52 protein-coding genes (2 of these 52 running past the window's edge) are annotated in these 56,284 nt (G+C 70.6%); 15 read left to right on the plus strand and 37 right to left on the minus strand.

Going from position 1 to position 56,284, the window contains the following annotated elements; genetic code table 11:
* From JMJ55_RS15050 to JMJ55_RS15060, 3 genes are all read left to right on the plus strand, one after another.
* On the plus strand, window positions 1–242 hold the 3' portion of the coding sequence (locus JMJ55_RS15050; RefSeq protein WP_202826369.1) for a hypothetical protein. The gene continues 82 nt to the left of window position 1, outside the view; the window shows 242 of its 324 coding nt (coding positions 83–324); its start codon lies off the left edge, out of view; it ends in the stop codon at window positions 240–242.
* A 10-nt stretch (window positions 243–252) separates the two neighbouring features.
* Window positions 253–1,206 carry an amidohydrolase family protein gene (locus JMJ55_RS15055; RefSeq protein ID WP_202826370.1) on the plus strand — a complete coding sequence of 318 codons (954 nt, stop codon included), beginning with the start codon at window positions 253–255 and terminating at the stop codon, window positions 1,204–1,206.
* Between the two features lie 105 nt (window positions 1,207–1,311).
* Window positions 1,312–1,524 (plus strand): hypothetical protein, encoded by a 213-nt coding sequence (locus JMJ55_RS15060; RefSeq protein WP_202826371.1) that lies wholly within the window; start codon window positions 1,312–1,314, stop codon window positions 1,522–1,524.
* Window positions 1,525–1,530: 6 nt separating this feature from the next.
* On the opposite strand, the gene JMJ55_RS15065 is transcribed toward JMJ55_RS15060, so the two are convergent.
* A complete protein-coding gene (locus JMJ55_RS15065) occupies window positions 1,531–2,616 on the minus strand; it encodes a Zn-dependent alcohol dehydrogenase (protein ID WP_202826372.1) in 1,086 nt (361 codons plus the stop codon).
* Between the two features lie 75 nt (window positions 2,617–2,691).
* On the opposite strand from JMJ55_RS15065, the gene JMJ55_RS15070 reads away from it, so the two are divergent.
* Window positions 2,692–3,480, plus strand: coding sequence for an enoyl-CoA hydratase (locus JMJ55_RS15070; protein WP_202826373.1), 789 nt, complete (start codon window positions 2,692–2,694; stop codon window positions 3,478–3,480).
* Between the two features lie 33 nt (window positions 3,481–3,513).
* Here JMJ55_RS15070 and serA read toward each other — a convergent pair whose 3' ends face one another.
* From serA to JMJ55_RS15090, 4 genes are all read right to left on the minus strand, one after another.
* On the minus strand, window positions 3,514–5,100 hold the full coding sequence (gene serA / locus JMJ55_RS15075; RefSeq protein ID WP_202826374.1) for a phosphoglycerate dehydrogenase: 1,587 nt from the start codon (window positions 5,098–5,100) through the stop codon (window positions 3,514–3,516).
* Complete coding sequence (locus JMJ55_RS15080) at window positions 5,100–6,278, minus strand: phosphoserine transaminase (RefSeq protein ID WP_202826375.1); 1,179 nt, start codon at window positions 6,276–6,278, stop codon at window positions 5,100–5,102. Before JMJ55_RS15080 ends, serA begins: the two co-directional genes overlap by 1 nt.
* A 66-nt stretch (window positions 6,279–6,344) precedes the next feature.
* Window positions 6,345–7,133, minus strand: coding sequence for a DUF1217 domain-containing protein (locus JMJ55_RS15085; RefSeq protein ID WP_202826376.1), 789 nt, complete (start codon window positions 7,131–7,133; stop codon window positions 6,345–6,347).
* 12 nt (window positions 7,134–7,145) lie between these two features.
* Complete coding sequence (locus tag JMJ55_RS15090) at window positions 7,146–7,301, minus strand: hypothetical protein (protein WP_202826377.1); 156 nt, start codon at window positions 7,299–7,301, stop codon at window positions 7,146–7,148.
* Window positions 7,302–7,305: 4 nt separating this feature from the next.
* On the opposite strand from JMJ55_RS15090, the gene JMJ55_RS15095 reads away from it, so the two are divergent.
* From JMJ55_RS15095 to JMJ55_RS15115, 5 genes are all read left to right on the plus strand, one after another.
* Entirely contained in the window at window positions 7,306–7,575 is a 270-nt protein-coding gene (locus JMJ55_RS15095; protein ID WP_202826378.1) for a hypothetical protein, read from the plus strand.
* Between the two features lie 63 nt (window positions 7,576–7,638).
* Window positions 7,639–8,616: a Bug family tripartite tricarboxylate transporter substrate binding protein gene (locus JMJ55_RS15100; protein ID WP_202826379.1), complete on the plus strand. Its 978-nt coding sequence runs from the start codon at window positions 7,639–7,641 to the stop codon at window positions 8,614–8,616.
* 15 nt (window positions 8,617–8,631) lie between these two features.
* On the plus strand, window positions 8,632–10,695 hold the full coding sequence (locus tag JMJ55_RS15105) for a hydantoinase/oxoprolinase family protein (protein ID WP_202826380.1): 2,064 nt from the start codon (window positions 8,632–8,634) through the stop codon (window positions 10,693–10,695).
* A complete protein-coding gene (locus JMJ55_RS15110) occupies window positions 10,692–12,317 on the plus strand; it encodes a hydantoinase B/oxoprolinase family protein (protein ID WP_202826381.1) in 1,626 nt (541 codons plus the stop codon). Before JMJ55_RS15105 ends, JMJ55_RS15110 begins: the two co-directional genes overlap by 4 nt.
* 199 nt (window positions 12,318–12,516) lie before the next feature.
* A complete protein-coding gene (locus tag JMJ55_RS15115) occupies window positions 12,517–13,536 on the plus strand; it encodes an AI-2E family transporter (RefSeq protein ID WP_202826382.1) in 1,020 nt (339 codons plus the stop codon).
* A gap of 96 nt (window positions 13,537–13,632) precedes the next feature.
* Here JMJ55_RS15115 and phnF read toward each other — a convergent pair whose 3' ends face one another.
* The 10 genes from phnF to JMJ55_RS15165 form a co-directional block, all read right to left on the minus strand.
* The gene (gene phnF / locus JMJ55_RS15120) at window positions 13,633–14,361 is read right to left on the minus strand and encodes a phosphonate metabolism transcriptional regulator PhnF (RefSeq protein ID WP_236033721.1); all 729 of its coding nucleotides are present in this window, start codon (window positions 14,359–14,361) and stop codon (window positions 13,633–13,635) included.
* 146 nt (window positions 14,362–14,507) lie between these two features.
* Window positions 14,508–15,176 (minus strand): MerR family DNA-binding protein, encoded by a 669-nt coding sequence (locus tag JMJ55_RS15125; protein ID WP_202826383.1) that lies wholly within the window; start codon window positions 15,174–15,176, stop codon window positions 14,508–14,510.
* 273 nt (window positions 15,177–15,449) lie between these two features.
* The gene (locus JMJ55_RS15130) at window positions 15,450–16,400 is read right to left on the minus strand and encodes a glycosyltransferase family 2 protein (protein ID WP_202826384.1); all 951 of its coding nucleotides are present in this window, start codon (window positions 16,398–16,400) and stop codon (window positions 15,450–15,452) included.
* Window positions 16,397–17,731: an O-antigen ligase family protein gene (locus JMJ55_RS15135; protein WP_202826385.1), complete on the minus strand. Its 1,335-nt coding sequence runs from the start codon at window positions 17,729–17,731 to the stop codon at window positions 16,397–16,399. The genes JMJ55_RS15130 and JMJ55_RS15135 overlap by 4 nt, the downstream gene beginning before the upstream one ends.
* On the minus strand, window positions 17,728–18,969 hold the full coding sequence (locus JMJ55_RS15140) for a polysaccharide biosynthesis/export family protein (RefSeq protein ID WP_202826386.1): 1,242 nt from the start codon (window positions 18,967–18,969) through the stop codon (window positions 17,728–17,730). The genes JMJ55_RS15135 and JMJ55_RS15140 overlap by 4 nt, the downstream gene beginning before the upstream one ends.
* Window positions 18,962–20,650 carry a tyrosine-protein kinase domain-containing protein gene (locus JMJ55_RS15145; protein WP_202826387.1) on the minus strand — a complete coding sequence of 563 codons (1,689 nt, stop codon included), beginning with the start codon at window positions 20,648–20,650 and terminating at the stop codon, window positions 18,962–18,964. The genes JMJ55_RS15140 and JMJ55_RS15145 overlap by 8 nt, the downstream gene beginning before the upstream one ends.
* A 237-nt stretch (window positions 20,651–20,887) precedes the next feature.
* Window positions 20,888–22,201: a glycoside hydrolase 5 family protein gene (locus tag JMJ55_RS15150; protein WP_202826388.1), complete on the minus strand. Its 1,314-nt coding sequence runs from the start codon at window positions 22,199–22,201 to the stop codon at window positions 20,888–20,890.
* A 10-nt stretch (window positions 22,202–22,211) separates the two neighbouring features.
* On the minus strand, window positions 22,212–23,606 hold the full coding sequence (locus JMJ55_RS15155) for an oligosaccharide flippase family protein (protein ID WP_202826389.1): 1,395 nt from the start codon (window positions 23,604–23,606) through the stop codon (window positions 22,212–22,214).
* Entirely contained in the window at window positions 23,593–24,726 is a 1,134-nt protein-coding gene (locus tag JMJ55_RS15160; RefSeq protein WP_202826390.1) for a glycosyltransferase family 4 protein, read from the minus strand. Before JMJ55_RS15160 ends, JMJ55_RS15155 begins: the two co-directional genes overlap by 14 nt.
* Before the next feature lie 246 nt (window positions 24,727–24,972).
* Window positions 24,973–25,641 (minus strand): sugar transferase, encoded by a 669-nt coding sequence (locus tag JMJ55_RS15165; protein WP_202826391.1) that lies wholly within the window; start codon window positions 25,639–25,641, stop codon window positions 24,973–24,975.
* A 231-nt stretch (window positions 25,642–25,872) separates the two neighbouring features.
* Between JMJ55_RS15165 and JMJ55_RS15170 the strand changes: the two genes are divergently transcribed.
* Window positions 25,873–29,289, plus strand: coding sequence for a response regulator (locus JMJ55_RS15170; protein ID WP_202826392.1), 3,417 nt, complete (start codon window positions 25,873–25,875; stop codon window positions 29,287–29,289).
* 184 nt (window positions 29,290–29,473) lie between these two features.
* Window positions 29,474–30,142 carry a response regulator transcription factor gene (locus tag JMJ55_RS15175; RefSeq protein ID WP_202826393.1) on the plus strand — a complete coding sequence of 223 codons (669 nt, stop codon included), beginning with the start codon at window positions 29,474–29,476 and terminating at the stop codon, window positions 30,140–30,142.
* Between the two features lie 25 nt (window positions 30,143–30,167).
* On the opposite strand, the gene JMJ55_RS15180 is transcribed toward JMJ55_RS15175, so the two are convergent.
* The 20 genes from JMJ55_RS15180 to JMJ55_RS15275 all read right to left on the minus strand — a co-directional run bounded on the left by JMJ55_RS15180 (window position 30,168) and on the right by JMJ55_RS15275 (window position 50,086).
* A complete protein-coding gene (locus JMJ55_RS15180; RefSeq protein WP_268885311.1) occupies window positions 30,168–32,207 on the minus strand; it encodes a family 16 glycosylhydrolase in 2,040 nt (679 codons plus the stop codon).
* 330 nt (window positions 32,208–32,537) lie between these two features.
* Window positions 32,538–32,813, minus strand: a complete 276-nt coding sequence (locus JMJ55_RS15185; RefSeq protein WP_202826395.1) for a hypothetical protein — start codon at window positions 32,811–32,813, stop codon at window positions 32,538–32,540.
* Between the two features lie 79 nt (window positions 32,814–32,892).
* Window positions 32,893–33,528: a LysE family translocator gene (locus JMJ55_RS15190; protein WP_202826396.1), complete on the minus strand. Its 636-nt coding sequence runs from the start codon at window positions 33,526–33,528 to the stop codon at window positions 32,893–32,895.
* Window positions 33,529–33,543: 15 nt separating this feature from the next.
* Window positions 33,544–34,428 (minus strand): PhzF family phenazine biosynthesis protein, encoded by an 885-nt coding sequence (locus tag JMJ55_RS15195; RefSeq protein WP_202826397.1) that lies wholly within the window; start codon window positions 34,426–34,428, stop codon window positions 33,544–33,546.
* A complete protein-coding gene (gene thiD / locus JMJ55_RS15200) occupies window positions 34,425–35,231 on the minus strand; it encodes a bifunctional hydroxymethylpyrimidine kinase/phosphomethylpyrimidine kinase (protein ID WP_202826398.1) in 807 nt (268 codons plus the stop codon). The genes JMJ55_RS15195 and thiD overlap by 4 nt, the downstream gene beginning before the upstream one ends.
* On the minus strand, window positions 35,232–36,590 hold the full coding sequence (gene glmM / locus JMJ55_RS15205) for a phosphoglucosamine mutase (protein WP_202826399.1): 1,359 nt from the start codon (window positions 36,588–36,590) through the stop codon (window positions 35,232–35,234).
* Window positions 36,591–36,599: 9 nt separating this feature from the next.
* Window positions 36,600–37,613, minus strand: coding sequence for a dihydropteroate synthase (folP, locus tag JMJ55_RS15210; protein ID WP_202826400.1), 1,014 nt, complete (start codon window positions 37,611–37,613; stop codon window positions 36,600–36,602).
* An 11-nt stretch (window positions 37,614–37,624) separates the two neighbouring features.
* Window positions 37,625–39,547, minus strand: a complete 1,923-nt coding sequence (gene ftsH / locus JMJ55_RS15215) for an ATP-dependent zinc metalloprotease FtsH (protein ID WP_202826401.1) — start codon at window positions 39,545–39,547, stop codon at window positions 37,625–37,627.
* 47 nt (window positions 39,548–39,594) lie between these two features.
* A complete protein-coding gene (gene tilS, locus JMJ55_RS15220; RefSeq protein ID WP_202826402.1) occupies window positions 39,595–40,893 on the minus strand; it encodes a tRNA lysidine(34) synthetase TilS in 1,299 nt (432 codons plus the stop codon).
* A gap of 32 nt (window positions 40,894–40,925) precedes the next feature.
* Entirely contained in the window at window positions 40,926–41,819 is an 894-nt protein-coding gene (locus JMJ55_RS15225; protein WP_202826403.1) for a tol-pal system YbgF family protein, read from the minus strand.
* 265 nt (window positions 41,820–42,084) lie between these two features.
* On the minus strand, window positions 42,085–42,567 hold the full coding sequence (gene pal / locus JMJ55_RS15230) for a peptidoglycan-associated lipoprotein Pal (RefSeq protein WP_202826459.1): 483 nt from the start codon (window positions 42,565–42,567) through the stop codon (window positions 42,085–42,087).
* A 209-nt stretch (window positions 42,568–42,776) separates the two neighbouring features.
* On the minus strand, window positions 42,777–44,144 hold the full coding sequence (gene tolB, locus JMJ55_RS15235; protein WP_202826404.1) for a Tol-Pal system beta propeller repeat protein TolB: 1,368 nt from the start codon (window positions 44,142–44,144) through the stop codon (window positions 42,777–42,779).
* 35 nt (window positions 44,145–44,179) lie between these two features.
* Window positions 44,180–45,385, minus strand: a complete 1,206-nt coding sequence (locus tag JMJ55_RS15240) for a cell envelope integrity protein TolA (protein ID WP_202826405.1) — start codon at window positions 45,383–45,385, stop codon at window positions 44,180–44,182.
* A gap of 42 nt (window positions 45,386–45,427) precedes the next feature.
* Window positions 45,428–45,934: a protein TolR gene (tolR, locus tag JMJ55_RS15245; RefSeq protein ID WP_202826406.1), complete on the minus strand. Its 507-nt coding sequence runs from the start codon at window positions 45,932–45,934 to the stop codon at window positions 45,428–45,430.
* Between the two features lie 4 nt (window positions 45,935–45,938).
* The gene (tolQ, locus tag JMJ55_RS15250) at window positions 45,939–46,697 is read right to left on the minus strand and encodes a protein TolQ (protein WP_202826407.1); all 759 of its coding nucleotides are present in this window, start codon (window positions 46,695–46,697) and stop codon (window positions 45,939–45,941) included.
* 12 nt (window positions 46,698–46,709) lie between these two features.
* A complete protein-coding gene (gene ybgC, locus JMJ55_RS15255) occupies window positions 46,710–47,144 on the minus strand; it encodes a tol-pal system-associated acyl-CoA thioesterase (protein WP_202826408.1) in 435 nt (144 codons plus the stop codon).
* On the minus strand, window positions 47,141–48,223 hold the full coding sequence (ruvB, locus tag JMJ55_RS15260; RefSeq protein ID WP_202826409.1) for a Holliday junction branch migration DNA helicase RuvB: 1,083 nt from the start codon (window positions 48,221–48,223) through the stop codon (window positions 47,141–47,143). Before ruvB ends, ybgC begins: the two co-directional genes overlap by 4 nt.
* Entirely contained in the window at window positions 48,220–48,828 is a 609-nt protein-coding gene (gene ruvA, locus JMJ55_RS15265; protein WP_202826410.1) for a Holliday junction branch migration protein RuvA, read from the minus strand. Before ruvA ends, ruvB begins: the two co-directional genes overlap by 4 nt.
* The gene (gene ruvC / locus JMJ55_RS15270; protein WP_328702659.1) at window positions 48,825–49,337 is read right to left on the minus strand and encodes a crossover junction endodeoxyribonuclease RuvC; all 513 of its coding nucleotides are present in this window, start codon (window positions 49,335–49,337) and stop codon (window positions 48,825–48,827) included. Before ruvC ends, ruvA begins: the two co-directional genes overlap by 4 nt.
* Window positions 49,337–50,086 (minus strand): YebC/PmpR family DNA-binding transcriptional regulator, encoded by a 750-nt coding sequence (locus tag JMJ55_RS15275; protein WP_202826411.1) that lies wholly within the window; start codon window positions 50,084–50,086, stop codon window positions 49,337–49,339. Before JMJ55_RS15275 ends, ruvC begins: the two co-directional genes overlap by 1 nt.
* Before the next feature lie 120 nt (window positions 50,087–50,206).
* On the opposite strand from JMJ55_RS15275, the gene JMJ55_RS15280 reads away from it, so the two are divergent.
* The gene (locus JMJ55_RS15280; protein WP_202826412.1) at window positions 50,207–50,836 is read left to right on the plus strand and encodes an MSMEG_1061 family FMN-dependent PPOX-type flavoprotein; all 630 of its coding nucleotides are present in this window, start codon (window positions 50,207–50,209) and stop codon (window positions 50,834–50,836) included.
* On the opposite strand, the gene JMJ55_RS15285 is transcribed toward JMJ55_RS15280, so the two are convergent.
* Entirely contained in the window at window positions 50,833–51,048 is a 216-nt protein-coding gene (locus JMJ55_RS15285) for a hypothetical protein (protein ID WP_202826413.1), read from the minus strand. The genes JMJ55_RS15280 and JMJ55_RS15285 overlap by 4 nt on opposite strands.
* 112 nt (window positions 51,049–51,160) lie before the next feature.
* Between JMJ55_RS15285 and JMJ55_RS15290 the strand changes: the two genes are divergently transcribed.
* Window positions 51,161–51,940 (plus strand): class I SAM-dependent methyltransferase, encoded by a 780-nt coding sequence (locus tag JMJ55_RS15290; protein ID WP_202826414.1) that lies wholly within the window; start codon window positions 51,161–51,163, stop codon window positions 51,938–51,940.
* Between the two features lie 73 nt (window positions 51,941–52,013).
* On the opposite strand, the gene JMJ55_RS15295 is transcribed toward JMJ55_RS15290, so the two are convergent.
* A complete protein-coding gene (locus JMJ55_RS15295) occupies window positions 52,014–54,722 on the minus strand; it encodes a beta strand repeat-containing protein (protein WP_202826415.1) in 2,709 nt (902 codons plus the stop codon).
* A gap of 392 nt (window positions 54,723–55,114) precedes the next feature.
* Here JMJ55_RS15295 and JMJ55_RS15300 point away from each other — a divergent pair, with 392 nt between their 5' ends.
* Together JMJ55_RS15300 and JMJ55_RS15305 are read left to right on the plus strand one after the other, a co-directional pair.
* Complete coding sequence (locus JMJ55_RS15300) at window positions 55,115–56,005, plus strand: calcium-binding protein (protein ID WP_202826416.1); 891 nt, start codon at window positions 55,115–55,117, stop codon at window positions 56,003–56,005.
* Window positions 56,006–56,157: 152 nt separating this feature from the next.
* Window positions 56,158–56,284, plus strand: the 5' portion of a protein-coding gene (locus JMJ55_RS15305; RefSeq protein WP_202826417.1) for a glycosyltransferase. Its footprint extends 2,009 nt past the window's final position; 127 of the gene's 2,136 nt are visible here — the first part of the coding sequence; the start codon lies at window positions 56,158–56,160; its stop codon lies off the right edge, out of view.

A 56,284-nucleotide genomic window follows, 5' to 3' on the forward strand; every position in this document is an offset into this window, starting at 1 on the left:
AGTTCAAGCAGAACGAGGCCTCGGTGCTCGACCGCTACCCGCATATGCGGCCCGAGGAGCGGCAGGCGATCGAGCGGCGGGACTTCCGCGCCCTCTATGACCTTGGCATGCATCCCTATCTCGGCGGCCAGCTTTCCCGCTTCATCTGGGGCAATGATGCCGGTCGGGGTGCGATCGAGGCCTCCAACCGGCTGGTCGCCTCCCTCCAGGGGCATGCCGGCGGCATCCCCGACAAGCCCTGAGGAGGCCGCGATGGCGCCGCACCGGATCGATATCCAGCACCATATCCTGCCGCCCGACTATGTGCGGATCGCCGGCGCCGAGCGCATCGGCCCGCTGATGGTCTCCGGCCGGGTGCCGGAGTGGAGCCCGGAACTCTCCCTTGAAGCCATGGAGCGGAACGGCATCGCCACCGCGGTCGTCTCCATCTCCGCCCCCGGCGTCTGGTTCGGCGATGCCGGCCAGGCGCGGGAGCTGGCGCGAGCCTGCAACGAGTATGCCGCCGGTCTCCGCCGCCGCTTCCCCGGCCGCTTCGGCTTCTTCGCCATCCTGCCCCTGCCGGATGTGGCGGGGAGCCTGGACGAGATTGCCCATTCGCTCGATGTACTGGGGGCGGACGGGCTCTGCCTGATGACCAATTATGACGGGCGCTATCCCGGCGAGGCGGAATTCGCCCCGGTCTTCGCGGAGGTCGACCGCCGCGGGGCGCTGGCTTTCTTCCACCCCTGCGTCGGGCCCGGCCCTCTGGTGCCGCCCGGCATCCCGGCGGCGACGCTGGAATTCCCCTTCGACACCACCCGCGCCGTCGCCAGCCTGCTCTTCTCCGGCGTGCTGGCGCGGCACCGGCGGATGCGCTGCGTCTTCTCCCATGCCGGTGGCACCGTGCCCTTCCTGGCCCAGCGCATGGCCCGGCTGGAACGCCGGCCGGAATTCCGTGCCCAGGTGCCGGAGGGGGCGATGGCGGAGCTGCGCCGGCTCTATGTGGATGTCGCGCTCTCGGCCAATCCGCTGGCCTTCGGCCCGCTGCTGCAGGTGATCCCGCCCGAGCAGATCCTCTTCGCCAGCGACTACCCCTTTGCGCCGGAGGATACGATGACGGCGACGGTGAAGGGGCTCGGCACCCTCGGCCTGGCGCCGGAGGTGCTGCAGGCGATCGAATACGGCAATGCCCAGCGGTTGATGCCAGGGCTAACGACTCCGGCCTGAACCGGAACAATCACGGCAGAGTGATCGCCCCGCCTCCGTCCGGTCTCGCGGAATCGTCAGCGGCGGTTCATTCTCTCGGCAGTACGGTTCAGGACAGGGTGACGCATGACCTTCAACGAGGTTCAGTCGATGGCGATGCGGTCGCGGCCGACGACGGCCGGGGCCTTGCTGCGCATGGCCCGGCTGACCGAGGCCGAACGGGTCGATCTCGGCCTCTTCATCGCGCCGCGCCGGCTGCTGACCAGCCGGCGGATGCTGCGGGCCAGCCTGTTCCTGCCCGCCCTGGCGCCGGACCCCGGCGCCAGCAACGACAACTGAGGCGCTTCAGGAAAAGGCGATGAGCTGACGCACCGCTTCCCCGGATTTCAGCCGGGCGAAGCCGGTATTGATTTCGTCCAGCTTCAGCGTGCCGGTGATCAGGTGATCCAGGTGCAGCCGGCCCTGCTGCCAGAGCTTCAGCAGCCGCGGCATGTCCACCCGGAAATGGTTGGAGCCCATCGAGGAGCCCTGAATCTTCCGCTCGCGCAGGAAGTCGAAGCCGTGCAGCTCGATCTTCACGCCGAAGGGCACCATGCCGATGATGGTCGCCGTGCCGCCGGGGCGGAGCATGGCGAAGCTCTGCTCGGCGGTTGCCTTTAGGCCCAGCGCCTCGAAGCTGTAATGCACGCCGCCACCGGTCAGCTCCCGCACCTGCTGCACCGGGTCGTCATTGCCGACCAGGATGGTGTCCGTCGCGCCCATGATGCGCGCCAGGTCGAGCTTCGACTGCAGCCGGTCGATGGCGACGATGCGCGAGGCACCGGCCAGCGCCGCACCGTTCACCGCCGACAGCCCCACGCCGCCGCAGCCGATGACGGCGACCGTCGAGCCCGCTTCGATCTTCGCCGTGTTGAAAACCGCGCCGACGCCGGTGATGACGCCGCAGCCGACCAGCGTCGCTCGGTCGAGCGGGATGTCCGGGTCGATCTTCACGAGCGCATTCTCGTGGACGACCATCTGCTCGGCGAAGGCGCTGAGGTTGAGGAACTGGTTCATCACCTCGCCGCCCTTCCAGGACAGGCGGCGGGACTGGCCGGGGACCATCTTCACCTCAGTATTCTCGCAGAGCACCGTATGGCCAGTGGTGCATTGCGAGCAGGCGCCGCAGAAGACCGAGAGGCAGCCGATGACGTGGTCGCCGGGCTTCAGGTAGGTGACGTCGGAGCCGACGGCCTCCACCACGCCGGCGACTTCGTGGCCGGGGACGGTCGGCAGGGGGTGGGGGTAGAGGCCCTCCATGAAATGCAGGTCGGAGTGGCAGAGCCCGGCATAGGCGGTGCGGACCAGCACCTCGCGCGCCTTGGGCTTCTGCAGCGTGACCTCCTCGATGGTGAGCGGCTGGTTCACCTCGTGCAGGACGGCGGCCTTCATGGCGGGTTCCTCCCCTCTTGGACCCCTCGACGATACCACTTAGGCTTCATCATACCAGAGCGGGAGGAACGCCGGATGGAGCTGTTGCAGGAGCGCGCCGAGGGCGTGCTGTGGCTCACCATGAACCGGCCGGAGGTGCTGAACGCCCTCGGCGGCAACATGATGTGGGACCTCCTCACCGCGCTGACCGAGGCGGCGACGGACCCCGAGATCGGCTGCGTGGTGCTGACCGGGGCGGGGCGCGGCTTCTCGGCGGGCGGCGACATGAAGGCGCGGGCGACGGGGGCGAAGCCGCCGCCGGCGACGCCCGAGGCCGGGGCGGATGAGCTGCGGAGCCGGATGGAGTGCTCGCGGCTGCTGCATGAGATGCCGAAGCCCACCATCGCCATGGTCAACGGCGTCGCTGCGGGCGCGGGGATGTCGCTGGCGCTGGCTTGCGACATGCGCGTCGCCGGGACGAGCGCGCGGATGACGACCGCCTTCGCCAATATGGGCTTCTCCGGCGATTTCGGCGGGCACTATTTCCTGGCCAAGCTGGTCGGGCCGGCCAAGGCGCGAGAGCTGTATTTCACCAGCGCCAAGCTGGATTCCACGCAGATGGAGCGGCTGGGCCTGGTGAACCGGCTGGTCCCGGACGAGCAGCTTCGGGCCGAGACCGAGGCGCTGGCGCGGCAGCTCGGCCAGGGGCCGCGCGTCGCCTGGCGCTACATGAAGCGCAACATGAAGGTGGCCGAGGAAGGCACGCTCGCCGAGGCGCTGGATGCCGAGGCGATCGGCATGATGCGGACCCGCGAGACCGCGGACCACCAGGAAGCGCTCAGGGCCTTCATGGAGAAGCGCCCGCCGCGATTCCAGGGGAAGTAAGGCGGAAGAGGGGGCGGAGCCCCCTCCCCTGTCTCAGAAGCGCAGCGGGCTGGCCTGCACGACGAGGGGCAGGCCGCGCACCTCGGCCAGCACCGGCTCCGGGATCGGCCCGTCCAGCGAGACGAGGCAGATGGCATCGCCGCCCTGGGCCGCGCGGCCCAGGTGGAAGGTGGCGATGTTGATGCCGGCATTGGCCAGCGCCATGCCGAAGCGGCCGATGAAGCCGGGCTTGTCCTGGTTGGTAACGTAGAGCATGTCGGGCGCGAAATCCGCCTCGACCGGGATGCCCTTGATCTCGACCAGGCGCGGCTTCGCATCGCCGACCAGTGTGCCGGCGACGCTGCGGGTGCGGCCTTCCGTCACCACCGTGACGCGGAGCAGTGTGGCGTAGTCGCCGCGGCGCTCATGGACGGTCTCGGCGACCTCGATGCCGCGCTCCTTCGCCACCACCGGCGCGTTCACCATGTTGACCGCGCCCATCAGCGGGGTCAGCACGCCGGCCAGCGCCGCCGCCGTCAGGGGTCGGCGGTTGAGCTCGGCGACATGGCCCTCATACTCGACGCGGATGGAGCGAATGGCATCATCCTGTGCCGCCGTCAGCTGCCCGCCCATGGCGCCGAGCAGTCGCGCCAGTTCCATATAGGGCTTGAGGCGGGGGGCTTCCTCCGCCGTCACGCTCGGCATGTTGATGGCGTTGGAGACGGCGCCGGTCAGCAGGTAGTCGGCCATCTGGTCTGCGACCTGCAGGGCGACATTCTCCTGCGCCTCGGCGGTGGCGGCGCCGAGATGCGGGGTGCAAACGACGTTCTCGAGGGCGAAGAGCGGGCTTTCGGTCGCCGGCTCCGTCTCGAAGACATCGAGGGCGGCGCCGGCGACATGGCCGGATTTCAACGCGTCGTAGAGCGCCTGTTCATCCACCAGCCCGCCGCGGGCGCAGTTGATGATGCGGACTCCCTTCTTGAGCTTCGCGATATTCTGGCGGCTGAGGATGTTGCGCGTCTGCTCGGTCAGTGGCGTGTGCAGCGTGACAATGTCGGCGCGTTCCAGCAGCTCGTTCAGCTCGACCTTCTCGACGCCCAGCTCGACGGCCCGCTTCTCGGAGAGGAAGGGGTCGAAGGCGACGACCTTCATCTTCAGCCCGACGGCGCGGTCGGCGACGATGGAGCCGATATTGCCGCAGCCGATCAGGCCGAGCGTCTTGCCGAACAGCTCGACGCCCATGAAGCGGTTCTTCTCCCACTTGCCCGCCTTGGTGGAGGTGCTGGCCTCCGGAATCTGCCGGGCAAGGGCGAACATCATCGCAATCGCATGCTCGGCGGTGGTGATGGCATTGCCATAGGGCGTGTTCATCACCACGACGCCGCGGGCGGTGGCGCTGGTGACGTCGACATTGTCGACGCCGATGCCGGCGCGGCCGACCACTTTCAGGTTTGGCGCCGCATCGAGCAGCTCCCGCGTCACCTTGGTTGCGCTGCGGACGGCGAGGCCGTCATAGGGCGCGATGATGGCGCGGAGTTCGGCGGGCGAGAGGCCGGGGCGGAACTCCACTTCGATCCCGCGCCGGCGGAAGATCTCGACCGAGGCAGGCGAGAGTTTGTCGGAGATGAGGACCTTGGGCATCAGGCGGCCGCCTTCTGCTGATCGGCCTCGACCTGCGCAAAGGCCCAGTCGAGCCAGGGCAGCAACGCCTCGATATCCGCGGTCTCGACCGTGGCGCCGCCCCAGATGCGCAGCCCCGGGGGGGCATCGCGATAGGCGCCGGCATCGAGGGCGACGCCCTCCTTCTCCAGCAGCGTCGCCAGCCGCTTCGCCGCCGCGGTCTGCGCCTCGGCGCCGAGCGCGGTGAACCAGGGCGCCACGATCTTCAGGCAGATGGAGGTGCAGGAGCGCGTCGCCGGCTCCTCCGCCAGGAAATCCGCCCAAGGGGTGCGCGCGACCCAGCCGGCGATGGCGGCGAGATTGGCCTCGGACCGGGCGACCAGCGCCGGCAGGCCACCGATGGATTCAGCCCAGCGCAGGCCGTCCAGCGCGTCCTCGACCGCGAGCATGGAGGGCGTGTTGATGGTCTCGCCCTTGAAGATGCCCTCGTTCAGCTTGCCGTCCTTGGTCATGCGGAAAATCTTCGGCATGGGCCAGGCGGGCTTGTAGGATTCGAGGCGTTCGACGGCGCGGGGGCTCAGCGCCAGCATGCCATGCGCGGCCTCGCCGCCCAGGACCTTCTGCCAGGACCAGGTGACGACATCGAGCTTGTCCCAGGGCAGATCCATGGCGAAGGCGGCGCTGGTGGCGTCGCAGATCGTCAGCCCCTCTCGCTCCGCCGGAATCCAGGCGCCATCGGCCAGCCGCACGCCGCTGGTGGTGCCGTTCCAGACGAAGACGACATCACGGGCGAAATCCACCTGCCCCAGCTCGGGCAGCTTTCCATAGGGCGCGGCGATGACACGGGCATCCGGCAGCTTGAGCTGCTTCACGACATCGGTGCCCCAATCCTTGGAGAAGCTCTCCCAGGCCAGCACATCGACGCCGCGGGCGCCGAGCAGCGACCAGAGCGCCATCTCGACCGCGCCGGTATCGGAGGCGGGGACGATGCCGAGGCGCCAGCCCTCCGGCATGCCGAGGATGGCCTTGCTGCGGGTAATCACCTCGGCGAGGCGAGCCTTCGGCCCGGCCGCACGGTGGCTGCGGCCGAGGAAGGCGCCCGACAGCGCTTCCAGCGTCCAGCCGGGACGCTTGGCGCAGGGACCGGAGGAAAAACAGGGATTGGCCGGCCGTGTGGCCGGTGGGGTGGCGATCGCCATGATGCGGCTCCCTTCCAGAAGCGAATGCGCCCCGGTGGGGGGGCGTAGCCCACCACGAGGGGTAGATCAGGCCAGAAGGGAGAGCAAGGGGCTCGATGTCCCGCTGCCCGAGGAGCCGGCGGCGGCGATCACATAGCGCTCGGCCAGCTTCTGCAGCTTCCCGGCATCCTTGAGGTCCGCCAGCTTGAGGCGGGAGGTGATGGCCCGCGCCTGGGTCTCGATCGGCTGCACCACCATGGAGTCCGGCAGGCCGAGCGCGCCGGTGACGACCCGGCGCAGCACGGAATTGCCAAGGATGTTGTAGACATTGGTCTCACCCTTGGCGTGCTGGAGGAAATAGAGCGCGTCCGAGATGCCGACATTCTGCGCATCCAGCCCGGTGCGATACTGGTATTCCACATAGCCGTCGGTGAGCTTCTTCTGCACGGTCGCGTCCTGCAACCCGGCGAGGCCCTTGGTCTTCAGGTTGAGGGTCTTGGCGGCGGCGGCGAAGCGGGGATCGAGGCTGGCGAGCAACCCCTTGCTGTCATTCGGGTCCGCCAGCAGCGCCTTCTGGACCAGGCCGGGATATTGCGCCTGGTCCGCCAGGCCGAGCGCCGGCAGCAGCACCGCCAGCACGCGGGGGTCCTGCAGGGCGGTCTTCACATCCTTGGCCTTGGCCAGCGCGGTCTGGAATTGCTTCAGCGCCGTGATGGTGACCGGGTCGCGGCGCTCCTGCGCGACGCCCTTTTCGGTCGCCCCCTTGGCCTCGGCCGCCTTCAGCGCGGCCAGCGCCGAGGCCGCGTCGCCGCCCACGGCCGCGCCGGCATCCGCGCCGCCGAACAGGCTGGAGACAAGGGAGGTGGTGATTCGCATCGCCGCCCCAGGCTAGGGCAGCACCGCTTGCCAGGCGGTAAAGCCCCAAGCTGCCGCGCGACGGATCGGCCGGTTCAATACGCCTTCGCCCATCGGCAATCCCGGCGACAGCCGCCCTCCGCCATGATGAGGATCGGAAAACCCCCAGCGCACAAAGGGGATCGTCATGCGGATGCTGAAGACACGGACCCTCTTCGCCACGGCGCTGGCTGCCGGGCTCGGGGCGATGCTGCTGGCGCCGAGCCCGGCCCAGGCCTGGTGGGCGCGGCATGGCGGCTGGGGCTGGTATGGGCCACCCGCGGTCGCGGTGGTGCCGCCGCCGGTGGTGGTCGCGCCGCCGGTCGCCTATGCGCCGCCGCCGCCCGTGATGGTGCGCCCGCCCTCTTGGGTGCCGCCGCATTACGACCGCTGGGGCACTTGGATTCCCGGCCACTGGCGCTGAACCGTCTGGCCGGGCGCCACGGCCGCGCGCCATAGTCCCCGCTCGCGGGCGGAGGATGGGGGCATGGCGGTGCAGGGCAGGATCACCCGGCGGGCGCTGCTGGCCGCGCCCGCGCTTCTCCCCGCCGCGGCGCGGGCCGATTGGGTGCCGGCGGGGCCGATCCGCATCCTGGTCGGCTTCGCGCCTGGCGGCACCGCCGACATCACCGCCCGCATCGCGCAGGAAGCGGTGCAGCGCCGCACCGGCCAGACCCTCGTCGTCGAGAACCGCTCCGGCGCGCTCGGCTTCATCGCCGCCCAGGCGGTGGCGCGTGCCCCGGCGGATGGGCTGATCCTCGGCATCGTCATCATGGGCATGCTCGGCGTCGCGCCGGTGGTGCCGGGCAGCGGCATTCCCTTCGATGTGGACCGGGAGCTTTCGCTGGTCTGCAACCTGACCGGCACGCCGATGGCGCTGATCAGCCGGCCCGACGCCCCCTGGCGGGATGTCGCGGGGCTGGTCGCCTGGGCACGGGCAAGGCCGGGCGAGGTCACCTATGCCTCGACCGGCAATGGCAGCACCAACCAGCTCGCCGCCGAACATTTCGCCACCGAGGCCGGGCTGCGCCTGACCCATGTGGCCTATCGCGGCGGCGCGCCGGCCGCGCTCGACGTGGCGGCCGGGCGGGTGGACCTCCTGTTTGCCAATATCGCCGAGGTGGCGGAGATGATCCGCGGCGGCAAGGTCCAGGCGCTCGGCCTCGCCGCCGCCCACCCTTCGCCGCTGGCACCGGAGATGCCGCTGCTGACGCGGGACTACCCGGCGCTCGACATGAACAACTGGTTCGGCCTCGCAGGCCCCGCCGGGCTGCCGACGCCGGTGACGGAGGCGCTGGGGCGGCTCTTCATCGGGGCGATGACCGATCCGCAGACCCGCGCGGTGCTGGCAGCGCGGGGGCTCGACCCGCTGCCGGAGCCGGCCGCCGCCTTCGCCGCCCGCATCGCCGCCGACCGTGCCCGCTGGTCAAGGGTGGTCGCCGCGGGCAACATCCGGGCGGACTGACCGGGACATCTGCCCTTGCTCTCCCTTGGTATCGATATCGGCGGCACCTTCACCGACCTCGTCCTGCTCGATGCCGGCAGCGGCCGGGCCACCATCTGGAAGGAGAGCACGACGCCGGACGACCCTGCCCGCGGGGCGCTGGCCGGCACCCGCGCCGTGCTGGCCAAGGCCGGCGCCCGGCCGGAGGAGATAGGCCGCGTCGTGCATGCGACGACGCTCTTCACCAATGCGCTGATCGAGCGGAAGGGCGCGCCGACCGGGCTGCTGACCACCGCCGGCTTCGAGGATGTGCTGGAGATCGGGAGGGAGCGGAAATACGAGCTCTACGACATTTTCATCGAGATGCCGAAGGCGCTGGTGCCCCGCCCCTGGCGCCGCGGCGCCCCGGAACGCCTGGCGCCGGATGGCAGCATCGAACGCCCGCTCGACCTCGACGCGGCGCTGCGGGAGGTGGCCTCGCTGGTCGAGCAGGGCATCGAAAGCCTCGCCATCTGCTTCCTGCATGCCCATGCCAATCCGGTGCATGAGCGGCAGGTCGCGGAAGCGGTGGCGGCGCGCTTCCCGCATCTCTCGCTCTCCCTCTCCTCCGACATCGCGCCCGAGATCCGCGAATACCCGCGCGCCAGCACCACCGTCGCCAATGCCTATGTCCGGCCGCTGGCCGAGACCTATCTCGCCCGGCTGGAGGCGGAACTGAAGACGGCCGGCATCCCGGGCGGGCTCTTCCTCATGCTGTCGAATGGCGGCCTGACCCATGTGGCGGAGGCCCGGCGGGCGCCGGTGCAGCTGCTGGAAAGCGGCCCCGCCGCCGGGGCCCTGGCCGGCGCCTGGTTCGGCCGTAAGGCCGGGCTCGACCGGGTGCTGGCCTTCGATATGGGCGGCACCACCGCGAAGCTCGCCCTGGTCGATGGCGGGGAGCCGCTGGTGGCCTGGGGCTTCGAGGCGGCGCGGGAGCGGCGTTTCCTGCGCGGCTCCGGCCTGCCGATACAGATCGCCACGGTGGAGCTGATCGAGATCGGCGCCGGCGGCGGCAGCATCGCCCGGCGCAGCGGGCTCGGCACGCTGAATGTCGGGCCGGAAAGCAGCGGCGCCCAGCCCGGCCCCGCCTGCTACGGCCGCGGCGGCACGGCACCGACCGTGACCGATGCCGATCTCGCCCTCGGCTACCTCAATGCCGATTTCTTCCTCGGCGGCGCCATGCGGATTGATGCCGGGGCGGCGGCGGCGGCGCTCGGCGGCCTCGCCGGCGCGCTCGGCGTGGCGGAGGAACGGGCGGCCTTCGGCGTGCATGACGTGGTGAACGAGAATATGGCCGGCGCCGCCCGCGTGGCGATCGCCGAGCGTGGCCGCATCCCGGCCGAATATGCCCTGCTGGCGACCGGCGGCGCCGCGCCGGTGCATGCCTGGCACGTCGCCCGCAAGCTTGGCATCCGCCGCGTGGTCTGCCCGCCGGGCGCCGGCGCGGGCAGCACCATCGGCATGCTGATGGCCCCGGCCCGCGTCGATCGCGCCGCCAGCTTCCATCAGCCGCTCGCCGGCGCCGACCTCGCCGAGGCCGGGCGGATCTTCGCCGCGCTCGAGGCGGAGTCGCTCGCGGTGCTGGCCGGCAGCGGCGCCGATGCCGAGAAGCGCGAGATCCGGCGCCTGGCCGACATGCGCTATGCCGGCCAGGGCAGCGAGATCACCATCGCCCTGCCGGAGGCGCTGGAGGAAGCGGCGATCCGCGCCGCCTTCGAGGCGGCCTACCGCGCCCTGTTTGCCCGCACGCCGCCCGGCGCCGCGATCCAGTTCGTCACCCTTCGCCTCTCCCTGACGGCGCCCATGCCGGGCGCGGGCAACCGGCTCGCCCTGCCGCGCCATGCCGGTGGTGAGGCGCGGAAGGGCAGCCGCGCGGTCTTCTTCCCCGAGGCCGCGGCGCGGCTGGAGACTGCGGTCTGGGACCGCTATGCCCTCTCGCCCGGGGATAGCGTGCCCGGGCCGGCGGTGTTCGAGGAGGATGAGAGCACCTTCGTCATCGGCCCCGGCGCCGTGGCGCGGGTGCTGGAAGATGGATCGATCCTGGCGGAGATCACCGCATGAGCCGGACCTTCGACGCGGTGGAGCTGGAACTGCTCTGGCGCCGCCTGATCTCCCTGGTCGATGAGGCGGCGGCGGCGCTGGTCCGCACCAGCTTCTCGACCCTGGTGCGAGAGAGCTACGACTTCTCCTGCATCGTCACCGATGCCGAAGGCCGGTCGCTGGTGCAGGCGACGGAGAGCATCCCGAGCTTCATCGGCACCCTGCCGGCGACGGTGAAGCATTTCCTGCGCTTCTTCCCGCCCGAGGCGCTGTCGCCCGGCGATGTGCTGATCACCAACGACATCTGGCTAGGCACCGGGCACCTGCCCGACATCACCGTGGCGAAGCCGATCTTCTGCGACGGGCGATTGGTGGCCTTCAGTGCCAGCACCGCGCATGCGCCGGATATCGGCGGCAAGATCCGCAGCCCGGAGCCGCGCGAGGTCTTCGAGGAAGGGCTGCAGATTCCGCCGCTCAAGCTGATGCGCGGCGGCGCGGTGGATGAGACGCTGGTCGCCATGCTGCGGCAGAATGTCCGCACGCCGGACCAGACGCTCGGCGATCTCTGGGCGCAGGTCGTGGCGCTCGACCTGATGGAGGACCGGCTGCTGGCCCTGATGGGGGGCTACGACCTGCCGGACCTCACTGACCTCGCCGGCGAGATCCAGGGCCGCTGCGAGGCGGCGATGCGGGAGGCGATCCGCGCCCTGCCGGATGGCACCTATCGCAGCGAGTTGCAGACGGATGGGCTGCTCGACCGGCCGATTACCATCCGCATGGCGCTGACCGTCGCGGGCGACGAGATCTCGATGGACTTCACAGGCACCGACCCGCAGGTGGACCGGGCGATCAACTGCGCCATGTGCTACACCTATGCCATGTGCATGTACGGGGTGAAGGTCTGCACCGATCCCGGCCTGCCCAACAACGAAGGCGCCTGGCGGCCGATCAAGGTCGAGGCGCCGGCGGGCTGCATCGTCAACCCGGTCTTCCCCGCCTCCGGCGGTTCCCGCATGCTGATCGGCCATTATCTGCCGATGCTGGTCTTCGGCTGCCTCGGCCAGGTGGTGCCGGACCGCGTCATGGCCGCCTGCGGCAGCCCGATGTGGGGCATGAACCAGTCCGGCCTGCGCGCCGATGGCCGCCCCTATGCCAACATGTTCTTCTTCAATGGCGGCATGGGCGGCAACATGCGCGGGGATGGCGTGACGACGCTCTCCTGGCCGTCCAACGTCTCCTCGACCAGCATCGAGATCAGCGAGCAGATCGCCCCGCTGCGCTTCCACCACAAGCGGCTGCGGCCGGATAGTGGCGGGCCGGGGCAGCATCGCGGCGGGCTGGGGCAGGAGATCCTGGTCGAGAATCTCAGCCCGACGCCGGTCGCCATCAGCTTCCTCGCCGAGCGCACCATCTTCCCCGCCTTCGGCATCGAGGGCGGCCTGCCCGGCGCCCCCGGCGAGCTGCGCATCAATGGCGAGCGGACCGACCCGAAGCGGCAATATGTGCTGCAACGGGGCGATACCGTGCAGCTCTCGACGCCGGGCGGCGGCGGGCATGGGCCAGCCGCGGCGCGCGACCCGGGGGCGCTGGCCGCCGATCTCGCCGCCGGCTATGTCACGGATCCCGCGCCTTATCAGGGCTGAGACATGCGCGATGGCTGCCGCCTGGCGGTGGATGACCGGGGGCCGCAAGGGGGCGGACCGGTGCCGACGATGCGGCGGCTGCATTTCGGAAGGCGGATAGCGCGGTCTGGGGCGAGTTCATCCGCCGCCGCGGGCTGCGGCCGGAACAAGCCGGACGAAACGCCAGGGAACCGATCCGCCGCACGGATGTTCGCGCCGCATGTCCCGTGCGCAAGCCTCCATCCTGATCCTTCTCGCCCTGGTTCTGGCCCTGTTCTGGCTGACGCCGGAGGTGCCGTTGCTCGGCTTCGCCGCGGTGCTGCTGGCCCTGGCGCTGCGGGCGGGCGGGGAGCCGCTGGCGCGAAAGACCGGCCTGCCCGATTGGGCGGCGGTGCTGGTGGTCACCGTGCTGGTGGTGGTGGCGATCGGGCTGGCCGGCTGGGCCGCGGCGGGGCCGCTGACCCGGCAGGCGCAGGAGCTTGGGCAGCAATTGCCCCGCAGCCTGGAAACCCTGCGCGGCAAACTGGCCGATACCGGCTGGGGCGACTGGCTGCTGCACCAGGTCGATCCAAGCCGGATCTTCGGCGGCGGAGGCGCAGAGAATGCCGCCGCGGCGGCGGCCTCGGCGGCAAGCACGACGCTCGGCGGGCTCGGCAATGCGGTGCTGGTGGTCCTGCTCGCCCTGTATCTGGCGGTGCAGCCGGAGGGCTATCTGCGCGGCCTCCGCCACCTCTTCTCGCCTGATCTCGATGGCCAGGTGCGGGATACGCTGGCCGAGGCCGGCCATACGCTGCGCGGCTGGCTGATGGGCCAGGCCTTCGCCATGGTGGTGGCGGGGACGCTGACCTGGATCGGGCTGATGCTGCTCGGCGTGCCGCTATCCGGCCTGCTGGCGACCATCGTGGCGCTGCTGAACTTCATTCCCGTCATCGGCCCGCTGATCGGCGCCGTGCCGGCGATGCTGCTGGCCCTGACGCAATCGGCCACCATGCCGCTCTGGGTGCTCGGCCTGATCGTGCTGGTCCAGACCGTGGAGGGGAATTTCCTGACGCCGATGGTGCAGAGCCGCACCGCGGACCTGCCCCCGGCCCTGCTGCTGGTGGCGCAGGTGCTGACCGGGGCGCTGTTCGGCCTGCTCGGCGTGGCGCTGGCGGCGCCACTCTCGGCGCTCGGCCTGGTGCTGGCCCGGCGGGCCTATGTGGAGGGCTGGCTCGGCTGGCCGCCGAAGCCGATGGCGTGACGTTCGGCCCTTCGGGGATATTCAACTTCGGGTGCGCCAGCGACTTCGCCGCCGGCTATGACCCAGACTGATGGGCAACTGCCCCGGTCATAGCGTTCAGCTTTTGATGACGAGCTGAACGCGGTTCGATGGATAGATGCCGATACTCACCTCGATGGGGTTGCCCTGGAGGTCGAGATTGACCGCGTGGGTAACCTGGACGGGTAGAATACGCGGCTGCTCAAGAAGAACGGCTTCCGGCGCGGTTGGCAGGCGGGCGGTGATGCGGGTGCCGCGGCGGACGTAATCGGGAATGTCGAATTGCGCCAGCACCTTGCTGATCGATTCCGCCTCGGCCAAGCGCGTGGCAATGCTTGGGAAGCGGTCAGCCGGGAACCAGTGGCGGCCGATGGCGACAGGGCGCCCATCGGCTTCGCTCAGCCGTTCGGCGAGGATGACTGGCCGGCCGCGGCGGAGCCTGAGGTCATCGGCGATCTGGGCCTCTGCCGGCATCTCCTCGATGCGGATGAAGCGGCTGCGCACGTCCTTGTTCTGTCGGCGCATGTTGTCGTGAAAGCGGGTGCGGGCGCTGATGGGGTATTCCAGAATATCTTCGGTGACGAAGCTGCCACGGCCTTGCTCGACCCGGATAAGGCCGCGGTTTTCGAGGTCTTCCATGGCCCGCCGCACCGTGTGGCGGTTGACATCGAACCGGGCGGAAAGCTCTGCCTCGGTCGGCAGCCTGGCTCCGGGCGCGAAGACGCCGCCTGAGATCGCCGTCTGGAGGGTGATCGCGATCTGGCGCCAGAGTGGTATGCTCCGATCCAGCGGCCGCTGTTCGTTCAACTCTGCTTTCCTCTGTATCGGCGCACCAGCCTTCTCGGCCGGCGCGGGTATTCCAGCCGAAGCAGATTGCTTGGGCGGATCGACGTAACCCTGCGTATTGCAACCCATCGGAAGCAGCACCCCTTCTGCCAGGGTCCGACTGCCGGTCACTGATGCCCCGCGATGCGGAAGCCGGAGCTTTCGATGGCCGCAGCCAAGCGCTCTTTGTCGATGGTCCGCAGGTCGTAGAGGATGCGGGTCTCGCCCTTGTCGAAGGAGACGGCCTTCACGCCTGGCTCCTTCTCCAGAACCTCCTTGATGGCACTGGCGCAGTCCCCGCAGGGGAGATTTTCGATCCTGAAAGCCACATCCTTCAGGGACGCATCCGAGCCTCGACCTGAGGCAGAACAGCACGCCATGTCGTCGGCATCGTGCCGGGACAGCGCATCCATGATCGCGCAGGCTTGCAGGCCACCCGACCCAAGGCAGGCCGCGATCAGCTGCTCCAGCATGCCACTGATGTTCTGAAGGTGCTGAATCTTGCGGCGCACGTCCTCGAGCTTCGCCGTCGCCCGGTCCCGCACATCGGCACATCCGGCGGCCGGATCGGATCGAAGCGCCAGAAGCTCCTGGATCTCGCGCAGAGAGAAGCCGAGCTCCTGCGCCTTCTTGATGAAGCGGATGCGCTCGACCGTATCCGTCGGATACAGGCGTACGCCTGTGCCTTGCGGCTTCGGTGGCTGCGCCACCAGGCGCTGCCGCTCATAGAATCGGATCGTCTCAACGCCGACACCCGCTTCCCGCGCAGCCCTGCCGATGGTCAGTCCCGCAGCCATTCGCTCTCCCTCGCACTCAGTGTGGAGTCCGTACCTAGGTACGGGATCAAGATAGGTTTGGCGGGAAAGAGCCACCGGCTCCGCTCCCCTTGCTGGTTCTGTCGGGGTTGCAGGGACCTGCCGTGCCTGGCGCCGTAGCGCAGTTTGCCGAGGGCCCACGGGATCGATGGCGGGACGCCAGGCGAGGGCGGCGAATCCGCCCAAGACGGCCTTGCGGTGCTTGCATGGGGTGCAGCGATGCCCGGCTAAGCCTGTCCCTGGCGGATCGCCAGCCTAGCCGGCAGGGCTGGTCTCCCGGCCTTTCGCCCAATGCTGCCGCGCTGAGTCATACAGCGACCGCGGCAAGGCATTGCGGCAGAACAGGGCGGCGACCTGGCGCGCCGAAAGCGCACCATGCCGCCAGGCGCGCAGCAGCAGGCCCACCGACTCCAGCGGCGCAGCCTTCCACAGATGCCCGCTCAGGAACCGTGCCTCTCCGGCCAGAAGCACATGCGGCGGCAGCAGCGGCGCGGCATGTTCCTCGAATTGCCGCATGATGCGGCGCCATTTCGCCAGGTCGTCGGCATGGGTGATGCGGTCGGGCCGCTCGTCATTGTGCCAGATGGTCAGCGGCTCCGGCACCAGCAGATAGGCCGCGCCCGAGGCGCCGAGCTCCATGAAGAAGAGATGCTCCTCCATCTGGCCCAGATCTTCCCGGAAGCGAATCTGCCGGGCGAGCCGGGCCGCCAGGAAGATCGCGCTCGACTGGAAGAAGCCCCCGTCATTGTAGAGGAATTCGCCGAAGCTGCGGCCCGGCCGCGGGCCTTCCAGGGGCCGGATGATCTGTCGCCCCTCGGGCAGCACGACCAGGGTGCGGGTGACGCAGACGATCGTGTCGGGGTCGCTGGCGGCCAGCACCGCCTCGGCCTGTCGTGCCAGCTTCTCGGGCCGCCAGCTGTCGTCGGAATCGAGGAAGGCGATGAAGCGGCCCCGGGCCGCGGCGACGCCGGTATTGCGGGCGGCCGGCGCGCCGCGATTGCTCTCGTGCCGGATCAGCCGGATGCGTGGATCGGGGCCGCAGGCCTGCACGGCCGCGGCGAGATCCTCGGTTGAGCAGTCATCGACGATCACCAGCTCCCAATCCGGCAGTGTCTGGCCACGGACCGTCGCCAGGAGTTCGGGGATGAGATGGGCGCGGTTGAAGCAGGGCACGACAACGCTGACCAAGGGGGCTTCGTGGCTCATGGCCTGCTTCCAAGGGGGGCGAGGGGAAAGTCGAGCTGCGGCCCCGGCCGGAGTGCCGCCGCTGCCTCGGCCTGCTGGCGGATGGCGATGTTCAGGCGCAGGACCAGATAGACGAAGATCAGGGGCAGGAATTCGTTGCCTACCCACATCAGGCTTTCGGAGAGGTTGTAGACCAGGAAGAAGGCCAGGAAGCCGGCGCAGAAGGGCGTCAGCCGGTCAGCGCTATGGCGCAGCAGCCAAGCCAGCTTCGCCGCCTGCACCGCCAGGACCAGCAGGAACAGCCCAAGGCCGATGACCCCGGCATTGAGCGCAAGCTGCACATAGCCGTTATGCGCATGCGGCACGCCGAGATGCGTCGTCGCCCAGAACACCGCGCCGGGGCTGTTGCCGCCGGCCCAGAAGGCTTCGAACCCGTAGCCCAGCCAGGGCCTGACGGCGATCATCCGGAGCGCGAACTCCCAGACCAGGGTGCGCCCCGACGCATCCGCATCCTTGCCGAGCAGCTCCGCGATTGCCCCGGAGTTGCTCACGGCCAGGCCGATGAGCACGAGGCCGAGGCCGGTGGCGAAGGGGATCCAGGCCAGGGTGCCGGGGCTGGCCGAGCGCACCGCCCGTGCCAGCGCGAGCGCCGTCAGCGCCGCGAACAGCACCGGCAGCACCGAGGTCGAGCGGGCCGCCACCAGGCAACCGACCGCCAGCGGGAGAAGCAGCCAGGCCGCAGCCCGCACGCGCCGCGAACCGCCCCCAGCCTGCAGCAGCGCGACGGCGACCAGCAGGGACAATGCTGCGAAGGCACCGAAATGGTTCTTGTGGGCATACACCCCGCGCATCCTGCCCTCGGCATCGAGCCCGAGGCTCGGCATCGCGCCGGCGAGCAGGATGGAGCCCAGCAGGATCGGCAACGCGACTGCCAGCATGAGGGGGAGCATTCGCCGCAGCTCGAAGCGCAGCGCGAGATAACTGCCGAGCGCGATGACCCCAAGCAGCGCCACGACGCGCCGGATGGAAATGCCCGGATCGACCGACCACAGGGCGGAGGCAGCGCACCATCCGGTCAGCAGCAGGGTCGGCACGCCCAGATAGCCGATCAGGCGGAAGGGCATGCGCAACAGCAGCAGCATAGCGCTGCCATAGATCCCGGCCAGGATGAGCTGCTTGGTGGCGTCGCCGGAGGTGGAGACCGCCTTCAGCGCCTCGGCCGGGTTCAGGTTCTCGACGCCCTGGGGCTGGTCGCCGACGATGAAGGGCATGGCGTTGAAGACCAGCAGCGCCAGGAAGGCATAGGCATGGCTCGCCCGGCCCGGCTCGTCCATGAAGGCCCTGGGTGTCACGGCGTCCGGCGGGGCAGGCCCGCAGCGAGGCGGTCCGGCGTCGCATCGGCGATCTCCAGCGCATCGCCCGAGAGCAGCTCCGTATCCGCGGTGGCCTCGATCCTCTGGGGCACGCCGCGGACCCGGCGATGGATCACGGCCAGGGCCGCGACGCCGCTCTGGCGCAGCAGGCTGCCGCCGCCGGCGCCCATCCGGTCGCGCGCGGAATCGAGCCGGAAGCGGGCTTTCCCGGCCTCCGCCACCGCGTCCTTCAGGCCGTCCAGCAACCCGGCACGCCGGCGGTTGTCGAAGGCGTCGAGGCGCTGCGTCGCCTCCTCGATCTGGCGGCCGACCTCGGCCAGCCGCGCCCGGGTGTCGAAGAGCTGGGCCCGCGACTGGGTCTCGCCCCGCTGGGCATCATCGAGCCGGGCCATGGTCCCGACCGAGCGGTCCAGCAATTCGCGCGCCCGGTTGATGCTCTGGGACTGGCGGCTGAGCGCCACGGCGCTTTCCGCCTCGGCATTGACCAGGGCGGCGTGCTGCTCGCGCAGCGCCTCGACCAGCCGCTCGAGATAGGCCCGCTCGCGGTGCTGGGCGGCCAGGTCCGCCTGCAACTGCTGCTCCTCGGCGCCGAGGATGTCGGCGCGCACGATGGGGTCCACCGGCAGGTCCCGCAGCCGGCTGGGATCGAGCTGCTCCGTACCGGCCAGCTGCGCCCGCAGACGGGCCGCCCGGGCTTCCTGCCGGACCAGCTCGATGCCGGCCGCGCCGTAATCGCTGCGGGCTTCGAGGAGCTGGACGGGCGTCGCGCGCCCCTCGATCCGGGACAGGTCGTAGCCACCGGCCAGCGCGACCGCATTCCGCACCGTCATCCCCGGCTGGAACCGATACTCGCCGGGCCGCGCCACGTCGCCGCCGACGGAGATCGGCCGGTATTCGATCACATCGACCGAGACCACCGGCCGCTGCACGACATTGCGTGCGGCCAGCATCTCCTGCAGCAGGGCCTGAAGCTGTGGCGGCGAGAGCTCGGCGGTGTCCACCATGCCCAGCACCGGATAGGCGATGCGCCCATCGGGGCCGACCGTGGCGCGCCGGGTCAGGGCGGGCACGCCGGCGACGGCGATCTCGATCACGTCGCCGCTGCGCAGGGCAGGGCTGGCACCGGCCGCCACCGGCAGCGCGAGCCAGGCCGCGGCCAGCAGGGCCGCCAGGCGCCGGCCGATGCGAGGCCATGCGGCGGAGCGGTGCTCAAACATTCCCGGATTCCCGCGCCGCGGTGGTGCCGTAGCCCGGGCCGTAGATCCGGGCATCGGCATAGTCGTAATCGGCGAGCCGCCGCACATTCACCCGCGAGACGATGACCCCGGCGAGGGCCACGCCGCTATCGGCCAGCAGCCGCAGGCCGAGCATCAGCTGCGCCCAGCCGGTCCGGCCCCAGCGAGCGACGAAGACCGCGTAATCCGCCAGGCCGGCCAGGATCCGCGCATCGCCGACCGCCAGCACCGGCGGGCTGTCGATCAGGATCAGGTCATAGTCCTGCCGCCAAGCCTCCAGCGCGGCCTGCAGCCGTGCCGATCCCAGCACCTCGATCGCGCCGCCCGGCCGGACCTTGCCCGCGGTCAGGAAGGCCAGGCCGGTCGCCGGATCAGTGCGGATGGCGGCATCGAGATCGTGGCCATCGGCGACCCGGTCGGCGAGGCCCGGGGCCAGTGCGGCGCTGAACTGATGATGCAGCGTGGGGGCGCGCAGATCGGCATCGATCAGCAGGACCCGGCGACCGGAGCCGGCGATGCTGCTGGCCAGCGCGACAGCGGTGGTGGTCTTGCCCTCGGCCTGCAGCGCGGAGGTCACCAGCAGCACCGATCCGCCTGCCCCGGCCCTCCGCGTCAGCGGCCAGATGGCCGCCTGGAGCGAGGTCAGGGCGTCGGTGAAGGCCTGATCGCCCGCGGTTGCGCCGCCCTTGCGGCTGCCGGATTCCGGCACCAGGCCGAGCGCGTGCAGGCCCCGGCGCGAGAGCTCCTCCGTGCTCAGGACCGTCTGCTGCTGCCGGTAGTCCCGCAGCAGCGCCGCGGTGAAGCCGGCCCCGGCGGCGCAGACCAGCGTTGCGGCGATGATGACGACCCCGTTCGGAGAAGCGGGTGCCATTGGTGGCGTCGCGGTTGCGATGACGGACAGGCCGACGATCTGGTAGCGCGCCTGATCGGCCAGCGACATATGGCCGAGGAAGCCCTCATCCGTGGCGGCAAAGCTGGCGAGGGCATTCGCCACCGCCGCCGCCTGGACCGGATCGGCGGCGCTGAAGCCGACCGAGACGAGGTTGGACCGGCCGATCCGCTCGACCTTCAGGCCCCGCCGCAACTGGCCGGCCGCCAGATCAGCCGGGTCCGCGGCGGGGGCGGCGCGCGGCTCGCCCTGCGGCTCCCGGCCGAGCCAATGGCCGATGCGCCGGCGCATCGCCGTGAGCCCACCGGGCGGTGGCGCAGCCTCGGGCGTTGGCCCGACGAGCCCGAGCCGGGCGGCGACCGCCTTCAGCGTCGCCGGCGAGCGGATCAGTTCGATGGCGCCGTCGGTATCCGGCTCGACCCGTGCCGGGTCGCGCAGCTGTTCGGGCGTGGCCAGCTGCGGTTGGCGGACGCCGACGATCATGGTCGCCTGGGCGGTGTAGCGTTCCGGCAGCACCAGCAGGGTCACGAGGCCCAGCGCCAGCACGGGCAGGAAGCCGAGCAGGACGGCCCAGCGCTGCCGCCAGAGCAGGCGCAACACCTGCCCCAGCACGGCCCGCGGATCGGGCGGCAGGGGGAGGCCAGCATCCATCCGGGGCTGGAGGCCGGGGAAGGAGCCCGGGCCGGCATGGCGGTACCGGGCCGCGGCCTGGACCGAAGGCCTGCCCGTGCCGGTTGGTGCGTGCTCGGGGGCGGGCATCGGGTCGGGCGGCATCGGCTGGCGTCTCGCTTGCTGGTTACGGCCTGGGGGACCGCGGGAACGCACTGGCAAGCCGGGATGTGGCGCCAGGCGAGCGTCGCGTCGATCCGGCCTGACGGCCTAGGCCCGGAGCGGATGCGCCAGCAGGGCCGGAAGCGGGAATCCGCTGCCGACAGGGGAGTACAGCGGGCCAGACCCGGGAATCAAACGCAATCCGCCGCTGGGGCGGCCCGCCAGACTAGTCCCTTCGGCCTAATCGGGCCCACGCAGCGGCAGCGCGACCACGACCGGGCTGGCGGTCAGGCGCGGCAGACGGCCGCTCAGCCCGCCCAGGCCCTCGGGCCGGCAACCGGTATCCGCTGCGGCGGGGCCGGCGGGCGGCGGTTCGAGGCAGGCCCCCTCCTCGATGGCGACACGCTCGGCCGGCATGGAGGAGGTGGTCCAGGCGACCAGCGCCTCGGCCTGCTTTCCCCGGCCGAAGGCCAGGACGAAATCCGCCGGTCGCCGGGTCGATACCCGGCCCAGATAGCGCAGCCCCTTGAGGCCGTCCTGCAACCCGGCCAGGGCGGCATGGGCCGGCTTCGGTGCGCCGTGGAAGTCCACAAGCCCGAAATTCGCCTCGCGGTCGTCGGGATCGGGCCCGTCATTCTGCCAGTCATAGAGGATGGTCAGCGGGATGCCGGCGACCAGGCTCAGCAGCGGGATGCGCAGCGCGTAATCCGCCTGGCGCTGCTCGGCCCCGGCGCCGCCGACCGAGGCATAGCCCCATTCGCCCGCGACCGGCAGGAGCGGAACCCGATCCGGCCCGGGCGGCCGGTGCCGCGCGATCAGGCCGCGCAGCCTGACCCAATCGGCCAGGACGCCCTCCGGCGCCTCCTCCCGGTAGGGATGCACGCTGAGGCCATCGAAGCAGCCGGCCCGGTCGGCGGCGGCGAAGTCGCGCAGGAAGGGGCTGCCGAGGCTCGCCGAGGCCGGGCCGAGCACGGCGGCGGCGGGTTCGAGGGCGCGGATCCGCTGGCAGGCCTGCTGGGCGAGCTCGATATAGGCCGGCCGGTTCACCGGCTGGCCGAAATTGATGTCGGGCTCGTTCCAGACCTCCCAGATGGCCCGGCCGCGATAGCGCGCCACCGCGGCCTCGACGAAGGCCAGATAGGCGTCGCGGGCCGGGCCCGTGACCGGCGCGGCCCAGGCCATGGAGGGCGTGTCGGGCCGCCCGGGCTCCCGCGCGACATAGAGGGGATTGGAATAGGCGAGGATGAGCAGCGGGATCAGGCCGGCTGCCTCGGCATCCGCGAGCAGGGCGTCGGTGCGGCTCCAGTCGTAGAGCCCGGCCTGGGTCTCGACCGAGGCCCAGAGCAGGTCGGTGCGCACCACCCGCATGCCGAGGGCGCGGATCCGTTCCAGGTCCTGCCTGCGGCCCGCAGTGAAATGGATGTTCACGCCGAAGCCGCTGCCGAGCCCGCCTGCCTCGCCCCCGCCTGCCCCACCCAGGATCGCCAGCAGGCGGTTGGGCGGCGGTGCCGGCTGGGCCTGTGCCGCAGCGCATGCCAGGAGGGCGCCCGCCACGGCAAACCCGCTACCCCGCATGGCGCAGCCGCCGCAGCGCGACCCAGGGCCTGAGCGCGTCCCGCGCCGCATCCCGCCCGAGGATGCCGACCGCACCGCGCATATGCAGCCCGAGCAGCACGGCCTCCGCCAGCACATTCGCCGCCGCGGCGCCCAGGGCGCCGAAGGCGGGCACCAGGGCGAGGCAGGCCAGCATGCTGGCCAGGGCGCCGAGGCCGAGATAGCGCGCCTTGCGGACCGTATCCGCCCGCGAGACATAGAGCGAGCTGTAGGCCATCTGCACGAAGCGGATCGGGATGCCCGGTGCCAGGACCAGCAGCACCGCGGCGGCTTCGGCATAGCCCGGCCCGAAGACCAGCCGGACCGCGGGCCCGGCCAGCAGCGCGATCCCGAGCATCACCACCAGCCCGACCAGCAGCATGGCGGCGACGCCGAGCTGGAAGACATCGCGGAACCGGTCGCGGTCATGCTCCGCCCAGCGGTTCAGCTTGGCGACGAGGAAGCGGGTATAGACGACGCCCGGGATCAGCGCCGCGGCGGAGACCACCAGGAAGGCCACGTTGAAGGCTGCCGCTGCGGCCCCGCCGGCCAGCCATTCCAGGACCACGACGATGCCCTGGAAATAGAGCACGTAGAACATGGTCACCAGCGCATAGGGGCCCGCTTCCACCGCGGCATGGCCGATCGACGGCGCGCCAGCCGCCACCGGTCGGGCGCCCGTCACTGGGGGCGCATGCCCGGCCAGCCGGACCCGCCCGGTGAAGAGACCCGCCAGCAGCACCCCGCCGACGCCGGCCGTCAGGGCGCCGACCAACGCATAGCCGAGGACGACGCCGCCCAGCGTCACGCCGGAGGCGGCGAGCGCCGCGGCGGCCAGGATCAGGAAGCGCCCCGCCTGGGTCGCCGTCTGCAAGGCTGTCAGGCCGGTGAAGCGCTCCTCGAGCTGGAGCCGCGCCGAGGCCAGTTCCACCGCGACCTGACCCAGCAGGATCGGGATGCAGGCCGCCAACACCAGGGACCGCTCGGCCGGGGACAGGGTGCCGCCGGTGCCGGCATAGACCAGCAGCGCCAGTGCGCTCGCCGTGGTGGCAAGCGCCACCAGGCCGGCCGAGGGGCGCAGCCAGCGCCGCGCCGCCGCCCCTTCGGTGCCATAGGCGCGGAGCAGGAACCAATTCACCCCGGCCGAGGCCACCGGGGTCAGGAAATTCACCGCCGCGAGCAGGGCGGCAAGGCTGCCGAAGCTCTCGAGCGGCAGGGTGCGCGCCAGCAGGATCTGCGTGGCGAAGGCCAGGCCCGAGCCGGCGAAGGTGCCGGTGAACAGGATCGAGAGACGCCCGGCGACCCGGCCGAGAGCGCTGCCCCGCCCAAGGGAAAAGGGTTTCCGAGACGGCTCAGGCGCCGGCATGAATGGCCGCGAGGTCGAGAACGGCCTTCGGCTGCTGCTTCGCCAGCCAGCGGTAGAGCGCCGCGTGACGGTCCACCTGCCGGTCCAGCGAGAAACCCTCGGCCGCGCGCCGCATCGCCGCAGCGCCCATGCGCTGGCAGGCCGCTGCGTCGCCCAGCAGGGCGGTCAGGCGCTGGGCATAGCCTTCCACGTCGTCCACCCCGCACAGATGCCCGGTCTTGCCCTCAACCACCAGCTCGTCGGTGCCCGGAACGCGGGAGGCGACGACCGGGATGCCGAGCTGCATCGCCTCGATCACCGAGACGGGCAGGCCTTCCCATCGGGACGGGAGCAGCATGACCCGCGACTGCGCCAGGGCGGCCAGCGCCTGGTCGTGCGACTGCGCGCCGAGGAAGGTGACCTGCGCCTCCAGCCCGGCGCTCGCCACGCTGGCGCGCAGCGCCGCCTCGCACTCGCCGCCGCCGATCACCGCGAGGCGCGGGCGCTGCGGCTGCATCGCGCGCAGGATCCGGGGCAGGATCAGCGGGTTCTTCTGCGGATGCAGCCGGCCGAGGAAGGCGATGTCGAAGCGGGCCTCGCCGGCAGCCGGCGCCACGGTCCGGGCCGCGGTGCCGTTATGGATCACCTCATGGGTGTCCTCCTGGCCGATGATGCCGTCGCGCAGCGCCAGGGCGCGCTCATTGGCCGAGACATAGACGCGGGCATCGGCACGCTTGGCGCAGAACCACTCCGCCCACCGCGCCGCCTGCCGGACCCCGGCCCGCTTGTGCTGGTAGTGGAAGCCATGGACCGTATAGGCCAGGGCCCGCCGCGCGCCGCGCGGCAGCATCGCCGCCGGCAGCCCGGCCCGGGCGCCATGCGCGTGCAGGATGGTGTCGGGGCGCCGCTCGAGATGCGCGCTCAGCCGGCGCGCCACGTCCAGGCTGCCGCTGCGGCGGGAGAAGTCGATCTCCAGCGTTTCGAGGCCGGCGCGGCGGGCTTCGTCGAGCAGGTAGGAATCGGGCTGGCCCGCGACGGTGACGCCGAAGCCACGCTCCGCCAGCCGCCGGGAGAGGTCGAGCACCACGGTCGTGCCACCGCCGGCCTTACCATCGCCGATGATCTGCGTGACGTGCTGCATAGCGCTGCTTCCGTGCCTTCGTGATGACACCGATGTCGCGCATTGGCGCCACAGACTCTATTCGGCGTGACGACTTAGGCGCGGGGCCTCATCGGCCTGCGGCCGACCTAGGCCGGTCGGCCTAGGCCTCGCTGGGGCCGTCTCCCCTGGCGGTTCGGGTCAAGGGGCCGGAATTGATAATGCCGGCCCTGTGGCCGGCGTTGGGGGAGTCCAGGCGGGTGGCGGTCTGCGGGAAGCCTGGCCGGTTCAGCAGGCGCCCTGGCGGCGGATCACGGCGCCGACGGTGCTGAGCAGGATGTGCAGGTCCCGGACAAAAGAGGAGTGCCGCACATAATCCGTGTCGAGCGCGACCCGCTCCTCATAGCCGGTATCGCTGCGGCCGCCGACCTGCCAGGGGCCGGTCACGCCGGGGCGCACCGAGAGATAATCCTGCACCGCGCCGCGGGGGGCATAGAACCGCTCCAGCTCGTCGCGGACCACAGGGCGGGGGCCGACCAGGCTCATCTCGCCGCGCAGCACATTGACCAGCTGCGGCAACTCATCGAGCGAGGTGGAGCGCAGCACGCGGCCGATCCGGGTCACGCGCGGGTCGGCCTTCAGCTTGCGCGTCGCCTCCCATTCGGCGCGGGCGGCCGGGTCGCGCGCCAGCAGGTCCCGCAGGGCCCGGTCGGCATCGGTGCGCATGGAGCGGAACTTCAGGCAGCCGAACTCGGCGCCGCCGCGCCCGATGCGCCGGTGGGCGAAGAAGACCGGGCCGCCATCGGCGCAGGCGGCGATGGCCAGCACCAGGAAGATCGGCGAGAGCAGCGCCAGCAGGACCACCGCGCCCACAAGGTCGATGAGGCGCTTGGCCGCCGGCCAGGGCGCGATCGCGAAGTCAGCCTGGGATGCATGGGAGATCGTGGAGTATGACATGGGACTGTGACCGCCGCTGCTGGCCGGCCGGAAGACCGGGCCCGTGATGGGCTGGAAATAAGCTGGCAGGGTCGTCGCCGCATATTCGGGCGCATGGCCTAGGGTCGCCACCGGCGAGACGGCCTATCTGAACCGGCCGGGACCGCCAGTGACAGTTGGCGGGCCTAGGCCATTCGGCGTAGTCCTCCCGCCCGCCGCGGCAGGCCAGCCAAGGCAGAGGAGGTGCATCAGATGACCCCTGCACCGCCCCATGCGCGGGAAGCGGACCGGCTGCGCGAATTGGAGCGCCTCCGCATCCTCGATACCGGGGCCGAGGCCGATCTCGACATCCTGGTCGAGCTGGCCCGCGAGGCGACGGGCTTCCCCATCGCCCTGATCAGCCTCGTCGACGCGAACCGCCAGTGGTTCAAGGCCTGCCTCGGCATGCCCGGCGGCATGCGGGAATCCCCGCGGGAGACGGCCTTCTGCGCCCATGCGATCCTCGAGACCGATCCGCTGGTCATCGAGGATGCCGACGCCGATCCGCGCTTCGCCGACAATCCCCTGGTGACCGGCCCGCCCTTCATCCGGGCCTATGCCGGCGTGCCGCTGGTGACCCGGCTTGGCCTGCCGGTCGGCACGCTCTGCGTGCTGGACACCGTTCCGCGCCGCCCCGATGAGGCGCAGCTCCGGACCCTGCGCCGGCTCGCGGCGATCGCGGTGTCGATCATGGAACGCCGTCGCCTGGCGATCGGGCCGGAGGCTCGGGCCGAGCCCGGGTTGCTCCCGGCCGGGGACCGCGCGCCGCAGCCCCGCCTCCCGGCGCCTGCCGCGCCGGAGGCCGGCCGATCCGTCTGGTCGATCTCGGAACAGCAGCGCGGCGGTGCGGCGGGCGACCGCCGGGCGCCGAACCGGCGGCGCAGCATCGATGGCGTGCTGGAGGCGATGCCGCTCGGCCTGCATGCCGTGGACCAGGCCGGCCGCCTCTGGGCCGCGAATCGCAAGGCCTTCGAGATGGTGGGCCTCGATGTCGAGGCCGCGCTGCTCTCGGCCGACCCGGCGGGACTGATCCATGCGCGGATGGCCGATCTCGGCATCCTCGGGGATGGCGATCCGCAGCCTCGGCTCGCCGCCTTCGCCGAGGACCTTGCCGCGGGGCGCCCCTTCCTCCATCGCAGCTTCCTGCCGGACGGGGTCTGGGTCGAATGCATCAGCAGGCCGGTGCCGGGCCTCGGCAACATCGTCCTGCTCCGCGACATCACCGAGGTCGCCCAGGCCAGGCGCGATGTGACCCAGCTGCGGCAGGCGAACTCGCTGCTCAAGCGCGCGATTGATGCGGCGCCTTCTGGGGTCGCGGTCCTCGAAGCGGGCTCGCCGAGCCTGCCGATCCTCTACTGGAACGCCGCGGCCCTGCGCTTCCAGGTCCGCTCGGCTGCGGAGCGGGCACGGCCGGCCATCACCGGCTGGCGGCGGCTGATCGGCCCGGCGCCCGGCCCGGAGGAGGTGGTGGCGCGGGTGGATGCGGCAGTGTCGGCGGGCGAAGCGGTGGAAGCCGAGCTTTGCGTCGACTGCACCGAAGGTGGGCAGCGCTGGGTCGATCTCCGCATGTCGCCAATCTTCGGGGAGACCCGGAAGACCGAGCATTTCGTGGCGGTACTGTCGGACCGTACCGCGCATCGCGAGCTGGTCGCCGAGCTGCATGCCGCCCATGCCGAGGCCCTGCGTGCGAGCCAGGCCAAATCGGACTTCCTGGCCACCGTCAGCCACGAGATCCGGACGCCGCTCAACGGAATCATCGGCATGGTCGGCCTGCTGGCGGGCACCGAGCTGGATCCCGAGCAGCGCCACTTCACCGAAACCGCCCTGGGATCGGCCGAGCTGCTGCTCTCGGTCATCAACGATATCCTCGATGTCGCCAAGCTCGAGGCGAACCAGTTCGAGCTCGAGGATATCGATTTCGACCTGGGCGAGACGGTGGAGAACGTAGCGGCCCTCGTCTCCGGCCGGGCCGCCGAGAAGGGCATCGAACTCGCGGTCGATATCGCCCCGGCGGTGCAGGGCATGGTCCGCGGCGATCCGACGCGGCTGTCCCAGATCCTGCTGAACCTGCTCGGCAATGCGGTGAAATTCACCGAGGCCGGGCATGTCGTCATCGCGGCGCGGCGCCTGGAGGGGCGGGTCGTCCGCTTCGCCGTGAGCGATACCGGCCCCGGGATCGAGGCTGCGGCGCTGGAGCGGCTGTTCGAGAAATTCACCCAGGCCGATGCCTCGATCACCCGTCGCTATGGCGGCACCGGCCTCGGGCTGGCGATCGCCAAGCAGGTGACCGAGCTGATGGGCGGCCGCATCGGCGTGGAGACCGTGCCCGGCCGTGGCTCCACCTTCTGGATCGAGACTCCGCTCGAGACGCTGGGCCGCGAGCAGCCGAGGCGGCGCGCGGTCACGGTCGGGCTGACGGGGCGGCGGGTGCTGGTGGTCGACGACCTGGAGGTCAACCGGACCATCCTGATGCGGCAGCTCCTGGATATCGGGCTGGATTGCGTGGCCGCATCGGGCGGCAGCGACGCGATCGCCCTGGTCGATGCCGCGCTGGCGCAGGGGCACGCCTTCGATATCGCCCTGCTCGACCAGATGATGCCGGGCATGAGCGGGGCGGAAATCGCCCGGCGCCTGCGCGGGGGGCCGGGCGGGCCGGGCCTGCGGATCATCCTCGCATCCTCGGCGGCGGAGCGGCTGGCGGCCGCTGACCGGCGGCTGTTCGATGCCGTCATCACCAAGCCCATTCGCCACCGCGACCTGGTGGCAGTGCTGACCGATGCCTTGGGATCCCGTCATGCGGCGGGCAGGGAGCAGGGGATGGCCTCGGCGGACCCGCAGCCGGCCCCACGCACCGGCCGGATCCTTGTCGCCGAGGACAACCCGGTCAACCGCGAGATCACCGAACGGACCCTCCGCGCCGCCGGGCACCAGGTGAGCAGCGCCGCAGATGGTGCCGAGGCGGTGGCGGCGGTGGCCGAAACCGAGTTCGACCTGGTGCTCATGGATGTCGAGATGCCCGGCATGGACGGGCTCGAAGCCATGCGGCGGATCCGGGCCATGGACGGAACGCCGGCGAGGCTGCCGGTCATCGCCCTGACGGCCCATGCCATGGCCGGCACGCGTGAGCGGCTGCTGGCCGCCGGCATGACGGATTACCTGACCAAGCCATTCCGCAGCAGCGAATTGCTGGCGAAGATCCAGTCCTATCTGAGCGGCGAGACGGCTGCCACGCCATCATCCGGCGGCGATGCAGACGGCCCTGACGTCAAGACCGCAGCCGTGCCGGTGCTGGACGAGGCGGCACTGAGCCAGCTGGCCAGCCTGCCGGCGGATGGCCTGCGCCAGATCCTGGAGAAATTCGACGAAGAGGCGGCACGGCAGCTTGGGCTGCTCACCCAGGCCGTGACCGAGGCCGACCCGGATGTCACGCGGCAGATCGCGCATCGCCTGGTCGGCGGCTACGGCATGCTCGGGGCGTCGCGTCTCGCCAGTCTTGCCCAAGGGATCGAGCTGGCACCGGGCGAGGCGCGATCGGTCGAACCCGCGCTCGCCGCCCTGCTGCAGGAGCATGAGGCGACCCTGGCCGAGCTGAAACGGCGGTTGCAGCCCGCTCTCTCAACAAAAAGTTGAGATATAGGAGTGGCTTGGATTAAGATGTCGGACGGCAGGGCAATGCTGATCCCAACAGCGTCAGCCCGCACAGAAAATACGACATACCCTGGATTATTGTCGGGGTCGTCTGTTTCTCCCGCTGCCGAGCTTGGTAGTGTCCCGGCCGCCATCAGGCAGGGGCTGCAAATGAGGATTGCTTCGGATGAGTGACCCGCGGCGAACCGCGCTGGTGGCAGATGATGACGAGTTCTTCCGCATGGCCGCTCGCGTCGTCCTCACCGGACGGCTGGGTTTCGCCGATGTCACGGAATGCGATTCCTTCGACTCCGCCATGGAGCAGCTCGGCGGGCCGGAACGGCGGGTTGGCCTGGCGCTGATGGATCTGGCGATGCCGGGCATGGAGAGCGCCGCCAACTTGGCCGCCGTCCGCGAATGCTTTCCGGACATCCGCGTTGCCGTGGTCTCCGCCTCGGAACGCCGCGAGGACATCCTGCTCGCCCTCGCATCCGGCGTGCATGGCTATGTCCCGAAACGCCTCGGGATCGGCGAGATGACCCAGGCCCTCGAGGCGATCCTGAACGGCCAGATCTATGTTCCCTCCTCCCTGGCGCAGTTGCCGGCCGCCTCGGCCAGCGCTGCGCCGCCGGCGGCGGAGGAGGCCACGGCATCGCTGCCATTGACGCCGCGGCAGCGCGACGTGCTGGAACTCATCGTGCGCGGCCAATCCAACAAGGAAATCGCGCGGACCCTCGGCCTCGGCGAGGGAACGGTGAAGATTCACCTCGCGGCCCTGTTCCGCAATCTCGGCGTCGCCAATCGGGCCTCCGCCGCCGTGGTCGGCGCCCGCCTGCTTCAAGGCAATGAGCGCTGACCGGCCGGGAACGGATGGGCGGGCCTCAGGCCAGCACGGTGTCGGACTGATAGACGCGGATGTAGTCGATCTGCATCTCCGCCGGGAAGGGCGTCGTGCCATCAACCATGCCGCCCCAATTGCCGCCGACCGCCAGGTTGACCACCAGGAAGCTCGGGCCGAAATCGCGGTAGGCGGCGCCGTCGAGGCGTGCGGTTTCCTGCCCATCGACGAAGAAGCGCAATGCGTCGGGCGTCCAGAGCAGGCCATAGGCGTGGAAGCCCGCCGCATAATCGAAATCCAGCGCAACCGGCTGGCTGGTGTGCAGCCCGGAGCGGAAGTCGTGGGTCGATTGGTAGACTGTGCCGGTATCCCCGCCCAGCGCCTCCATGATGTCGATCTCGCCCAGGCCGACCAGCCAGAAGGCCGGCCACAATCCCTGGCCTTCCGGCAGTTGCGCCCGGATCTCCCAATAGCCGTATTGCTGCCAGAAGCCGCCCGCATGCGGCCCGGCCGAGGCCGGCCCGCCTGAGGTTTCCAGGACACCGGAGACATAGGGCGTCGAGACCACGTCCCGCAGCGTGTCCGGCGTCGGGATGGCGGTGATGGTGAGGTTGCCGTTGGCCAGGCTGAACGGGTTGTGGGGCTGGGCGCCGAAACCTGGATCGACATAGGTCTGCTGTTCGCCGTTGTCGGCGAAGCGGCGCAGATTCTCCCAATGCGCGAGAAGCGGCGAGAAGGGCCCACCTTCCGACAGGAAGAGCGGCGCGGCGGGATCGTTGAACTCCGCGGCGAAGGTGGCGTGATAGCCACGCAGGTCGAGCATCGGCTTGGGCAGGGCAAAATCGCCGGCCGAGAACTCCGCCTTGCTGCGCCCCCAGAAGGTGAGCGTATCGCCGGTGGCAAGCGTCAACTTGGCACCGTTCGCGGTATCGGTCAGGGCGGCCAGCACCCCGGTGGCGGTGTCGAAGGAATCCTTGAGGCGAAGCTGATCCTCGCCGGGCGTGAAATCCAGGATGACATCCCGGCCATAGCCGATGCCGAAGACGAAGCTGTCATGCCCGCCGCCGCCGACCAGCACATCATCCCCGCCGCGGCCGTCGAGCAGGTTGTCGCCGGCGCCGCCCAGCATCCAATTCGCCAGCTCGTTCCCGATCGCCTGGGCCGAGCCGCCATCCATGATCCGGATATTCTCGACATGGGCAGGAAGCCGATACACGCCGGCCGACCAGAACAGGACGGTGTCGACGCCGCCGCCGGCATTCTCGATGACGAGATCGCCCGGGGCCACATCATAGGTATCGTCGCCCAGGCCACCGGACATGGTATCGGCACCACCGGCGTCATAGATCTGATCATGGGCCGCGCTGCCCGTCAGGACCTCCGAGGCGGTGGTGCCGACGACCCAGGCATTCGCCGCGGCACTCGGCCGTGCGGCGGTCGCCCCGGCCAGGGAGATCGCTGCGTAGCTCTCCAGGCTGGGCGCACCGGTCGGCAGCGCGAGGGTGCCAGTGGCGGCATCCAGCGTCGCCGTCTGGACGGTGATATGACCCTGGCTCTCGAAGACACCATCGGTGACGGCATAGGTGATGACGAAGGACCCGCCGCCCGCGCCGGCGACAAAGCGGATTTCATCCTCCACCAGCGCGACGGCGGGTCTGGTCGAGGACAGGCTCACGAGCTGCAGCGCCTGGCCGTCCGGATCGGTGTCATTGGCCAGGGCCGCCGCCAGGCCGAACCGGACCATGCTGCCCGCCGAGACCAGCCAGCTGTCATCGACAAGACGAGGCGCCTGGCCCAGCGGCGGCGCCAGGCTCAGCATCGTGCCGTCGCCGAAGCGCAGCCATTCGACCGAGGTGAGGATGTCGGTCCCATCGCTGCCATCGGCGGGGTTGGTGTCGCTGACCCGGACGCTGCCATTGGCGAGCCAGATGACCCGATACCCGGCGCGGGTTCCGGCCAGGACGGCGATGTCCGTGCCTGCGCCGCCATTGAGGATATCGTTGCCGGCGCCACCGATGAGCGTGTCGTCGCCGTCCCGACCCAGGAGGGTGTCGTCGCCGGCAGTGCCCCTGACTTCGGTCAAGGAAACGGTTTTGGTCGAATTCTTTTGCCCAGCGGCCATCACTATTCTCTGGTGGCGGATCAGCCGCCGCGCAACCATAGGTAGTGAAATCTTCCGTATTGAGCAACCGGACGACCCGAAAACAGGTCTGCAACGAACATCAAATCGCCGTTGGCCCCCAAGGTCCGTGGCGTGAACGATGGAGCTGGGCCAAGCTGGTGGAATGACGCCCGAGCCGATAGCCACCCCGGCGACCGCTTTCGGCCGAGATCACCAGCCACGCCCTATGGCTGCATGAGGTCTACAGCGTGAGCCTGCGGCACATGAGGTGCACCCTTGCCGGACGTGGGATCACCCGGGCACGGCTGCAAGAATGCCGCGCCGTCGCCATCGCAACGAGAAGCCCCCGCATTCCCTCTCGGCGTCTCCAACGAAGGCCGCCTCGGCATGGCTGCCGGACACCACGCTCTCGGCGCCCGCACCGTAGAGGTCGAGCGCCTTCAGTCTGGCGACGCCATCGAAATAGCCATCGCTGAGCGCCACATCGGTCTTGATGCGGAGGATGCCGGTTGGATCGGCCCCGCCGCAGCGTGACGGCGACGGCGACGCTGCTGCCGGTGACGCCATTCACATCGGTATCCCGGGCAACCAGGAAACGAAGGCCATCGCCTGTGAGGGTGACCTCGATCGCCCAGCTTCCATCGGCCTAGCGACCAGTGCTGAGGGCAAGCCAGAGCGCGACGGCGGCAAGCAGCAGCGACAGCACGCGCCGCATGCGGTCGCGCCGGGCGCCGGCGACCAGCCAGGGGCGGAGCCGCCCCGCAAGCAGCACCACGCTGACATGCACCATGGTCGCCACCGCGACATAGAGGCCGCCGAGCAGGGCCATCTGGATCACCACGGCGGGGACCGCATCCCCGGCGCCCTCCGGCGCCGCGATGAAGCGCGGCAGGACCGAGACGAAGAACAGGACGGATTTCGGATTGAGCAGGTTGGTGACAAAGCCGCGCCGGAACAGCCGCGGCGCCTGCGCGCCGAGCGGGGCCAGGCTCGCCTCGGCATCCGCCTCCCCGCGCCAACCCTCATAGGCCAGCCAGAGCAGGTAGCCGACGCCTGCCCAGCGCAGCGCCTCATAGAGCAGCGGCGAGCGCGCGATCAGGGCGCCGGCGCCGAGCCCGGCCACCAGCGCATGCACCGCCAGCCCGGCGGCGACGCCCGCCACCGCCACCAGCGCCGGCCGCGCCCCACGCTCGAGCGAGAGCAGGGCGAGATAGGCCATGTTCGGCCCAGGCGTCAGCTCGAGCAGCAGGACCGCGAGGAGGAATTCAGCCAGCGGCGGCATGGCATCGCGCCGGCCTCAGAGCAGGGCTTCGCCCCTCAGCACGGGCACACAGCCCCCGCCGACCGTGGCGCGAATGCCGCCCCCGGTGCGACGGGCGGTGGTGCGGAGCAGGCTCGGGCGGCCCATCTCGACGCCCTGGAGGATCTCCAGCGCCTGCTGCTCCGCCCCGGTCAGGGAGAGGAGGAAGCCGGCCAGCGGCGTGGCGGCGCTGCCCGTCGCCGCATCCTCCGGCGTGCCGGAGAGGGGCGAGAACATCCGCGCCCGCAGCCTCTCCCCATCCCATCGGTAGAGATAAAGCGAGAGGCGGCCGCCGAGCGCCGGCAGCGTCTCGACCGCCCGGCGGAAGGCGGCATGGTCGGGGGCGGCGGCGGCCAGCGCCTCTGGCGTCACCTCCAGCAGCACCCGCGGATTGCCGCCATCGGAGGCCAGGGTCGGCGCGTGGCGGGCGGTGAGGATGCCGCCCGGCGGGATGCCGGCACAGGCGGCGATGGGCCCCGCCGGCAGCGCGGCGCCGATGGTCAGCGGCTGCGGTGCGGCGACGATGGCGGCCAGCACCGCCCCCGCTGCATCCCGCTCCAGCTCGATCTCGACCAGGCCGCCCGGTTCCTCGAAGCGGAGGCGGCCTTCGCGGGCGCGGTCGGCGAGGACGAAGGCGGTGCCGACATTGGGATGGCCGGCGAAGGGCATCTCGGCAGTGCGATTGAAGATGCGGACGCGGGCGGTATTGGCCGGGTCCTCGGGGGGCAGGACGAAGGTGGTCTCGCTGAGATTGAACTCGGCGGCCAGCGCCTGCATCTCGGCATCCGAGAGGCCGCGCGCATCGGGAAAGACCGCAAGCTGATTGCCGCCGAAGCGGCGGTCGGTGAAGACATCCAGGGTGACGAAAGGATAGGTCCTCATCCCAGGCGCTCCGGGTCGAAGGTGACGGCATGGTCCAGCGGGCCATGGCCACGCCCATAGCCGGGGGCGGCGAGGATGGCGGCGCGGACATAGCGGCGGGCGCGGGCCACCGCCTCCTCCAGCGGCATTCCCTGGGCGAGGCCGACGGCGATCGCGCTGGCGAGAGTGCAGCCGGTGCCATGCGTATGGCGCGTCTCGATCCGCGCATCCTCGAAGCGGAGGATGCCTTCGGGAGTGCCGAGCAGGTCGACCAGGCGGGGGCCTTCGAGATGCCCGCCCTTCAGCAGCACGGCGCGGGCGCCGAGGCCGAGCAGGGCCGGCATGGCGGCCTCCATCTCCGCCTCGGTTTTGATGCGGAGGCCGGTCAGCACCTCGGCCTCCGGCAGGTTCGGGGTGATGAGGCTGGCGAGCGGGACCAGCCGGCGCTTCAGCGTCTCCACCGCATCGGGCTGCAGCAGCGGATGGCCACCCTTCGCCACCATCACCGGATCGGCGACGAGGGGGATGCCCGGCGCCTCGGCCGCGATGCCGTCGCAGACCGCGGCGATGGTCGCGCTGTCATGCAGCATGCCGGTCTTCAGCGCATCGGCGCCGATATCGCGCAGCACCACATCCATCTGCTGGCGGATGAAGGCGGTCGGGATCGGCAGGACGCCATGGACGCCCTCGGTATTCTGCGCCGTCAGCGCGGTGATGGCGGTGGCGGCGAAACCGCCGAGCGCCGTCACCGCCTTGATATCCGCCTGGATGCCGGCGCCACCGCCGGAATCCGAGCCGGCGATGATGAGGACGCGGCCCCGCATCTAGGCGGCGATCCGCGCGCGGATGGTGGCGGCGAGCGACTCCACCGTCTCGGTGACCAGCGCCTCATCCTCGGCCTCGGCCATGACGCGGATCAGCGGCTCCGTGCCGCTGGCGCGGATCAGGATGCGGCCGCGCTCGCCGAGGCGCTCCTCGAAGGCGGCGATCTCGCGCTGCACGGCATCATCCTTCAGCGGCGAGGCACCGGCGAAGCGGACATTCACCAGCCGCTGCGGCAGGGGCGTGAAGCGGCGGCAGACCTCGCTGGCGGGCCGCTTGTCCTGCACCAGCACGGAGAGGACCTGCAGCGCCGCGACCAAGCCATCCCCGGTGGTGGCGAAGTCGGACATGATGACATGGCCCGATTGCTCGCCGCCCAGGTTGCAGCCGGTATCGCGCATCCGTTCTCCGACATAGCGGTCGCCGACCGCGGTGCGCAGCAGGTTGAGGCCGAGGCCCTTGAAATGGCGCTCCAGGCCCATATTGGACATCACCGTCGCCACCACCGCGCCGCCGCGCAGCCTTCCCTCGGCATGCCAGGACCCGGCGATCAGGGCGAGAATCTGGTCGCCATCGATCAGCGTCCCCGCCTCATCGACCAGCACCAGCCGGTCGGCATCGCCATCGAGGGCGATGCCGATATCGGCCCGCCGCTCCCGCACTAGGCTGGCGAGCTGGCCGGGGGCGGTGGAGCCGACGCCCTGGTTGATGTTGAAGCCATCCGGCGCGACACCGATGGAGACGACCTCGGCGCCCAGCTCCCACAGCACGGTGGGGGCGACGCGGTAGGCGGCGCCATGGGCACAATCAACGACGATGCGAAGCCCTTCGAGCGTCAGGCGGCGGGGGAAGCTCTGCTTGGCGGCCTCGATGTAGCGGCCGGGGGCGTCCTCGAGGCGGCTGGCACGGCCGAGCCGGGCCGGGGCGACCTGGGCGCCGGCGAGGTCGCCGGCCATCAGCGCCTCGATCTCCGCCTCCTGCGCATCCGACAGCTTCAGCCCGTCGGGGCCGAACAGCTTGATGCCGTTATCCTCGAAGGGATTGTGCGAGGCGCTGACCATCACGCCAAGATCGGCGCGGAGGCTGCGGGTCAGGAGGGCGATGGCCGGCGTCGGCATCGGGCCGACCAGGACGACATCCATCCCGGCGCCGACGAAGCCGGCTGCCAGGGCCGGTTCCAGCATATAGCCCGAGAGGCGGGTATCCTTGCCGATGACCACGCGGTGCCGGTGGCTGCCGCGGTTGAAATACTGCCCCGCCGCCTGGCCGAGCCGGAGGGCGGTGGCGGCATCCATCGGCGCCTGGTTGGCCTTGCCACGGATGCCATCGGTGCCGAAGAGGCGACGGGTAGGCTGGGTCATGGAATTGGATTAGCGCCCGGCGGGCGGCATGTCACCGGAAAGCGAGGCCTGCCAGACGCGCAGCGCCTGCACGGTCTCCGCCACGTCATGGACGCGGAGGATGGCGGCCCCCCTCCCCGCCCCGGCCAGCGCGACGGCAAGGCTGGGGGCAAGGCGCCGGCCGGCCTCCGGGACCCCGGCGATGCGGCCGAGGAAGCCCTTGCGGGAGGCACCAAGCAGGATGGGGCAGCCGATCCCGGCCAGCAGCGGCAGCCGGTCCACCAGCGCCAGATTCCCCGCCAGGGTCTTGCCGAAGCCGATGCCGGGATCGACCGCGATGCGGACGCGGGGGATGCCGGCGGCCTCCAGCGCCTCGACGCGGTCGGCGAGGAAACCGGCGACCTCCAGCGCGGCATCGCGGTAGCCGGTATGGGCCTGCATGCTGCGCGGATCAGTTGTCGGCATATGCATGAGGATGACGGGGGCGGCGGCTTCGGCCACCACCCGCAATGCCTCCGGATCATGGCGGAGGGCGGTGACGTCGTTGACGATGCGGGCGCCGGCCACGAGCGCGGCCGCCATGGTGGCGGCATTCCGGGTATCGACCGAGACCGGGGCGATAAGAGCCAGCGCCCGGATCACGGGCAGGATGCGGCGCATCTCCTCCTCGGGCGGGACGGGTTCGGCGCCAGGGCGGGTGGATTCGCCACCGATATCGAGGATGTCGGCACCGGCCTCCCGCATCGCCTCGCCTTGAGCGATGGCCCGGGCCTGGTCGGCGGCAAGGCCGTCGCCGGAGAAGCTGTCGGGCGTGACATTGACGATGCCCATCACCAGCGGGCGGCCGGGATCGGGCAGGCCGGCAAAGTCCGGCGGGCGGGTCGTGAGGCGACCCCGCCAGGGCTCCGGCACCGCCTCGGCGGGCATCACCACCCCGCTGCGCCGGGCGAGGAGGAAGCGCAGCGGCCCACCCTGGAGAGGGAGGCCGGAATTGGAAACCGCCGGGCCCGTCACCAGGCCCAGCGGTTCGATCCAGTCCCGCATGGGGCGCTGGACTAGGTGGCCGGCGCCGGGCCGGGGTTCAGCCCGCCGCTCGGGCGCGAGGAGCGGCCGCTGGAGGGCACGCTGCCGCGACCCTGCGGCACCGGCTCATCCGGCCGCTCGCGCACGATCGGCTCGCCGCGAATGATCTGCTTGATCTCGTCGCCGGAGATCGTCTCGTGCTCCAGCAGGCCCTTCGCCAGCAGGTGCAGCTCGTCGATGTTCTCGGAGAGCAGCTGCTTGCAGCGGGAATAGGCCTCGTCGATGATGCGGCGGATCTCGCCGTCGATCATCTGCGCGGTGTTCTCCGACAGGTTCTTCGACTGGGTGACGGAGTGGCCGAGGAAGACCTCCTGGCTGTTCTCGCCATAAGCGATCATGCCGAGCTTCTCGCTCATGCCCCACTCGGTGACCATCATGCGGGCCTGGTTGGTGGCCATCTTGATGTCGCCCGAGGCGCCGTTCGAGACCTTGTCCGGGCCGAAGATCAGCTCCTCCGCCACGCGGCCGCCCATGGCCATCGCCAGCTCGGAAAGCAGCTTCGACTTGTGCTTGGAGTAGCGGTCGCCCTCCGGCAGGGACATCACCAGGCCGAGGGCGCGGCCGCGGGGGATGATCGTCGCCTTGTGGACGGGATCGCATTCCGGGAGCTTCATGGCGCAGAGGGCATGGCCGGCCTCGTGATAGGCGGTCATGCGCTTCTCGTCCTCGGACATGACGAGGCTGCGGCGCTCGGCGCCCATCAGCACCTTGTCCTTGGCCTGCTCGAACTCGTGCATGCCGACGGTGCGGCGGCCGGTGCGGGCGGCGAGCAGGGCGGCCTCGTTCACGAGGTTCGCCAGGTCGGCGCCGGAGAAGCCGGGGGTGCCGCGGGCGATCACCTTCGGGTCGACATCGGAAGCCAGCGGGACCTTCCGCATATGGACGCGGAGGATCTTCTCCCGGCCCGACACGTCCGGGTTCGGCACCACGACCTGCCGGTCGAAGCGGCCCGGGCGGAGCAGGGCGGGATCGAGCACGTCCGGCCGGTTCGTCGCCGCGATGAGGATGACACCCTCATTGCTCTCGAAGCCGTCCATCTCGACGAGCATCTGGTTCAGGGTCTGCTCGCGCTCGTCATTGCCGCCGCCGAGGCCGGCGCCGCGATGACGGCCGACGGCGTCGATCTCGTCGATGAAGATGATGCAGGGGGCGTTCTTCTTGCCCTGCTCGAACATGTCACGGACGCGGGAAGCGCCGACGCCCACGAACATCTCGACGAAGTCAGAGCCGGAGATGGTGAAGAAGGGGACGTTGGCCTCGCCGGCGATGGCGCGAGCGAGCAGCGTCTTACCCGTGCCCGGGGGGCCCACCAGCAAGCAGCCCTTCGGGATCTTGCCGCCGAGGCGCTGGAACTTCTGCGGGTCGCGGAGGAACTCGACGATCTCCTCGAGCTCGCCCTTGGCCTCGTCGATGCCGGCCACGTCCTCGAAGGTGACGCGGCCCTGCTTCTCGGTCAGCAGGCGGGCGCGGGACTTGCCGAAGCCCATGGCACGGCCGCCGCCGGACTGCATCTGGCGCATGAAGAAGACCCAGACGCCGATGAGGAGCAGCATCGGGAACCAGGAGAGCAGGTAGTGGAAGAGCGGGTTGACGTCGCTCTCCTCCGGCCGGGCGACGACGCGGACGCCCTTCTCGGTCAGGCGGGAGACGAGGTTGGGGTCTTCCGGAGTATAGCTCTGGAAGGTCCGCCCATCATTCAGGGTGCCGTTGACCGTGCGGCCCTGGATGGTCACGTCCCGGACATGCCCGGCCCCGACCTCGTTGAGGAAGTCGGAATAGGCGACCTGTTGGGCGCCCCTTTGGGCGGAGCCGCTGGGCTGGAACAGGTTGAATAGCGCGACGAGCAGCAGCGCCACGATCACCCACAGCGCCAGATTGCGGCCGAAATTGTTCACCGATGCATATCCCGTTCCCGCCACGACCCGGATCGGGCCATGGTGCCTCAGGCAACGCCCAAGGCCAGCGACCCCCAAGATAGGGATGCCGACCCCGCCCGTGAATGCCCCCCCAGTGAAAGCTGCGGGCGCATCGCGACCGCATCATCCCGGAAGGCGCCGTCGAGGACAGGGCCCCCAGCGGGAGCGAACACGGTGGCGAAATCCGTGCAGCGCTCGGGGTCAGGATAATCCAGACCGGGCACCGCCACCAGCACGCCGTTGCACCAAATACTTGGCAATGCAGAGAGCACGGCGGCCGGCAGCCCTGGCGCGAGGCGACGCAGCCCGGCCGCCGCCGGCCCGAGGGCGCCCAGGCTGCAATCCCCGGCGCCAGGCCCGACCAGGCGGAAGCGCCCGTCCCAGAGGGTGCCGGTCCTGGCCGGCACCGGCGGGGCGAGGTCCGCCACCTCCCGCCGCAGCAGCCATCCTCCGGTCCGGGGCCGCAGCACGGCGCCGGCGAGGCTCCCCTGCCCCCGCTCCAGCAGTGCGGCCGTGGCGGCGCGGCCGGGCGCCAGCCGTCCCCCGCCCACCGCCCGCAGCAGGGCGGCCAGCGCCGCCTCGGCCAGCCGATCCTTGCCGAGTTCGGCGGGATCGATCTCGGCAAAGCCCTCGGGGTGGAGCCGGGCGGCGGCAGCGAGGCGGGCGGCGAGCGGCCCGGCCTCCCGCCCCCGACGGCGGGCGAAGGCGGCGGCGGCCTCGGCCAGGGCGGGGACCGCCTCCCCCTCCCCCAGCACGGCGCGCAGCCGGACACGGGCGAAGCGCGGATCGGCATTGCTTGGGTCGCGCAGCGGGGCGAGGCCGGCCGCGGCCACCACCGCCTCCAGCCGCGCCGGCGGGATGCCGAGCAGCGGTCGCAGGATCAGCGCCGCGCCCGCCGGCCGCGCCGCGGCCATGCCGGCCAGCCCATCCGGGCCGCTGCCGCGCAGGGCCCGGAACAGCAGCGTCTCCGCCTGGTCGCGCTGCTGATGGCCAAGCAGGAGCCACGGCCGCCCAGCCGCCCGACAGGCCTCCAGCAGGGCAGTCAGCCGTGCTTCGCGCGCCCTTTCTTGCAAACGGGACCCGGCGGGCAGGCCGAGCGGCAACAACCGGGCCTCGATCCCGCGCGCGGCGAGCAGGGCGATAGTGGCGGCGGTCTCGGCGCCGCTCTCGGGCCGCAGCCCGTGATCCACCACCAGGCCGAGCAGCGAGCCGCCCCGGGCGCGGGCCCACTCCGCGGCCAGCAGGGCCAGGGCCAGGCTGTCCGGCCCGCCGGAGATGCCGGCAGCAAGCGCCGGGGCCGGGCCGAAGGGCCCGAGCGGCGCCATCAGCGCCGCGAATTCCTGCTGCCCGACGGGGCTCAGCGGCAGCCGGCCCGACGCCGCCCTTCGGCCGCGCGCTCGGCCAACGGCGGGCGGAGATTGGGGAAATTGCTCCGCAGATCGTCCAGCGTGTCGCAGGCCTCGCGCTTGTTGCCGAGGCTGGCAAAGGCGCCGGCGAGGCCGATCAGCGCCTCGGGCGCGCGCGGCCCGGTGCGGCTGCGGGTAAAGGCGTCGTTATAGGCGAGCGCCGCGCCGGCATAGTCGCGCTTGCCGCTCAGCGCATCGCCGAGCAGGAGCTGCGCATCGGTGGCGCGGGTGCTGCCGCGGGCGGCGAGCGCCTCGCGCGCCGCAGCCTCGGCGGCGCCATAGTCGCGGCGGCCGAGTGCCGCCTGGCCATCGGCGATGGCCCGTTCCGGGGTACGGGCGGCGCTGGGCGCAGCCGCGGGCGGCGCGGCGGGTGCGCTGGGCGCGGCGGGGGCCGCCGCCCGGGCGGGCGGGGCCGCCGGCGCGGCCGCGCGGCCGCCACCCTGCCCCTCGAGCTGCTGGAGCCGGTAGTCGAGATCGCCCTGCAGCTTCTCGACCTGCTGGCCGAGATTGCGGTTGCGGTTCTCGCTCTCATCCAGCCGGCCGCGCAGGCGGCGCGTCTCATCCTCCAGCGCCGTCACCCGGTCGAGCAGCGCCCCGACCAGTTCGCCCTGCGGGGCGCCGCCGGAACGGGAGGGCGGCGGCACCACGGCCGGCGCGCCCATGGCGGAACCGCCGCGGCGGACTTGGTCCAGCTCTTGCCGGAGCTGGAGGATCTGGTTCTGGAGATAGATGCCTTCGCGGCTCTCGGCCTGGGCGAAGGCAGGGCCGGCCGGCAGCAGCGCCAGGGTGGCGATGGTGGTGGCGATGGTGGTGGCGAGGATCAGGGCGGCGAGCACGCGGCGCATCAAGGGGCCTCCGATGGGGCTCAGCGCAGAACGGTCCGCGCGAAACGGAATGCGGGCCGGCTGGATAAGGCAGCCGGCCCGCATCGGCCAGGGGGTTGTCCCCGAATATGCACGAAGCCGCCATCACGCCGGGGACAGCGCACCGGCGCGGCGGCCGGGCTTTAGACCGGCTTCACCCATGCCGTGCATGGCTGAAGCCGGTCCAGTCTTTTGTTTTGCCGCATTTTCCGAGGCGTCCGGCATTCACGCCGGACTTGAAAATGCTCTAGCGGACGACGGTGACGGCGCGGCGGTTCTGCGCCCAGGCATCCTCGGAGGAGCCGAGGGCGGCCGGACGGTCCTTGCCGTAGGAGATGGTGGAGATGCGGGCGCCGGCGGTGCCGGTCGCCACCAGCACGTCGCGGGCGGCATTGGCGCGGCGCTGACCGAGGGCGAGGTTGTATTCGCGGGTGCCGCGCTCATCGGCATGGCCTTCGACCTGCACCGTCACCTGCGGATAGCGGGACAGCCAGGCGGACTGGCGCTCGAGCACCGAGCGCTGGTCGGCGCGGATGCTGGACTCGTCGGTGTCGAAGAAGACGCGGTCGCCGACATTGGCCACCAGGTCTTCCTGGCTGCCCGGGCGCGGGCCGGCCGAGCTGCCCGCGGCGGCGCCAGCGCCGGTGGCGGCGTTGTCGGCGGTCGAGGACTGGCAGGCGGTCAGCAGGGCAAGCGCGGCAACGGCACCCAGAAGCTTGGCATTGAGCATCATGTCGTCCCTTCTTCGTCCAAATGGCGCAGCGCGGAACTGCGGAATTCCACGACGGGCGTTACAACCAGCGCGTTAGAGGGTCAAGGCAAGGGGGCACGAATAGGGCAATATCCGCACCCGCCCATGCTATCGCAGCAGGCCTGCCATTACTGTGACGAAGAAGTCGCAGGGTGATTGTTTCCGCTTATTGCAAACGCCCTGCGCAATCAGGCCAACAACGGTGACCAGGCCGGGTCGGACGCGTCGGTCGGGGTGACGATCTGGCGTTCGTTGAAGCCGGCGATGTCGATGCTGGACAGGCGCGCGGAATAGCCGCCGCCGCGCGAATCCCGTGCCGGGGTCTCGCGGAAATACATCATGACGCGGCCATTGGGGGCGAAGGTCGGGCCTTCCATCCCCCAGCCTTCCGACAGGATGCGCTCGCCCGAACCGTCGGGCCGCATCACGCCGATGGCGAACTGCCCGCCCGAGATGCGGGTGAAGGCGATCAGGTCGCCGCGCGGCGACCAGACCGGCGTCGCATAGCGGCCGCGGCCGAAGGAGATGCGGCGCACGCCGCCACCGCCGGCATCCATGACATAGATCTGCTGGTCGCCGCCGCGATCGGAGTTGAAGACGATCTGCGAGCCGTCCGGCGAGAAGCAGGGCGAGACATCGAGCCCGCCGCCCGAAGTGAGCTGCCGTTCCCGCCGGCTGCCGAGATCGACGACATAGATGTTCGCGTCATTGCCGCGCGTCGAGGAGAGCACCACGCTGCGCCCATCCGGCGAGAAGCGCGGCGAGAGGGTCATGCCCTGGAAGGTGCCCAGCACCTCCTGCCGGCCGCTCTCGATATTGAAGAGATAGACCCGCGGCTCGCCGCGCGCATAGGACATGAAGGCGATCTGCTGCGCATTCGGATGGAAGCGCGGGGTCAGCGCCGCGGCGGAACCATCGGTCAGGAAGCGCTGGTTCTCGCCATCCTGGTCCATGATGGCGAGGCGGCGGACGCGGCGGTCGCGCGGCCCGGTCTCGGCGACATAGACGACGCGGGTGTCGAAATAACCCTTCTCGCCCAGCAGCCGCTCATAGATCACGTCGGAGATCAGATGCGCGATGCGGCGCCAATTGGCCGCCGGCGCGGTGAAGGCGGTGCCCTGGATCTGCGCCTCGGGCAGCACGTCCCAGAGGCGGAATTCGACCCGCAGCCGGTCACCGGACAGCTCGGCCCGGCCGGTGGTCAGGGCCTGGGCGCCGATGACGCGCCAGTCCTGGAAGCGCGGCGTCTGCGCCGCGGCTTCTGCGGTCTGGATATAGGCGGCGCGGTCGACCGGCCGGAACAGGCCGGAATTGCGCAGGTTGTTCAGCACCACGCCGGCGATGGCCTGGCCGACGCGCTGCGCCTCGCCGGAGCCGCCGGCGAAATTCGGCACCGCGATCGGGATCGGATCGGTGCGCGCCTTGGTGATGTCGACCACCGAGCTCGGCCCGCCTTGGGCGAAGGCCGGCAGGCCGGTCAGCAGCGGCAGGCCGAGCGCGGCACCGCCGAAGATCGCGGCGCGGCGGGAGAGCTGGCGGATCGCAGCGTCATCCATCTGGGTCTTCCTCCGGTGTTTCGATCCGCGCGGCCTCAGCGCAGGCCGAGGTCGCGCGGGTTGAAGCGGAAAATGGTGTCCCGCAGCGCCGCCAGGCGTTCGCGCGGCAGCGGCAGCGGGTTGCATTTCGGGTCGAGCAGGGCGCGGCGCGCCGCCTCATAGACCGCGCGGGCGCGCGGCTCGGAGGGCGGGCTGCCATTCGGGCGGACATTGCGGACGGTGCCGCCGGCATCCACCTCGACCCGGAACTCCACGACGATGCTCTGGATGTTCAGCCCGCCGGCATCGACGCTCCAGCACTCGCTGATCTTGTCGGCGAGGCCGGCCTTCTCCCCGGCGCTGAGATTGGCGGTGCCGGTCGGCGTGCCGCCGCCCTGCTGCGGCGCGCCAGGGCTGGGCTGCGGCCGGCCGCGCGGCGCCTCGTTCGAGGCCTGCATCTGGCGCAGGCGGTCGAGCGTGCTCTGGACGCTGCTGCTCAGCTCCTGCGGGCGGGAGACGGGCGGCGTGCGGCCGGTGCCGGCCTGCTGGTTGGTGGTCGGCGGCGGCGGCACCGGGGTCGGCGGCGCGGGCCTGGCATCAGGGCGCGGCGGGGCCGGGGGCGTCGCCTGCGCCTGCTGCTGCGGCCGCGGCGGCTGGGGCGGCGCGGGCGGCGTCGGCTGCGCCTGCTGCTGCGGCTTCGGCGGCTGCGGCGGCGTGGGCGGCGTCGGCTGGGCCTGCTGCTGCGGGCGCGGCGGCGTGGGCGGCGTCGGCGGGGTCTGTGGCTGCGGCTTCGGCGGCTCGGGCGGCGGCGGCGGCAGGGGCGCGACCTCGGCCATCTGCTGCGGCGGCGGCTGCGGGCGCTGCGGGGCCGGCGTCGGCGGTGGCGGGCTGGGGGCCGGCTGCGGCGGGCTCGGCGTGGGCGGGCTCGGCCGCGGCGGCGCGGCCTGGGCCTGCGGCGCGGGCGGCGGAGGTGCGGCCGGCGGGGGTGGTGGCGGCGGTGGCGGCGGGGTCGGCAGCCGATCCTCGCGCACCGGCTCAGGCGCCGGCGGCTCGGGCCGCGGCGGCTGCGGGACGGACGTAGGCGCGGCGACCGGCGCCGCCTCCGAGGCGCCTTGCGCCTGTTGGGCCGGCAGGCTGGCGACGATCTCGACCGCGATCGCCTCCTCCTTCGGCTCCTCGAGCTTCGGCGGGATGCCGAAGACCAGGCCGAGCAGCAGGGCGACGACGTGCAACGCCGCCGAGACCAGGCCCCAGAAACGCATTCCCCTGTGCTGCATGACCGCGCCCCCGCGCGTGGCCTCCGCTCAGCGGGTCGGACGGGTGGCGGGACGGGCAGCCGCCGGTGCGGCGGCCGCGGCCGGGCGGCCCGCGGGCTGTTCGGCCAGCAGCGCCACCTTGCTGAAGCCGCCGGCGCTGATGGTCCCCATCACCTCCATGACGCGGCCATAGCTGATCGCCTTGTCGCCGCGGACGAAGATGCGGCGTTCCTGCGCATTCGGCCCCTGCGCCGACTCGCCGGCGATGGCCTGCAGCCGCGCCACCAGCCCCTCCAGCGGGATCTCGGTCTCCTGGAGGAAGATCTTGCCCTCGGGGTTCACGGTGATGGTGATCGGCTCGTTGTCCTGGTTCAGCGTGCTGGCCTGGGTCTTCGGCAGGTCGACCGGCACGCCGACCGTCATCAGCGGCGCCGCGACCATGAAGATGATCAGCAGCACCAGCATGACATCGACCAGCGGGGTGACGTTGATCTCGGCCATGGGCCGGTAGCGGCCGCGCCCCTTCCCGCGGCCGGCATTGAGCGAGGCGGCCATGGCCCTACTCCGCCGCCGGCGCCGGAGCGCGGGCCTCGGCGCCCGCCACCGCGCTCTCGGACTGGCGCGACAGGATGGCGCCGAATTCCGAAGCGAAGCCTTCCAGCCGGCTGGCGAAGCGGGCGAGGTCGGTGCTGATCTTGTTGTAGGCGAGCACCGCCGGAATGGCGGCGACGAGGCCGATCGCGGTAGCGAAGAGCGCCTCCGCGATGCCGGGCGCGACCACCGCGAGGTTGGTGTTCTGCATGCCCGCGATGGCGGCAAAGCTGTTCATGATGCCCCAGACCGTGCCGAACAGGCCGACGAAGGGCCCGACCGAGCCCACCGAGGCAAGGAAGACCATCCAGCGCTCCATCCGGTCCATCTCGCGCTGCACGGTGACGCTCATGCTGCGGTCAATCCGCTCCTTCAGCCCGGCGGCGACGAGGTCGGAGCCGGCGAGGCGCTGGGCGCTGCGGCGCCATTCCCGCATGGCGGAGGCGAAGACCGCGGCCATCGGGTGGGAGGGCTGGTCGCCCTCCTTCCGGTAGAGGTCGTCGAGGCTGCCGCCGGACCAGAAGGCGTCCTCGAACTCATCCGCCGCGCGGTTGGCCCGGCGCAGGCTGGTGATCTTCTCGAAGACGATGGCCCAGACCCAGACGGAGGCGAGCAGCAGCCCGACCATCACGAGCTTCACCACCCAGTCGGCCTGGAGGAACAGGCCCCAGAGGGACAGGTCGTGCAATGCGCCGCCCAGATCCGTCGCCGTCACGCTGCGGTCCACCGCCACTCTCCTCTATCCAGCCAGGTCCGGCACGCCGCCCAGGGCGCTCCGCCAGGGCTCGGGGATGCGCTTCGGCCGCTGCGCGTCCCGGTCGATGCAGGCCAATTCCACACGGAGCGCGGCCAGCGTCTCCTCCCCCCGGACCATGCGTTGGTCGAGCAGGAGGGTGACGCCCCTGACCGCGATCACCCGGGTCTCGACCACGATCGCGTCATCGAGTCGGGCGGGGCGCCAATACTCCACTTCGATGCGCCGCACCACGAGTATCGCAGCATGACGCTCCATCATAAGCGAATGCGGCAAGCCCATGTCGCGCAAGGATTCCGTCCGGGCCCGTTCGGCCCAGCGGAGATAGTTGGCGTGATAGGCCATCCCCCCCGCATCGGTGTCCTCGAAATAGACCCGAATCGGAAAATGATGCGCCTTGCCAGGGGGCGGCGTCTTCACGGCTCGCCGCCCAGGAGCAGGTCGGGCTGGATGGCGAAGCTGGCCGGCGGGCTGAGCCCGAGATGCGTCCAGCCGGGCATGCCGAGCATGCGGCCGCGCGGCGTGCGGAGCACCAGCCCTTCCTGGATCAGATAGGGCTCGATGACATCCTCGATCGTGTCGCGGCTCTCGGCCAACGCCGCGGCCAGGGTCTCGACCCCGACCGGGCCGCCGTTATGGTGCTCGGCGATCCGCCGCAGGTAGCGGCGGTCCATGGCGTCCAGCCCCTTGCTGTCCACCTCCAGCCGGGTCAGCGCGCCATCGACCATGGCGCGGTCGGCCGCCTTGCCGGTGACGCTGGAGAAGTCCCGCACCCGGCGCAGCAGGCGGCCGGCGATGCGCGGCGTGCCGCGGGACCGGCGGGCGATCTCCAGCGCACCGGCCTCGGCCAGCTCGAAGCCAAGCTTCTCGGCGCCGCGGCGGACGATCCGCAGCAGCTCCTCCGGCGTGTAGAATTGCAGGCGGAGCGGGATGCCGAAGCGGTCGCGCAGCGGCGTCGCCAGCAGCCCGGCGCGGGTGGTGGCGCCGACCAGGGTGAAGGGCGGCAGGTCGATCCGCACCGTGCGCGCCGCCGGCCCCTCCCCGATGATGAGGTCGAGCTGGAAATCCTCCATCGCCGGATAGAGGGTTTCCTCGAGCGCCGGCTGCAGCCGGTGGATCTCATCGACGAAGAGCACGTCGCGCGGCTGGAGGTTGGTCAGGATGGCGGCGAGGTCGCCGGCGCGTTGCAGGATCGGGCCGCTGGTCGCGCGGAAGCCGACTCCAAGCTCCCGCGCCACGATCTGCGCCAGCGTCGTCTTGCCGAGGCCCGGCGGGCCGTGCAGCAGGACATGGTCCAGCGCCTCGCCCCGGGCGCGGGCCGCCTGGATGAAGATCGCCAGATTCTCCCGCAGCGCCTGCTGGCCGGTGAAGTCGGCCAGGACCTGCGGGCGGAGCGTCGCCTCGGCGGCATCCTCCTCGGTGCGGGCGGGTGTGGTGATGCGGTCATCCGCCTCGCTCTCGGGCGGGGGCGGCGGGGGGCGACGGCGGGAGCCGCTCATCGGGCGAGCTCCTTCAGGCTGTCGCGGATCAGGGCCTCGAGCGCGACCTCCTCGCCGAGCCGGGACTGGGCGCGGTTCACCGCCGCCTGCGCCTCGGGCCGCTTCCAGCCGAGATTGATCAGCGCGGAGACGGCATCGGCGGCAGCGCCGGGCGGTGGCGCGGCAGTGGCAGGCCCGGCGGCGATGCCGCTCGGCGGCTGGATGCCACCCGCCCAGTCGCGCAGCTCCGTCACCAGCCGGTCCGCCAGCTTGGCGCCGACGCCATTGGCCTGGCGCAGCCCGGCCCGGTCGGCGCGGCGCACCGCCTCAGCCAGGTCCTCGGGGGCGAAGGCGGAGAGGATGTCGAGCGCCAGCTTGGTCCCGACCCCCTGGACGGAAGTGAGCTTGCGGAAGGTATCGCGCTCCGCCGCGCTGCCGAAGCCGACCAGCACGATGGCGTCCTGGCGCACCTGGGTTTCCACCAGCATGGCGGCCTGGCCCTGCACGTCGCGCAGCCGGTCGAGGGTCTTGGTGGAACAGGACAACAGATAGCCCACGCCGTTCACGTCGAAGATGCAGCCGCCTTCGACTAGCGCATCCAGCTTGCCGGTGAGTTTCCCGATCATGCCGGCACGTAACCCTGGGCAAGGGCGCGTCTCGTCCCGCGATGGTGGGCATGGCAGATGGCGATGGCCAGCGCATCCGCGGCGTCCGCCCGGCGGATGACCGCACCGGGCAGCAGGCGGCGCACCATCGCCTCCACCTGCGCCTTCTCGGCATGGCCGGTGCCGACCACGGCGCGCTTCACCTCCATCGCCTGGTATTCGGCGACGAGGATGCCGGACAGCGCCGGGGTCAGCAGCACCACCCCGCGCGCCTGGCCGAGCTTCAGCGCGGCGCCGGGGTTCTTGTTGACATAGGTATGCTCGACCGCCGCCTCATCCGGCCGCCACTGCTCAATCAGCGCCATCAGTCCGCGATGCAGGGTGCAGAGCCGTTCGGCCAGGGGCTGGTCGGCGGCGGTGGAGATGACGCCGTCGCCGAGATGCCGCAGCCGGCTACCGGCGCTCTCCACCACCCCCCAGCCGGTATGCTGGAGGCCGGGATCGAGTCCCAGCAGGCGGACGGCTCCGATCAGGCCGAGAGCCGCTGCGACACGGCCTCCGAGACCTCGAAATTGGCGTAGACGTTCTGCACGTCGTCGCTCTCGTCCAGCCGGTCGATCAGCTTCAGGATGTCCTGCGCCTTCTCCTCATCGAGGTCGATGCGCATGGTCGGCACCCATTCGATCCGGGCGCTCTCGGGGCTGCCGAAGCGGGCTTCCATCGCATCGCGCACGGCGAAGAAATCCTCCGGCGCGCAGGTGACCTCATGCCCCTCCTCGTCAGACTCGACATCCTGGGCGCCGGCCTCGATGGCGGCTTCCAGCATCTCATCCGCCTTGTCGGGCAGGCCGGGGAACCAGAGCACGCCGCGGCGCTCGAATTGGAAGGAGACGCTGTTGGTCTCGCCCAGCGCCCCGCCATGCTTGGCGAAGGCGCTGCGCACATCGCCGGCGGTGCGGTTGCGGTTGTCCGTCAGCGCCTCGACGATGATGGCGACGCCATGCGGGCCGTAGCCCTCATAGCGGACCTCCTGATACTCCTCGCCCTGGCCGCCCTGGCTGGCGCGCTTGATGGCGCGGTCGATCGTGTCCCGCGTCATGTTCGCCGTGAGCGCGGCCTTCACCGCGGCGCGCAGCCGCGGGTTCATGGCCGGGTCGGGCAGGCCCTGCTTGGCCGAGACGCTGATCTCGCGGATCAGCTTGCCGAAGGCCCGGGCCTTCTTCGCGCCCTGCGCCGCCTTGCGGTGCATGATGTTCTTTGCGTGCGAGTGGCCGGCCATGGCCGCAGCCTCTCCCCTAGCCTGAGATTCCGGTTGAAGACCGGCTTATAGCGTCAGCCCCGCACAAGCGCCACGGCCAGGCTTGAACTCCGGCTCTGTGGACTGGCAACCTATCCTCCCATGGACGCATTGACCCCCGCCGACCCGTTCGCCGTCGCCACCCTCGAACAGCTGGCGACCCTCTATGACCCGCCGCGCGAGCTGGTGCTGAAGAAGGTGATCCCGCGGCTGGAGCCGAAGGCGATGGCCTTCATCGCCGCCTCGCCCTTCGCCATCCTGGCGACGGTGGGGCCGGATGGGGTGCATGCCAGCCCGCGCGGGGATGATCCGGGCTTCATCGTGCCGCTCGACGACCGGACCCTGGCGCTGCCGGACCGGCGCGGCAACAACCGGCTGGATGCGCTGCGGGACATCATCGCCAATCCGGCCGTCGCACTGCTGTTCCTGGTGCCGGGGGTGGGGGAGGCGCTGCGGGTGAACGGCACCGCCCGCATCACCGCCGACCCGAGCCTCCGCGAGCGCTTCACCGCCCAGGGCAAGGTGCCGACGACGGTGGTGCTGGTGACGGTGCGCGAGGCCTATATGCAATGCGCCAAATCGGTCATGCGCTCGAAGCTCTGGGGCGAACGGGCCCGGCCGCGGGCGGTGCCGAGCATGGGCGAGCTGATCGCCGCCCATACCGGCGGCGCCGTGGACCCGGCCAGCTACGATGCCGAGGCGCCGCAGCGCCTGCGGGACATTATGTACTAAGGTACCGGAACGGCCAGGGGCTCGGGCACCGCCCGCTCCTGGCGCTGGGTCTGGGGCGCCGGCACCCGGCGGCTGCGCCCTGCCTCCCGCCGGCGGGCCACTTCCTCCCGCGCATAGGCGTCGCGCAGGGCGCCGTCATAGGTCAGGCCGGCGGCAGCACCGCCCAGGACCGAGGTTCCGGGCCCGAAAGCCCGCTGGTTCAGCTGGTCCATCCCCGCTCTCCTCGCCTGCGCCACGGGATTGTGCATGCCTGGGCCCCGGTTCGGTATGACAAGACGGTGAGAGTGATGGAACCGGCAGCCGCACCAGGATCGAGGACCCCGCATGAGCCGCAAGCTCCAGAGCGTTGCAAGTTACGAACAATTTGTCACCCATCTCCTGGCCAATTTCCCCGAGGAGGAGGCGCTGTCGATCGCGGTCGGCGGCAATTACGAACAGATCGGGGTCTATGAGCATGCCCTGCTGCGGGAACACGGGCTGAAGCCGAACCAGTTGGTGGTGGATATCGGCTGCGGCTCCGGCCGGCTGGCCTGGCAGCTCCGCCGCTATCCCTATCTGCGCTATGTCGGGACGGACCCGGTGCCGGCGCTGGTAGATTATGCCCGGCGCAAGGTGGAACGGCCGGATTTCCAATTCCTGGTCGAGACCGGGAACGGAATCCCGGTGGCGGATGGCAGCGCCGACCTGATCGTCTTCTTCTCGGTCTTCACCCATCTCCTGCCGGAAGAATCCTATGCCTATCTGGAATCGGCCTGGCAGGCGCTGCGGCCGGGGGGGAAGGTCATCTTCTCCTTCCTCGAATTCACCGTGCCGGTTAACTGGCCGATCTTCCAGAACTGCGTCGCCTGGGCGCGGAGCACTGGCCGGGCCGGGCATCTCAACCTCTTCCTTCACCGGTCCGACCTGCGGATCTGGGCGGAGCGGCTGGGCTTCAACGTCGCCGCGATGCTCTATGGCGACCAGCCGATCGTGACGGTGGATGCGGAATCGGCCACGCAGCGGGTGCCGGCGGGGCGCTATCCGCTCGGCCAGTCGCTCTGCGTGCTGCGGAAGCCGGCGCCGGGCGAGCCAGTGCAGCCAGCCGCGGTCCAGCGCGAGGCATAGAAAAAGGGCCGGGCATCGCTGCCCGGCCCTCTCGGTGCTGGTCGGTGAGGGGCGTTGCCGCCCCCCCCAAGGCTCAGACGAAGGCGACGTCCCGACTGAAGTCGAAGCCGGAGAGGTCACCGATGAAGGTGATCGACATCGCGTCATGCATGAAGAACAGGTCGCCATCCACCAGGGTGAAGTCGTCCTCGGTGACGCCGGAGGCGGCGCTGAAGACCAGCTTGTCCAAACCCGCCTCGAAGTCGGTCAGGACATCATCGCCCGTGAGGGCAGCAGTGCCGAGACGGTCGGTGAAGCTGAAGGTATCCGCGCCAGCGCCACCGGTGAGGAAGTCGCTGCCATCGGCGCCCATCAGGGTATCGTCGCCGGCACCGCCGACGAGGATATCGTCGCCGTCACCGCCATCGAGCAGGTTGGCTTCGCCATTGCCGGTCAGGTTGTCGCTGCCCGAGCCGGAGCGGATGCCCTCGATGGAGATGAACTGCATGTCGAGGGCAGGGCTGGGCGGGGCCGACAGGTCGATGCTGAGGCCCTTGCCGCCATAGGTGCCGAAGTCCACCACATCGAAGCCGGTGCCGCCATCGAAGCTGTCGGCCGCGCCGGGCAGGGAAGCCAGCTTCGTCCGAACGATGAAGAGGTCGTCGCCATCGCCACCGCGCAGGTCGTTCGAGCCCTCGCCGCCGATGATGGTATCGTTGCCGCCACCAGCCAGGATGAGGTCGTCGCCCACACCACCGGTGATCCGCTCGGCGCCGTCTCCGCCGAAGATCTGGTCGTTGCCTTCATCACCATTCAGGGTGCCGCTGAGTGCGCCACCGACAATGGTATCATCACCGATGCTGGCATTGATCGTGTCATGGCCACCGCCGCTGGAGAGGTAATCGTTACCGTCCCCACCGGAGATCGCCTCAGACCCGGACCCGCCGGAGATGGTGTCGTTGCCGTCACCACCGATCAGGGTGCTGGCGCCGTCGTTGCCGATAATGTCGTCGTTGCCGATCCCACCATCGATGACATCCGCACCGCCGCCACTTGCCAGGTAATCGGCGCCTTCGCCGCCGGAGATGGATTCGGAACCCGTCCCGCCGGAGATGGAGTCGTTGCCGTCGCCGCCGATCAGGGTGCTGGCGCCGCTGTCACCGAAGATGGCATCGTTGCCGATCCCGCCATCGATGGTGTCGGCCCCGCCGCCACCCGTCAGATAGTCGTTGCCGTCATCGCCCGAGATGCTGTCGGCGAAGGCGCTGCCGGTAACCACATCGTCGCCCGTGCCGCCGAGCACGGTGCCGGCCGCGGTAAAGCCAAGAACCGTATCGTTGCCGATCCCGGCATCGATGGTGTCGGCACCGCCGCCGGAGAAGATGTAGTCGGCGCCTTCGCCGCCGGAGATGGATTCGGAACCCGTCCCGCCGCTGATCGCATCGTTGCCGTCGCCGCCGATCAGGGTGCTGGCACCGCTGTCACCGAAGATGGTATCGTTGCCAATCCCGCCATCCACCGTATCGGCACCGCCGCCGGTGTAGATCAGGTCGTTGTCGTCACCGCCTGAGATGCTGTCGACGAAGGCGCTGCCGACAAGCAGATCATCGCCCGTGCCGCCGAGCACGGTGCCGGCCGCGGTGAGGCCGAGAACCGTATCGTTGCCGATCCCGGCATCGATGGTGTCGGCACCGCCGCCGGAGGAGATGTAGTCGGCGCCGTCGCCGCCGGAGATGGATTCGGAACCCGTCCCGCCGGAGATGGAGTCGTTGCCGTCGCCGCCGATCAGGGTGCTGGCGCCGCTGTCACCGAAGATGGCATCGTTGCCGATCCCGCCATCCACCGTATCGGCACCGCCGCCGGTGTAGATGAGGTCGTTGTCGTCACCGCCCGAGATGCTGTCGGCGAAGGCGCTGCCGACAAGCAGATCATCGCCCGTGCCGCCCAGCACGGTGCCGGCCGCAGCAAGGCCGAAAACGGTGTCGGCCCCGGCCCCGGCATCGACGGTGTCGGCACCACCGCTGCCGGCATCGATGTAGTCGGCACCGTCGCCGCCCGAGATGCTGTCGCTGCCGATGCCGCCAACCACGACGTCATCGCCATCGCCGCCCCCGAGGGTGGCACCGGTGCTGCTGCCATAGACAGTATCGCTGCCTGTGCCGCCATCCACCGTATCGGCGCCGCCGCCGGTGTAGATGAGGTCGTTGTCGGCGCCGCCCGACAGGCTGTCGGCGAAGCTGCTGCCGACGATCAGGTCATTGTCGGCACCGCCCGTGACGGTGCTGGCAGCCGCAGCAAAAAGGGTATCATTGCCGATGCCACCGTCGATCGAGTCGGTGCTGCGACCGGTAATGTAGTCGGCGCCAGCGCCGCCGATCAGGGTGGAGGCGCTGAGGCCGCCCGTGATGGTGTCGTTGTTGTCGCCGCCATCGATAAAGGCGCTGCCGCTGCCCGCATCGATCGCGTCATTGCCGCCGCCGGCATAGACAATGTCGCTGCCTTCGCCGGTCGAGATGAAGTCGGCGCCGTCGCCCGCGAGGATGGAGTCGTTGCCGTCGCCGGCCGAGACCACGTCGCCGATCGCATCGCCGGTGGCGACGACGGTGTCGTTGCCATCGCCCGACAAGATCAGATCGGCGCCGGTGCCGGCGTCGATGGAGTCATCGCCTTCGGCCGAATAGACGGTGTCGTTGCCGGCGAGGCCCTGGAACGTGTCGTTGCCGGGATAGCCGTAGAAAACGTCGTCGTCCGCTGTTCCCAGCAGGTCGTCAGGACCGAAAGTCCCAGGAATAATATTGACCATCGAGGCGCCTCCGCGGCTACGAAGCGAACTGGAAACGCCCCCCACATGGGGCGCCCATTCAACCTATACCGCGGACTTATAATCTGTTCACAACCGCTGGTGAAGCGGGCAGCGCGTCTCAATTTGTACCACAGGTTATCGCTGTCCCTTAGGTTGCCAAACCCTGACCTGTGTCAAACTCACGAATGCGTGATGTCGCAACCGTCGCAAAATTGCTGCGAAATCCTCGTCCAGCCACTTCCGGCGGGCTGAATCGGACCAAGAGCCCAGGTCCGTCGGCCCGGCCGTCCCAGTTCCCGAACCGGTGTAATGACTTGTCGCTGCCGGTGCCTCTAGATTGACCATGTCCCAACCGGTGGTTAAACATGCCCCCAGCAGCAGGCACCTGACCGGTGCCGAACTTTCTCGGCGGGGTGTTGGCCATGGCGGATTTTGCTTCGATACCGGGAGGCGCTTCCCTCCCCGCTGATAGCAGCAACAGCAGTTTCGACGCCTTCTATCATATCGAGACCGGCGGCACCTTCATCGACCGCAGCGCCGCGATCGGGCATTCGACCCTTGTGGATGCCTCTGGCGCGAACGGTGGGGTGGCTTTCAAGGGCAGCGACGCCTCGGACAGCGGCAACTTCGGCTTCCAGGGCAGCGCCCATGCCGACACGGTGAACGGCGCCGGCGGCAACGACAGCATCTCGCTCGGTGAGGGCAACAACTACGCCACCGGCGGCAGCGGCGACGACTCCATCACGGCCGGGTCGGGCAACGACACGGTTGTCGGCGGCACCGGCCACGACCAGATCTTCGGCGGCGATGGCGCCAACAACCTGCAGGGCGGCGACGGCAACGACACCGTATCGGGCGGCAGCGGCGCCGACATGATCTCGGGCGGAGCGGGCAATGACAGCCTCTGGGGCGGCGCGGGCAACGATACGCTGATCGGCGGCGACGGCAACGACCGGTTCGCCGGCGCTGCTGGCGACGACCTGCTGATGGGCGGCTCGGGCGCGGATACCTTCGCCTATGACACCGGCTTCGGCGGCAACGACATCATCTCCGGCTTTACCTATGGCCAGGACATGGTGGAGATCAAAGCCGGCATGGGCGGCATCAACGAGACCGGCGGCAACATCACGGGCTTCGACGGCTCGATCAACAAGATCGAGGTCGTGGGCAGCAGCGTGAAGGTCACCATCGGCAGCGATACGATCCTCATCAAGGGCATCAGCGGGGCCAGCGCCGCCGACCTCGCCGCCCATCCCGAGGCCTGGATCAAGATCGCCCACTGAATGGTTGGATAAAGAGCACGGAAACCTTTAACTGATACCCGTGTCCCATGGCGGCGGGGGTTAAGGTTCTGGACACTATCGGGCACCCGCCGGCGACATCTCAGGATGTCGCCGGTTCTGCTTTTGCGGCACTCCTGGCGCTCTCGTCCGGCATGGTGCTGCTCGGGCTCCGCGGCGGAATCCTCGGCATCGATATGGGCAGCGTCTCGCTGGCCTCCGCCGCAGGTCCGGTCGAGCCACCGATGTCCTGGCAGAGCGTGCCAGTCGGGGATGGCGAAC

Source organism: Belnapia mucosa, assembly GCF_016775475.1.
In the GTDB taxonomy this organism is placed as follows: domain Bacteria; phylum Pseudomonadota; class Alphaproteobacteria; order Acetobacterales; family Acetobacteraceae; genus Belnapia; species Belnapia mucosa.

Excerpts from the sequence above, each read along its gene's own strand:
- JMJ55_RS15280 (WP_202826412.1), top strand. The coding sequence starts at position 50,207 with ATGGACGCATTGACCCCCGCCGACCCGTTCGCCGTCGCCACCCTCGAA.
- JMJ55_RS15085 (WP_202826376.1), bottom strand. The coding sequence starts at position 7,133 with ATGCGAATCACCACCTCCCTTGTCTCCAGCCTGTTCGGCGGCGCGGAT.
- JMJ55_RS15295 (WP_202826415.1), bottom strand. The coding sequence starts at position 54,722 with ATGGTCAATATTATTCCTGGGACTTTCGGTCCTGACGACCTGCTGGGA.
- JMJ55_RS15130 (WP_202826384.1), bottom strand. The coding sequence starts at position 16,400 with ATGAGCCACGAAGCCCCCTTGGTCAGCGTTGTCGTGCCCTGCTTCAAC.
- JMJ55_RS15110 (WP_202826381.1), top strand. The coding sequence starts at position 10,692 with ATGAGCCGGACCTTCGACGCGGTGGAGCTGGAACTGCTCTGGCGCCGC.
- JMJ55_RS15185 (WP_202826395.1), bottom strand. The coding sequence starts at position 32,813 with ATGGCGTCACCGGCAGCAGCGTCGCCGTCGCCGTCACGCTGCGGCGGG.
- JMJ55_RS15240 (WP_202826405.1), bottom strand. The coding sequence starts at position 45,385 with ATGCGTTTCTGGGGCCTGGTCTCGGCGGCGTTGCACGTCGTCGCCCTG.
- JMJ55_RS15190 (WP_202826396.1), bottom strand. The coding sequence starts at position 33,528 with ATGCCGCCGCTGGCTGAATTCCTCCTCGCGGTCCTGCTGCTCGAGCTG.
- JMJ55_RS15125 (WP_202826383.1), bottom strand. The coding sequence starts at position 15,176 with ATGGCTGCGGGACTGACCATCGGCAGGGCTGCGCGGGAAGCGGGTGTC.
- ruvB (WP_202826409.1), bottom strand. The coding sequence starts at position 48,223 with ATGAGCGGCTCCCGCCGTCGCCCCCCGCCGCCCCCGCCCGAGAGCGAG.
- JMJ55_RS15155 (WP_202826389.1), bottom strand. The coding sequence starts at position 23,606 with ATGCCGGCGCCTGAGCCGTCTCGGAAACCCTTTTCCCTTGGGCGGGGC.
- ruvA (WP_202826410.1), bottom strand. The coding sequence starts at position 48,828 with ATGATCGGGAAACTCACCGGCAAGCTGGATGCGCTAGTCGAAGGCGGC.
- JMJ55_RS15065 (WP_202826372.1), bottom strand. The coding sequence starts at position 2,616 with ATGAAGGCCGCCGTCCTGCACGAGGTGAACCAGCCGCTCACCATCGAG.
- JMJ55_RS15060 (WP_202826371.1), top strand. The coding sequence starts at position 1,312 with ATGACCTTCAACGAGGTTCAGTCGATGGCGATGCGGTCGCGGCCGACG.
- tilS (WP_202826402.1), bottom strand. The coding sequence starts at position 40,893 with ATGGCGCCGCTCGGGCCCTTCGGCCCGGCCCCGGCGCTTGCTGCCGGC.
- JMJ55_RS15055 (WP_202826370.1), top strand. The coding sequence starts at position 253 with ATGGCGCCGCACCGGATCGATATCCAGCACCATATCCTGCCGCCCGAC.
- JMJ55_RS15140 (WP_202826386.1), bottom strand. The coding sequence starts at position 18,969 with ATGTTTGAGCACCGCTCCGCCGCATGGCCTCGCATCGGCCGGCGCCTG.
- JMJ55_RS15160 (WP_202826390.1), bottom strand. The coding sequence starts at position 24,726 with ATGCAGCACGTCACGCAGATCATCGGCGATGGTAAGGCCGGCGGTGGC.
- JMJ55_RS15290 (WP_202826414.1), top strand. The coding sequence starts at position 51,161 with ATGAGCCGCAAGCTCCAGAGCGTTGCAAGTTACGAACAATTTGTCACC.
- JMJ55_RS15115 (WP_202826382.1), top strand. The coding sequence starts at position 12,517 with ATGTCCCGTGCGCAAGCCTCCATCCTGATCCTTCTCGCCCTGGTTCTG.
- thiD (WP_202826398.1), bottom strand. The coding sequence starts at position 35,231 with ATGCGGGGCCGCGTCCTCATCATCGCCGGCTCGGATTCCGGCGGTGGC.
- JMJ55_RS15195 (WP_202826397.1), bottom strand. The coding sequence starts at position 34,428 with ATGAGGACCTATCCTTTCGTCACCCTGGATGTCTTCACCGACCGCCGC.
- JMJ55_RS15165 (WP_202826391.1), bottom strand. The coding sequence starts at position 25,641 with ATGTCATACTCCACGATCTCCCATGCATCCCAGGCTGACTTCGCGATC.
- JMJ55_RS15285 (WP_202826413.1), bottom strand. The coding sequence starts at position 51,048 with ATGGACCAGCTGAACCAGCGGGCTTTCGGGCCCGGAACCTCGGTCCTG.
- serA (WP_202826374.1), bottom strand. The coding sequence starts at position 5,100 with ATGCCCAAGGTCCTCATCTCCGACAAACTCTCGCCTGCCTCGGTCGAG.
- JMJ55_RS15275 (WP_202826411.1), bottom strand. The coding sequence starts at position 50,086 with ATGGCCGGCCACTCGCACGCAAAGAACATCATGCACCGCAAGGCGGCG.
- tolR (WP_202826406.1), bottom strand. The coding sequence starts at position 45,934 with ATGGCCGCCTCGCTCAATGCCGGCCGCGGGAAGGGGCGCGGCCGCTAC.
- JMJ55_RS15095 (WP_202826378.1), top strand. The coding sequence starts at position 7,306 with ATGCTGAAGACACGGACCCTCTTCGCCACGGCGCTGGCTGCCGGGCTC.
- JMJ55_RS15100 (WP_202826379.1), top strand. The coding sequence starts at position 7,639 with ATGGCGGTGCAGGGCAGGATCACCCGGCGGGCGCTGCTGGCCGCGCCC.
- pal (WP_202826459.1), bottom strand. The coding sequence starts at position 42,567 with ATGCTCAATGCCAAGCTTCTGGGTGCCGTTGCCGCGCTTGCCCTGCTG.
- JMJ55_RS15175 (WP_202826393.1), top strand. The coding sequence starts at position 29,474 with ATGAGTGACCCGCGGCGAACCGCGCTGGTGGCAGATGATGACGAGTTC.
- JMJ55_RS15090 (WP_202826377.1), bottom strand. The coding sequence starts at position 7,301 with ATGACGATCCCCTTTGTGCGCTGGGGGTTTTCCGATCCTCATCATGGC.
- JMJ55_RS15170 (WP_202826392.1), top strand. The coding sequence starts at position 25,873 with ATGACCCCTGCACCGCCCCATGCGCGGGAAGCGGACCGGCTGCGCGAA.
- JMJ55_RS15145 (WP_202826387.1), bottom strand. The coding sequence starts at position 20,650 with ATGCCGCCCGACCCGATGCCCGCCCCCGAGCACGCACCAACCGGCACG.
- JMJ55_RS15225 (WP_202826403.1), bottom strand. The coding sequence starts at position 41,819 with ATGCGCCGCGTGCTCGCCGCCCTGATCCTCGCCACCACCATCGCCACC.
- glmM (WP_202826399.1), bottom strand. The coding sequence starts at position 36,590 with ATGACCCAGCCTACCCGTCGCCTCTTCGGCACCGATGGCATCCGTGGC.
- folP (WP_202826400.1), bottom strand. The coding sequence starts at position 37,613 with ATGCGGGACTGGATCGAACCGCTGGGCCTGGTGACGGGCCCGGCGGTT.
- tolB (WP_202826404.1), bottom strand. The coding sequence starts at position 44,144 with ATGGATGACGCTGCGATCCGCCAGCTCTCCCGCCGCGCCGCGATCTTC.
- JMJ55_RS15080 (WP_202826375.1), bottom strand. The coding sequence starts at position 6,278 with ATGGCGATCGCCACCCCACCGGCCACACGGCCGGCCAATCCCTGTTTT.
- JMJ55_RS15070 (WP_202826373.1), top strand. The coding sequence starts at position 2,692 with ATGGAGCTGTTGCAGGAGCGCGCCGAGGGCGTGCTGTGGCTCACCATG.